Source organism: uncultured Nocardioides sp. (genome assembly GCF_947488025.1).
In the GTDB taxonomy this organism is placed as follows: Bacteria; Actinomycetota; Actinomycetes; order Propionibacteriales; family Nocardioidaceae; genus Nocardioides.
In genome coordinates, this window is the sequence record NZ_CANKYS010000011.1 from 55,607 (window position 1) to 110,825 (window position 55,219).

The window sequence follows — 55,219 nt, forward strand, 5'->3', positions numbered from 1 at the left end:
TCGGTCATGGAGTCGATCGTGCTGGCTCGGGTGCACCTGAGGTCAAGACCCTGCCCGGACCGATGCGGAACTCGCCGATCACGGTGACGCCGTCCTGGGCGTAGAGCGGGATGGCCTGACCGTCGGGGTCCGTCTGGTTCCGTGCCTCGGCGGAGCGCACGAAGCCGCACCTCCCGTTGGTGCCGTAGGCGGCGACCAGGTCCGGCCCCGGGTCGTCCTCGTCGATGGCGGCGCCGGATCCGTAGGACATGCCGTTCTCGTTGACCGGGTAGGGCGGCGCCATCGCGGCCTGGGGACAGTCCTCGAAGACCACCTCGTCGTCGCGGCGCGCACTCGGGTCGATGGCGCGGAAGGTGGCGACCGGCTCGCCGGACGACGCGACGACCTGGTGCAGCTGGACGCCCCCGAGGAAGCCGACGACGACCGTCGCGGCCCCCAGTGCCACGCGCACGAGCATCCGTCCTCCTCCGGTACGTCGATGGGACGAGGCGATCGGTGGAGAAGTTGTCAGCCGACCGCGACCGGCGCCGGGCTGTCATCGACGAGGCGGCGTACGACGTCGGCGCACCCGCCGCAGCCGGTGGTCGCTCGCGTCCGGTCGACGCACTCCCCCACCGTCCCGCAAGCCCGGACCTCGCCCGCGGTCACGCCGGCGCACGCGCAGACCTCCGCCTCGTCGGGCAGCGGCGTCGGGGCGTCGGCCGCCTCGGGCAGGAGCAGCTGACCGGGCTCGTCGGGACCGAGCAGGGTGCCGCGGTCGTAGAGCTGGGTGATCAGCCCGACGCGGGACAGGTCGCCGACCAGGGCCGCGGCCACGATCCGCCCGCCGTGGACGACGAGGCGGCGGTAGGATCCGGCGACCGGGTTGGTCACCTCCACGACCTCGCCCGCCGCGCGCTCGGGGTCGCCGAGCACCGCGACGTCGAGGCCGGTGGCGCGCAGGCGCGCGACGCTGCGGTCGCCGTCGTACGACGCCTCCTCCCCGCGCAGCACCCGGGCGAGCACCTCGGCCTGCTCCCAGGCGGGCGAGACGTTGCCGGTGGTGCGGCGCCGGTGCTCGGCGCAGTCCCCGATGGCGTGCACCCGGTCGTCGGTGACGCTGGTGAGCGTGTGGTCGACGACGACCCCGCGGCGGACCATCAGCCCGGCCCGACGCGCGAGCGCGGTCGACGGGCGGCCGCCGGCGGTGAGGACGACGAGGTCGCTGGGCAGGACGTGGCCGTTGTCGAGCTGCAGCCCGTCGTCGGTGATCCGGACGGCCCGGGCGCCGGTGTAGACCTCGGTGCCGAGACGGCGGAGGTCGCGGGCGAGGACGCGTCCGGCGCCGGGACCGACCTGGCGGGCGAGCAGGTGGTCGGCGCCCTCGACGACCTCGGTCCGCAGCCCGCGCACCGCCAGTGCCCGGGCGACCTGCAACCCGAGCAGGCCGCCGCCGACGACGATCGCGCGGGGTCTCGTGACAGGCGCCAGAGCGCCTTCCTCGACCAGCGAGCTGGCGGCTTCGTCGAGGCGCCGGCAGTCGGCGAGCGAGCGGAAGGCGTGGACCGTCGGGTGCAGGGTGCCGTCGCGGCGGACCAGGCCGCGGATCGGCGGCAGGGTGGGGATCGAGCCACAGGCCAGGACGAGCCGGTCGTAGGCGACCCGTTCCCCGTCGACCAGCACGACCGCGCGGGCGGCGCGATCGACCTCCAGGACCCGCGCCCCCAGCCGCAGGTCGATCCCGTGCGCCGCGAACCACTCCTCCGAGCGCAGCGTCAGCGCGTCGGCCGCGTGGGTGCCCTCGAGCACCGCGGACAACAGGATCCGGTTGTAGGGCGCGTGCGGCTCGTCGGCGAGGACCGTCACGGCGAGCCGGTCGTCCCCGGCGAGGTGCTCGGCCAGGCGGACGGCGGCCATGCCGCCGCCCACGACGACGATGCGCTCAGCCATGGGTGACCGAGGCCGCGCACACCTTGAACTCCGGCATCCGCGAGGCCGGGTCGAGGGCGTCGTTGGTGAGCCGGTTGGCGCCGACCCAGTGGAAGGGCACGAAGACCGTGTCGGGCCGGATCGTCGGCACCACCTTGGCGGGAGCGGTCATCTCGCCGCGCCGGGTCGCCACGCGCACGACGTCGCCCGGCCCGATCCCGATGCGCGCGGCGAGCAGCGGGTGGAGCTCGACGAACGGGCCGTCGTCGGGCAGCGAGCGGACCCGCCGGGTCTGGGCGCCGGACTGGTACTGCGCGAGCACCCGCCCGGTCGTGAGGTGCACCGGGTAGTCGGTGCACGGCTGCTCGGCCGCGCCGCGGTGCTCGACGGCGTACATCCGGGCGCGCCCGTCGGGGTGCGCGAACGACTCGGCGAAGAGCCGCTCGCCGCCCCAGAAGACGCCCTGCTCGTCGCGGATCCGGTCGTAGGTGATCGCCGAGTAGTCGGCCGGGCCGCCCGCCGACGCGCGGCCGAGCTCGGCGAAGACCTCCTCCGGGTCGGTCGGGAACGACGCCTCCGACCCGAGCCGCTCGGCGAGCCCGGCGATCACCTCGAGGTCCGACCGCACGCCCGACGGGGGCGTGATGGCACGCTGCCGCAGGACCACCCGACCCTCGAGGTTGGTCATCGTCCCGGTCTCCTCGGCCCACTGCGTCACCGGCAGCACGACGTCGGCCAGCGCCGCGGTCTCCGACATCACGATGTCGCACACGACGAGCAGGTCCAGCGCCTCCAGCCGCGAGGTCACGTGGGTCGCCCGTGGAGCGCTGACGACGATGTTGGACCCGAGGACCAGCAGCGCCGACGGGCCGTCCGGTGTGCCGAGCGCGTCGAGGAGCTCGTACGCCGACCTGCCGGGGCCCGGCAGCGAGTCGGGCTCGACCCCCCACACGCCCGCGACGTGCGCGCGGGCGGCGGGGTCGTCGATGCGCCGGTAGCCGGGCAGCTGGTCGGCCTTCTGCCCGTGCTCGCGCCCGCCCTGGCCGTTGCCCTGCCCGGTCAGGCAGCCGTAGCCCGCGCCCCGCCTGCCCACCGCGCCGAGCGCGAGCGCGACGTTGATCCAGGCCAGCACGGTGTCGGAGCCGGTCGAGTGCTGCTCGGCCCCGCGCGCGGTGAGGACCATGACCTTGCGGCCCGCGAGCATGGCCGCCAGCGCCCGCAGCTCGTGCGCCTCGATCCCGGTCACCCGCTCGACCCGCTCGGGCCACCAGGAGGCGACCGAGTCACGCACGTCCTCCCAGCCGGTGGTGCGCTCGGCGAGGTACGTCGTGTCGACCGCGCCGGCGGCGACGAGCAGGTGCAGCAGGCCCAGGGCGAGGGCGAGGTCGGTGCCCGGCACCGGCTGGAGGTGCAGGTCGGCGCGGTCCGCGGTCGGCGTACGCCGTGGGTCGACGACGACGACCTTCCCGCCGCGCTCGCGCAGGCGGTCGAGGTGGCGGGCGGCCGGTGGCATGGTCTCGGCGAGGTTGGAGCCGACGAGCACCAGCACGTCGGTCTCCTCGACGTCGGCCAGCGGGAAGGGCAGCCCGCGGTCGAGGCCGAAGGCGCGGATGCCGGCCGAGGCGGCCGAGCTCATGCACCAGCGACCGTTGTAGTCGATCTGGGAGGTGCCGAGCGCGACCCGGGCGAACTTGCCGAGCGCGTAGGCCTTCTCGTTGGTGAGCCCGCCGCCGCCGAAGACGGCGACCCGGTCCGGCCCGCCCGCCGCCTGCGCGGCTCGGATCCCGTCGGCGACGCGGTCGAGCGCGTCGTCCCACGGGACGGCCGTCCACTCGCCGGTCTCCCGGTCGCGCACGAGCGGCGACGTGAGCCGCTCCCGGCTGCCGTACAGCCCGGCCGCGGCCCACCCCTTGCGGCACAGCGCGCCCCGGTTGACGGGGAACTCCTCCCACGCCGACACCTCGGGCGTACGCCGGCTTCCCCCGGATCCAGTGCTCAGCTTCATCCCGCACTGCAGCGAGCAGTAGGGGCAGTGGGTCTCGGTCGCCACGGCGCTGCCTCAGATCCCGGCGCCGGCCAGGCTCTTGGCGCGGACCTCCGCCGGGCGTCGCAGGTAGACCGCCCAGGTCACCGCACCGCAGACGACGTAGAACGCGGTGAACACCAGGAAGGCGCCCTTCGTGGCGGACATGGGGTCGGCCACCCACGGTGCACTGAAGGCCATCGGGATGAGGAACCCGCCGATGGCGCCCACCGCGCCGATCACGCCGATCGCGGCGGAGGCCTGCTTGGTCCCGGCCAGCAGGGCGGCGGTGCGCTCGGGTGTGCCGGGCGTCGTGGCGCGCTCGGCCTCGGTGCGCCAGATCGCCGGGATCATCTTGTAGGTCGAGCCGTTGCCGACGCCGGTGGCCGCGAAGACGCAGAGGAAGAAGGCCAGGAACCACGGGAACCACGACTGGTTGGCCGACGCGATGGCCGGGTCCGCGGTGGGGTTGGGGGTGAGCTGCATGAGCGTCCAGAGCACGGCCAGGGTGAAGACGACCATCGCGCCGAACGCGCCCAGCGTCACCTTCGCGCCGCCGACGCGGTCGGCCAGCCACCCGCCGAACGGCCGGGTCGCCGAGCCGACCAGGGCGCCGAGGAAGGCGAAGTAGGCGAAGTAGATGCCGGTCCCCAGCGGCGACGGCTCCGGCACCCAGAAGTTCAGCTTGATGAGCAGGGGCATGGCGGCGGAGTAGCCGATGAACGAGCCGAAGGTGCCGATGTAGAGGAACGCCATGATCCACGTCTGCCGCTTCCGCACGACCTGCAGCTGCTCGCGGGGGGAGGACTTCGCGGTGCCCAGGTTGTCCATGAAGAAGTACGCCGCGAGCGTCGCGACGACCGCGAGGCCGGCGTACACCCAGGCCGCGCGCTGCAGGTCGATCCCGCCCTCCGCCGCCTTGACCAGGCCGAAGATCCCGGCGCCGCCGACGATGACGGGCAGGAAGAGCTGGATCAGTGCGACCCCGAGGTTGCCGCCCGCTGCGTTGAGGCCCAGCGCGGCGCCCTTCTTGGCCGAGGGGTAGAAGAAGTTGATGTTGGCCATCGAGCTCGCGAAGTTGCCGCCGCCGAGGCCGGCCGTTGCCGCGATGGCGCAGAACACCCAGTACGGCGTCTCCGGCCGCTGCACGACGTAGGCGAACCCCAGCGTGGGGATGAGCAGCAGAGCCGCGCTGGCCATCGTCCAGTTGCGGCCACCGAACTTCGGCACCGCGAACGTGTAGGGCAGTCGCAGCAGCGAGCCGACCAGGTTGGGCAGCGCCACGAGCAGGAACAGCTGCTGGGGCGTGAACGCGAAGCCCTGGGCCACCAGGAAGGCCGAGCTCACGCTCCAGATCAGCCACACCGAGAAGCCGAGGTGCTCGGCGAAGATCGACCAGACCAGGTTGCGGCGGGCGACGGACCGGCCGCCTCCCTCCCAGAAGTCGGGGTCCTCCGGGCGCCAGTCCTCGATCCAGCGACGCGTGCGGCGGGTGTCAGCAGCGGGGGTGCTCATGCCGACGAGCGTCGGCTCCCGGTGTGACGTCCGGCCTGCCGGTCCGGTGGCGGAGCCGTCAACTTCTCCTCACGACCTCACGACCTCACGACCTCACGACGTCACGACGTCACCGAGGAGTGCGATGCAGCGCGAAACGCAGAGGAGCCCCGACCGCTGGGCGGTCGGGGCTCCTCAGAGGTACGTCAGACGACGCGGACGTTCTCGGCCTGCGGGCCCTTGGGGCCGGCGGTCACGTCGAACTCGACCTTCTGGTTGTCGTCGAGCGACTTGTAGCCGTTGGACTGGATCGCGGAGTAGTGCACGAACACGTCCTCGCCGCCGCCGTCCTGCGCGATGAAGCCGAAGCCCTTGTCAGCGTTGAACCACTTGACAGTTCCCTGAGCCATGATCTGTTCCTTTGTTCTCTTCCGGCGACGACCTGCCGCCGAGGTGCTGAAGACATCCATCGTGCTGATGTCCAGCGAACCGAAAACCAGGAGATACAAGACACGAGCCGCACCACGTGCGCGGCCAGGACGCGCCAGGCGCATCCCTTCAACACGACGAGCCTACGGCACGCGGCGTCCGGTGACGACTTCCGGGCGGGCCCCGACCGCTCGTCGTACGTCGTCGACCGCTGAGCGACCGGCGACGCCCATCGACCGATGGTGCGACGCGCACCCCTCCCGCGCGGCGTGCGAGCGGTGTCACGGTGACGGCGGTCACACCCGGTGGCCCCACGCTCGTAAGGACCGACCCGTGACTGACCAAGAACAGGCTGCGCGCCACGACCCCATCTACGACCGGCTGCACGCGACATCCGAGTTCGCCGAGCTGCGGCGCCGCTACCGCGGCTTCGTGTTCCCGGCGACCGTCGCCTTCCTGGCCTGGTACCTGCTGTACGTCGTCATGTCGACCTGGGCCGGCGACTTCATGTCGATCAAGCTCTGGGGCAACATCAACGTGGCGCTGGTCTTCGGCCTGCTCCAGTTCGTGACGACGTTCGGCCTCGCCTGGATGTACGCCCGCTTCTCCTCCGCCAAGCTCGACCCGCTGGCACGCCAGCTCGACGCGGAGTACAACAAGGGAGGCGACGCCTGATGGACACCCAGGTCCTCACCACGTTCCTGTTCCTGTCGGTCGTCGCCCTGACGATCGGCATCACCTTCTGGGCGAGCCGCCAGACCAAGACGGCCGCCGACTTCTACTCCGGCGGGCGGTCGTTCTCCGGCTTCCAGAACGGTCTCGCCATCGGCGGCGACTACATGTCGGCGGCGTCGTTCCTCGGCATCTCCGGCGCCATCGCGGTCTACGGCTACGACGGCTTCCTCTACTCCATCGGCTTCCTCGTGGCGTGGCTCGTCGCCTTGCTGCTCGTCGCCGAGATGCTCCGCAACGCCGGCCGCTACACGATGGCCGACCAGCTCGCCTTCCGCATGTCGCAGCGCCCGGTGCGCACGGCGGCGTCGGTCTCGACCGTCGTCGTGTCGATCTTCTACCTGCTGGCGCAGATGGTCGGCGCGGGCTCGCTCGTCGCGCTGCTCCTCGGCGTCGACAGCCAGGCGATCAAGAACATCACCATCATCGGCGTCGGCGTCCTGATGATCTTCTACGTCGTCGTCGGCGGCATGAAGGGCACGACCTACGTCCAGATCGTCAAGGCCGTGATGCTGATGATCGGTTCCGCGCTGATCGTGGTGCTGGTGCTCGCGGAGTTCAACTTCAACCTCTCCGACCTCCTCGGCGCGGCGGCCGACAACTCCGGCAAGGGCGAGGCGTTCCTGCAGCCCGGTCTGCAGTACGGCGCCTCGCTGACGTCGCAGATCGACTTCCTGTCCCTCGGCCTGGCCCTCGTGCTCGGCACCGCCGGCCTGCCGCACATCCTGATCCGCTTCTACACCGTGCCGACCGCGCAGGACGCCCGGAAGTCGGTGCTGTGGGCCATCGGCCTCATCGGCGCGTTCTACCTCATGACGCTGGTCCTCGGTTTCGGCGCCGCGGCCCTGCTCGACCGTGACCAGGTCGACCCGCTCGCGGGCGGCAACCAGAACCTCGCCTCCCCGCTCCTCGCCGAGGCCGTCGGTGGCGGCGAGGGCTCGACGGGCGGCGCGATCCTGCTCGCGCTCATCTCCGCGGTCGCCTTCGCGACCATCCTCGCGGTGGTCGCGGGCCTCACCCTGGCCAGCTCGTCCTCGGTGGCGCACGATCTCTACAAGGGCGTCATCAAGAAGGACGAGCCGGTCTCGGAGCACGACGAGGTCCGGGTCGCCCGCATCGCCGCGTTCGTCATCGGTGCGATCGCCATCGCCCTGTCGATCCCGGCGCAGCGCCTCAACATCGCGTTCCTCGTGGCACTGGCCTTCGCCGTTGCCGCGTCGGCCAACCTGCCGGCGATCATCTTCAACATGTTCTGGCGGCGCTTCAACACCCGCGGCGCCACCTGGAGCATCTACGGCGGCCTCATCGCGGCTGTCGGGCTGGTGTTCTTCTCGCCGGTGATGTCGAGCCTGCCGACGTCGCTCTTCCCCGACTCGGACTGGGCGATCTTCCCGCTCAACAACCCCGGCATCATCTCGATCCCGATCGGGTTCCTGCTCGGCTACCTCGGCACCATCACGTCGAAGGAGCCCGCTGCCGAGGACCGCTTCACCGAGCTCGAGGTCCGCGCCCTGACCGGCGCCGGCGCCGAGCAGGCCGTCAAGCACTGAGGCCACGACCGCTGCACCACGCAGACGTACGACGCCCCGGAGGCCAGGCCTCCGGGGCGTCGTCGCGTGGTGCGGTGGATCAGGTGCCGGTGCCCGGCAGGACCGGGACGCCGTTCACGCTCATCGTGCCCCCGTCGTTGTAGGCGTCGGGACCCTCGGGCGCCGTGTTGGCGTCGAAGACGATGCCGGTGGCGGTGAGGACACCCGCGGAGGAGTTCCACAGCCCGCCGCCCTCGTTGCTGGCGTCGTTGCCGGTGATCGAGCCGTCGGTCCAGGTGACCGTCCCGGCGCCGGTGATGTGCAGCGCCCCGCCGTTGCCGGGGGCCGCGCCGGTGGCGTTGCCCCGGGCGTTGACGTTGCTCAGGTCGGCGGAGCCGCCGTTGACCTCGACCGCACCGCCGGCCCGCGGAGCGGTGTTGCCGTCGAGGTTCGTCCAGCCGACGGTGAGGTCGCCGTTGAGCGACAGCACGCCTCCGCCGGAGCCGGCCGCGCCGGTCGCCCTGTTGGCCTCGATCGTGGCGCCCATGACCTCGACGTCGCCGCCGTCGTTGTAGATCGCGCCGCCGCCCTGGTCGGCCGCAGCACCGCTGGCGGTGTTGCCTCGCAGGTGGGTGTCACGCACGACCATCGTGCCGGTGGCGGAGTTCCACAGGCCGCCGCCCTCGACGGCGGTGTTGTCGTAGACCTTGGTCTGGGTGACCTCGACCGAGCCGGTGCCGGTCAGGTGCAGGCCGCCGCCGTTGCCGGGCGCGGTGCCGGCGTCGTTGCTCTGCAACACGGAGCGCGCCACCGTCGTGGTGCCGAGGTTGGCCTCGATGCCGCCGCCGGCACGCTTGGCGGCGTTGCCCTGCACGGTGGTGCCGGTGAGGGTCAGCGTGCCCTGGTTGTTGAGCACCCCACCGCCCGAGCCAGCAGCGCCGGTCGCGGTGTTGCTCGCGATCGTCGAGCCGCTGACCGAGGTGGTGCCGTCGGAGTAGATGCCCCCGCCGCCCTGGTCGGCCGCGGCGCCGGTCGCGGTGTTGCCCGAGATCGTCGAGCCGGTCACGGACAGCTGCCCGGTGGCGGCGTTCCAGAGTCCACCGCCCTCGACGGCGGTGTTGCCGAGCACCTGCGTGGTGTCGACGAGGACCTTGCCGGCACCCGTCAGGTGCAGGCCGCCGCCGTTGCCGGGCGCCGCGCCGGTGCTGTTGGCGCGCAGCGTCGAGCCGACCAGCGTCGTGGACCCGAGGTTGGCCTCGATGCCACCGCCGGCTCGCGGAGCCGTGTTGTCTCGCACCTCCGTGGTGGCGACCACGAGGGTGCCGAGGTTGTTGAGCACGCCGCCACCCGAGCCGGCGGCACCGGTGGCGGTGTTGTCGTGGATCTCGCTGCCGCGCACGGTCAGCGAGCCGCCGTCGTTGAAGAGGCCGCCACCGCCCTGGTCGGCAGCCGCTCCGGCCGCGGAGTTGCGCCGGATGGTCGTGCGCTCGACGACGAAGGTGCCGGTCGCGGAGTTCCACAACCCGCCGCCCTCGGCGCTCGCGGTGTTGCCGGACACCAGGCCGTCACGCACGAGCACGTCACCGGTCCCGGTGAGGTGGAGCCCGCCGCCGTTGCCCGGCACTGCGCCGGTGGCGTTGCCGGTCAGGCGGGTGCGGACGAGGAACGTGCTCCCACCGGCGGCCTCGATGCCGCCGCCGGCCCGCTCGGCCTCGTTGCCGCGGACCCGCGTGTCGACGAGGCGCAGCGTGCCGCCCTCGTTCATCACCGCGCCGCCGGAGGCCCCGGCGCCGGTCACCGTCGAGCTCAGCAGGTGGGACTTGCGCACCTCGACGGTGCCGCGGCTGCGGATCAGTCCGCCGCTCTCGGTCTCCGCCGGTGCGCCGTTGCGCAGCTTGGCGCGCTTGATGACGAGCCGGGTGCCGGACCGTACGTCGAAGACCCGGTCGACCTTCTTCGCGTTGATGGTCCGGCCCCGTCCGAGGACGACGAGGTCGGCGCGGACGTCGAGGTCGCCGCGTCCGACACCGCCGCGGGCGCTGCGGCCCGTGGCGAAGCGGATGGTGCGCACCAGGACGATGCGGTCCTTGGCCTTCGTCCTGTTGGCCTTGCGCACGGCCGTGCGCAGCTGCTTCTCCGTGCGGACCTTCCACGTGCGGGAGGCCTTGCCCTGCTTGTTCCTCGGCGCGGTGCTCGCAGCGCTCACCGTCGTCGCCGTGGCCGCGGTGGCCGCGGTGGCGTCGGAAGCGGGAGATGCGGCGGGCTCGGCCGCTGCGGGTGCCACCGCGAAGGCGGCGAGTGCGAACGCCGACGCAACCACCCCTGTGGCCGCTCGTCGTCCGGTTGTCCTCAGTGCTGACATCGCTGTCTGCCCTTCTGGTCGTCGTCCGGCGGGCGGTTCCGCCCCCCTGGTCGCCGTCACGCCGTGGTGCTGGCGGTGGCGGCACTGGTGGGTACGGCGCAGGACGCGACCGCGTTCACCCCGACCGCGATCCGGTGCGTGATCGAGGCCGGCCCCGGGGTTCGGACCGGACGGTGAACGCCGCCGCGTCCTGCGCCGTACACACCGCTGTGACCGGCAGACTGCGTGGCGTGAGCGACCCCGACGGCGCCGTACCGTCGCTCGACGACGAGGACGGGGTGATGGCGGCCTACCGGCTCCACGGTGCCGAGGTCTACCGCTTCGTCCTGCGTGGCCTGGACGATCCGGCGTCCGCGCAGGACGTCACCCAGGAGACCTTCGTCAAGGCATGGCGGCACGCCGACCGCTTCGACCCGGAGGTGGCGTCGCTGCGGGTGTGGCTCTTCGGCATCGCCCGCAACACGATGATCGACCACTTCCGGGCCAGGCAGGCCCGTCCCTGGCAGGGCGCCCTCGCCGACCCACCGACGGTCGAGGCGGCCGCCGGCTCGGTCAGCGACCACGCCGACGCCGTCCTCGACGGGTGGCTGGTGGAGGAGGGGCTGCGCCGCCTCGCCCCGCACCACCGCGAGGCCCTCGTGCAGACCCACCTGCTGGGCCGCCCCTACGACGAGGTGGCGGCCGAGCTGTCGATCCCGGTCGGCACGCTCCGCAGCCGGGTCTTCTACGCGATGCGCGCCCTCAGGGCCGCCATGGATGAGATGGGAGTGAGCCTGTGAGCACCTTCGACGACGCCGCTCACCGCGAGCTGCGCGAGCTGCTGGGCTCCTACGCCCTCGGCCACCTTGCCGGCCCCGAGGCCGACCCGGTGCGCGCCCACCTCGACGGCTGCGCCGCGTGCCGGCTCGAGCTGGACGGGCTGCTCCCGGTCGCCCGCGCGCTCGGCTCGGTGGACGCCGCGGCGTTCGCCGACCCCGCTCCCCTGCCGCCCACCCTCGGCGACGACGTACGCCGTGCCGTCTCCGAGGCGCGATCGGCACGCGACGCCGACGAGGTCGGCCGGCGCCGGGAGGCGGCCGACCTGCGCGCGCGACGCGGGCGGGTCCGGTTGGCCACCGTCGCCGCGACGGTCGTGGTGGCCCTGGGGGTGGGCGGCGTCGTGGGTGGCGTCGTCGGCCGGGCGACGGCGCCCGAGCCGCCGACCGTGCCCACCGAGGCGATCTCGATGGCCCCCTCCCCCCAGCGGTCGGTCTCGGTGGACAGCGCCGACCTGGTGGCCCACACGTGGGGGGTCGAGCTCCGGATCGTCGCCGCCGGCTTCGCCGAGGGCCAGACCTTCCGGGCGGCATTCCGCACCGACGACGGCGAGCTGGTCCCGGCGGGCGAGTTCATCGGCGTCGGCGACTCGCCGATGACGTGCTTCCTCCAGTCGTCCGCGCTGCGCGAGGACGTCACCCAGGTGGTGATCACCGACGACGGTGGCGAGACCGTGCTGTCCTCGGACCTCTGAGCCGCCCACGCCGTCCGTCCGTCGCGCCCGAGGGACCGTCCGTCGCTCGCTGGCGGTCTCGACCTGTCCGCGGCACACGTGCGCCCGCTAGCGTCGGTGACCACAGTCACATCCGCGATGGGAGCGACCGCACATGAGCAGCGAGACCCTGGCCAACCTCTCCAACGAGGACCGGCGCTTCGACCCCCCGGCCGACCTGGCCGCCGACGCCAACGTCACGGAGGAGGCCTACGCCCGCGCCGACGCCGACCGGGAGGCCTTCTGGGCCGAGGCCGCCGAGCGGCTCGACTGGGGCCGGAAGTGGGACCAGGTCCTCGACTGGACCAACCCGCCGTTCGCCAAGTGGTTCGTCGGCGGCACCCTCAACGCCTCCGTCAACTGCGTGGACCGCCACGTCGCGGCCGGCAACGGCGACAAGGTGGCGATCCACTGGGTCGGCGAGCCTGACGACGACACCCGCGACATCACCTACGCCCACCTCAAGGACGACGTCTCCCGCGCCGCCAACGCGTTGACCGAGCTCGGCGTGAAGAAGGGCGACCGCGTCGCGATCTACATGCCGATGATCCCCGAGGTCGTCGTCGCGATGCTCGCCTGCGCCCGTCTCGGCGCCCCGCACACCGTCGTGTTCGGCGGGTTCTCCGCCGACGCCCTCGCCTCACGCATCACCGACTGCGAGGCCCACGTCGTCATCACCTCCGACGGCGGCTACCGACGCGGCGCCGCGTCCGCGCTCAAGCCGGCGGTCGACGAGGCGGTCGAGAAGACCGGCGACCTGGTGCGCAACGTGCTCGTCGTACGCCGCACGGGCCAGGACGTCGAGTGGCACGAGGGTCGCGACGTGTGGTGGCACGACGCCGTCGACGGCGCCTCGGCCGACCACGAGCCGGAGATGCACGACTCCGAGCACCCGCTCTACGTCATGTACACCTCCGGCACCACCGGCAAGCCCAAGGGCATCCTGCACACCACCGGCGGCTACCTCACCGGGACGTCGTACACCCACTGGTCGGTCTTCGACCTCAAGGACGACGACGTCTACTGGTGCACCGCCGACGTCGGCTGGGTGACCGGCCACTCCTACATGGCCTACGGACCGCTGGCCAACGGCGCGACGCAGGTGATGTACGAGGGGACGCCCGAGAAGGGCCGCTGGTGGCAGATCATCCAGGACTACAAGGTCTCGATCTTCTACACCGCCCCCACCGCGATCCGCACCTTCATGAAGCAGGGCCGCGAGATCCCCGACGGCTACGACCTGTCGTCGCTGCGGCTCCTCGGGTCGGTCGGTGAGCCGATCAACCCCGAGGCCTACATGTGGTACCGCGAGGTCATCGGCGGTGACCGCTGCCCGGTCGTCGACACCTGGTGGCAGACCGAGACCGGCCAGATCCTGATCAGCCCCCTGCCCGGCGTCACCGCCGGCAAGCCGGGCTCGGCGATGAAGGCGCTGCCCGGCATCGCCGCCGACGTGGTCGACGACGACGCGAAGCCGGTCGGCAACGGCAACGGCGGTTACCTCGTGCTCAAGGAGCCGTGGCCCGCCATGCTCCGGACGCTCTGGGGTGACGACCAGCGCTTCAAGGACACCTACTGGTCGCGCTGGCCGGGCCTCTACTTCGCCGGCGACGGCGCCAAGCTCGACGACGACGGCGACATCTGGCTGCTCGGCCGGGTCGACGACGTGATGAACGTGTCGGGCCACCGCCTCTCGACGACGGAGATCGAGTCCGCGCTCGTGTCCCACCCCAAGGTAGCCGAGGCGGCCGTGGTCGGCGCCGCCGACGACACCACCGGTCAGGCCGTGTGCGCCTTCGTCATCCTGCGCGACTCCGCCGGCGACGGTGGCGAGGACATCGTCGAGGAGCTGCGCAAGCACGTGGCCAAGGAGATCGGTGCGATCGCGAAGCCGCGCCAGATCATGGTCGTGCCCGAGCTCCCCAAGACCCGCTCCGGCAAGATCATGCGCCGCCTGCTCAAGGACGTCGCCGAGCACCGCGAGGTCGGCGACGTGACGACCCTCGCCGACTCGACCGTCATGGACCTGATCAAGGGCAAGGAGGGGTCGGCCGCCTCCGAGGACTGACCGTCCGCGGAACCCGACCCCGCTCCCGCGCCGCTCGGCATCTAGGGACGATTTGGTAGGCCAACCTGGCCTCCGGCAACCATTTCGTCCCTAGATACAGGCGTGGGTGCGCTCACTAGGGTGAGTCGGGTGAGCACACCCATCGCCGAGGTCGCCGTCATCGGCGGCTCCGGCTTCTACTCGTTCCTGCCCGACGCGACCGAGCACGAGGTGACGACGCCGTACGGCGACCCGTCCGCGCCGATCGCGATCGGCGAGGTCGCCGGTCGTTCGGTGGCCTTCCTCCCGCGGCACGGCCGCCACCACGACCACCCGCCGCACGGCATCCCCTACCGCGCCAACGCGTGGGCGCTGCGCTCGCTCGGCGTACGCCAGGTGCTGGCACCGTGTGCCGTCGGCGGTCTCCGCGACACCGTCGCCCCCGGCGACCTCGTGGTGCCGGACCAGCTCGTCGACCGCACCCACCGCCGGGTCGGGTCGTACGTCGAGTCCGGCGCGGTGCACCTGCCCTTCGCCGACCCCTACTGCCCGGGCGTCTCCGCCGCGCTCGCCAGCGCGGACCCCGACGTGCGGACAGGCGGGACGATGGTGGTGGTCGAGGGCCCGCGCTTCTCCACGCGCGCCGAGTCGCGCCAGTACGCCGACCAGGGGTGGGACCTGATCAACATGACGGGTGCGCCCGAGGCCGCGCTGGCCCGCGAGATGGGCCAGTGCTACGCCCCGCTCGCGCTCGTCACCGACATGGACGCCGGAGCCGAGTCCGGCCAGGGCGTGGGCCAGGAGGAGGTCTTCGCCCTCTTCCGGGCCAACCTCGAGCGGCTCACCGGCCTCCTGGGCACCGCGATCGGGGCCCTGCCCGATCCCGACGGCTGCGCCTGCTCGACGTGGGCGGACGGCGTCGACCTCACCTACGAGGTGCCGGGAACGTGAGGGTGCTCCTCACCGGCGCGGCCGGCTTCATCGGCGGCGCGATCGACCGCGCGCTGACCGCGGACGGACACGAGGTGATCGGCGTCGACCTCATGCTCGCCAACGCGCACAGCACCACCACCCCGCCCGACGGCGTCCACCAGCTCGACGTCCGTGAGGCCGGGTCGCCGGAGTGGGCCGAGCTGCTGCGCGGCGTCGACGTCGTCTGCCACCAGGCGGCACTGGTCGGCGCAGGCGTCCGTGTCGGAGACCTGCCGGCGTACGCCTCCCACAACGACCTCGGCACCGCCGCCCTGCTCGCCGCCATGCACGACGGCGGGGTGGACCGGCTGGTCCTCGCCTCGTCGATGGTCGTCTACGGCGAGGGCCGCTACACCTGCCCCGAGCACGGCGACCAGCTGCCGCCCCCGCGGGAGGTCGCAGCCCTGGAGGCGGGCGACTTCGAGAACCACTGCCCGGCCTGCGACCGCCCCCTCGGCTGGGACCTGGTCCCCGAGGACGCCGTGCTGGATCCGCGCAGCACCTACGCCGCGAGCAAGCTGGCCCAGGAGCACTACACCTCGTCGTGGGTGCGCCAGGCGGGCGCGGGCGCGGTGGCGCTGCGCTACCACAACGTGTACGGCCCCGGGATGCCGCGCGACACCCCCTACTCCGGGGTGGCGGCGATGTTCCGCTCGTCGCTCGAGCGGGGCGAGCGCCCGCAGGTCTTCGAGGACGGCGGCCAGGCGCGCGACTTCGTCCACGTCGACGACGTGGCCCGCGCCAACGTGCTCGCGATCGAGCAGGTCGCCGCGGAGACGGTGCCCCGCTTCGCCGCCTACAACGTGTGCTCCGGCACCCCGGTGACCATCCTCGACGTCGCCCGCCGAGTCAGCGCGGGCAGCACGAGCCGGCTCGAGCCGGAGGTCACGGGCGGCTTCCGTCCCGGCGACGTGCGGCACGTCGTGGCGTCGCCCGAGCTGGCCGGGCGCGAGCTCGGCTTCACCGCCGCCGTCGACCCCGCGACCGGACTGGCCGACTTCGCGACGGCACCGCTGCGGGCGTGAGGGGTCACCAGCTCGTGTAGAGCAGGTGCTGCACCAGCAGCGCCGCGACGACCTGCAGCCCCAGTCCCCAGCGTCGCCAGCCGTCTGGCAGCAGCGCCATCGAGAGCGTCAGCCACGGGACGAACGGCAGCCAGATCCGCTCGACCTCCGCCTTCGACATCCGGCTCAGGTCGGCGATCGTGACCGCGAGGAGGCCGGCGAGCGCCAGGACCGCGATCGTCCTCGCCCCGCCGGTGTGGCGCCGCGCAGCGACGGCGACGCCCGCTCCGAGCAGCGGACCGGCGGAGACCAGCAGCGCGCCGACGTTGCCCCACATCCAGTACGCCGCGGGACGGGTCGCGGCGATGCCGTCCCAGTAGCGCTCGACCAGCACCGGGTAGGCCTCCCACCACGCGAACCCGAGCGCGGCGAAGACAAGCACGACGACCAGTGCCGACGCGGCGGCGACCGGGAGGGGCCACCAGCTGCGCGCCAGCCACAGGACGGCGAGGGCGATCGCCCCGAGCAGCGGCAGGCCGTAGGAGCTCATCACGCACCAGCCGAGCAGCGCGCCGGCCACCACCGCCCAGCCGACCATCACCCCGCTGCGGCCCGCCGTCGCGGACGCGGCCAGCGCGGCGAGTCCCCATGCCGCGGTCGCGGTGAACACCGCGTCACCCGACACCGCGAGGTAGACCGCGGCGGGGCTGAGGACGAGGAACGGCGCCGCCAGCCGGGCGTGCTGCTCGGCCCCGAGCGAGCGCGCGGTGAGCAGCACCGCCGCCGGGATGCTCGCCGCGACGGCGCACACGACGAGGGCCGCGGCCAGGTCCCCGCCGAGGCCGACGTGCACGAGACCGATGAAGAACAGCACCGCGCCCGGCGGGTGCCCGGCCACGTGGATCGCCCAGTTGTCCGGGTGCGCGGCGGGGATCCGGTCGACGTACTCCCTCAGCATCGCCGGCACGTCGGTGACCTCGCGGGCCGTGACGAGGTACTCGTGCTGGTTGGCCATGACCCTCGTCAGGCCCGAGGTGCCGTCGACGAGCGCCAGCGCGAGCAGCCAGGCCAGCGAGGCGACGTACGCCACCACGAGGAGCCGCCGCCACGACCAGGTGCGTGCCCAGGCCTCCGCACGCCAGACGCCGAACGCCGCGAGGAGCAGGGCCGGCACCGTGCCGGGGCCGACCTTCGCCTGCCAGAAGCCGTGGGTGGGGGGCGCGCCGAGCGAGTCGCTGCGGGCGTCGACGTCCCAGCCGGCGAGGACCGGCACCGTGAACGAGGCAAGCAGGACGACGGCCGCCACCCCGAGCCCCGCCCACGCGCGGACGGACGTGCTCGGGGCGCTCATGGCGCCGAGCCTAGGGGCGGGGCGCTGACCCGCCACGTCCCTCGGCCAGCCGTCACACTCCCGTAATCCCTTGGGGGGTCCGCGCACGCCACGCGTCTGGCTAGTTTCGACGCATGACCACCGACGCCGCGATCTGCGACCTCGTCCTCCCGTGCCGCGACGAGGGTCCGGCGCTCCCCGCGCTCCTCTCCCGCATCCCCGTCGAGTTCTCCGTCGTCGTGGTCGACAACGGCTCGAGGGACGACACCGCTGCCGTCGCTGCGCGGCTCGGGGCGCGGGTGGTGGTCGAGCCCGTTCCCGGCTACGGCTCCGCCGTGCACGCCGGTCTGCTCGCCGCCACCCACGACCTCGTCGCCGTCATGGACGGGGACGGGTCGTTCGACCCGGCCGACCTCCTGCCGCTGCTCGCCGAGGTGCGCGAGGGCCGGGCGGACATGGCAGTCGGCCGTCGGCGTCCGACCGGTCGCGGCACGTGGCCGTGGCACGCCCGTCTCGGCAACGCGCTGATCGTGGCGTGGTTGCGCCGGACCATCGGCATGGCGGCGCACGACATCGCACCCATGCGGGTCGCCCGACGCCAGGCGATGCTCGACCTCGCGCTGCAGGACCGCCGCTTCGGCTACCCCGTCGAGCTGCTCCAGGCCGTCACCCACGCCGGGTGGCGCATCAGCGAGCACGACGTGGACTACCACCCCCGGGCCGAGGGCACCCGCTCCAAGGTCTCCGGGTCGGTCAGCGGCACCGTCCGCACGGCCCGCGACTTCTGGCGCGTGCTGTCGTGAGCGGCCCCACCGTGCTGGTGATGGCCAAGGCGCCCGTGCCGGGGCGGGCCAAGACCCGGCTCGCCGCGGTCACCGGTGACGAGGTCGCCGCCGACCTGGCGGCGGCGGCGCTCCTGGACACCATCGAGGCCGTGGGTGCGGTCCCCGGCGCCCGCGGACACCTGGCGCTCGCCGGTGACCTGTCCACCGCCTGCCGCGGGACCGAGCTGGTCATCGCGGTCGAGGGCTGGCGGGTCACCGCACAGCGTGGCGCGACCTTCGCCGAGCGACTGGCCGCCGCCCACCTCGACGCAGGTCACGGGCTGGTCGTGCAGGTGGGCATGGACACGCCCCAGCTCACGCCGGACCTGCTCGCCCGGACGCTCGACGACCTGGCCGGCCACGACGCCTGCCTCGGGCCGGCCCCCGACGGCGGGTGGTGGGCCCTCGCCCGGCACGACCCGGCGGTGGCGGCGCCGCTCGCCGGTGTCACGATGTCGACGACGGCGACGTACGACGACACCCGCGCAGCCCTCCTCGGCGCCGGGCACCGCGTCTCCTCCACGACCCCGCTCGCCGACGTCGACACGATCGAGGACGCGGCCGAGGTGGCTCGACTGGCGCCGGGCACCCGGTTCGCCGCCGCCTTCCGTGCCTGGGAGGGGCTGTCGTGACGGCCGATCTCTCCTTCACCGAGGCGTTCACGTGGGCCTTGCGGGGCGCCCCGGCGCGGGTCGCGCACTCCTCGGGGGCGTCGACGGCGCTGCCCGTCGAGTCGTGGTCGGGCCACGCCGACGCGGCCGACCACGCCCTGCTGGACCTGTGCCAGGGAGAGACCCTCGACATCGGGTGCGGCCCGGGGCGACTCACCCACGAGCTGACCCGGCGCGGCCACCAGGCGCTGGGGGTCGACGTGGTCGAGGAGGCCGTCCACCTGACGCGTCGACGTGGCGCCCCGGCCGTGGTCGCCGACATCTTCGACACCGTGCCCGACGAGGGCCGGTGGGGCACCGCACTGCTCGCCGACGGCAACGTGGGCATCTCCGGGGACCCGACCCACCTGCTACGACGGGTCGGCCAGCTGCTGCGGCCGGGCGGCCGCGCGGTCGTCGAGGTCTCCCGTCCCGGCACCGAGTCGTCAGCGGGCTGGTCGCGACTCGAGCTGCCCCACGGCCGCAGCCGGCCGTTCCGGTGGGCCTTCCTCGCCGTGGACGACGTCGCGACCGTCGCGGTCGCTGCGGGGCTGATGGCGGCCTCGGTGCACTGCCTCACCCCGCACGAGGACGGCCGCTGGGCGGCCGTGCTGGAGAGATCGTGATGAGGGCCCCGCACCCGGACGACTTCACCTCGCGGCTGCGCAGCCCTGCCGTCGCCGCGCGGGTGGGTGTGTGGCTGGGGGCCTGCTTCCTCATCTGCTTCGCCACCGGCCTGGTCAGCCACTGGGCCCAGCTGCCGGCGCCCGCGATCCCGTTCCCCACGAGGCCGGCCTGGGGCTACCGGGTGACCCAGGGACTGCACGTCGTCACCGGGTGCGCCGCCGTGCCGCTCATGCTGGTCAAGCTATGGGCCGTCTACCCGCGACTGTTCGAGCGGGTAGACCTGCGAGCGGGCCGGCAGGCGCTGCTCGTCGGGCTCGAACGGGCCTCGATCGGCGTGCTGGTGGCCGCTGCGATCTTCCAGCTGGCGACCGGTCTCGCCAACGCCGCCCAGTGGTACCCGTGGAGCAGCTTCTCCTTCCGCACCGCCCACTACGCGCTGGCCTGGGTCGCGATCGGCGCGCTGGTCCTGCACGTCGCGGTCAAGCTGCCGATGATCCGCGCCGCGCTGGGAGCGGACGTCGACGACGAGGCGCTCGACCGCCCGGGCGCACTCCGGGCAGGCGCCGTGTCGAGGCGGGCCCTCCTCCGCGGGACGTGGGCGGCCGCCGGCATCGCAGTGCTCGCCACGGCCGGCGGGACGGTGCCGTGGCTGCGACAGGTGAGCGTGCTCGCCGTCCGCACCGGCGAGGGCCCGGGCGGCGTACCGATCAACAAGACGGCAGCTGCCGCCGGCGTGCTCGACACCGCCACCGACCGCGGCTGGGCGCTCGACGTACGCGTCGACGGCTCTGTTGCCGCCCGGCTGACCCTGGCCGACCTGCGGGCACTGCCGCAGCACACGGTGGACCTCCCCATCGCCTGCGTGGAGGGGTGGAGCGCGCAAGGGCGCTGGTCCGGCGTCCGGGTGCGAGACGTGGTTGCGGCCGCAGGTGCCGCTGGTGGTGCGGACGTCGTGGTCACCTCCCTGCAGGAGAGCGGCCCGTTCACCCGAACGGTGCTGCCGGCCGCGTTCGTCGAGGACGAGCGGACCCTGCTCGCCCTCGACCTCGCGGGCGAGCCGCTGGACCTCGACCACGGCTTCCCGGTCCGCGTGATCGCCCCCAACCGACCCGGTGTCCTCCAGACCAAGTGGGTCGCGTCGCTGGAGGTGACGACGTGAGCGCCGCGCGGTGGCTGCTGGGTGGACTGGGGGTCCTGCTCGGCGCGTACGGCGCGTGGCTGGCGCTGACCCGCCAGGACACCGGGCAGCTCCTCGAGATCGCCGTCTGGCTCGCCGCGGGCGTGGTGCTGCACGACGTGGTGGTGGCCGGGGTGGTCCTCGCCGGAGTCGTGCTCGGACGACGCGTGCTGCCCCGGCCGTGGCACGCGCCTGCCACACTCGCTCTCGTGGTGTGGGGTGGCGTGACCCTGATGGCGGTCCCGGTGCTGGGCAGGTTCGGCGCCCGCCCCGACAACCCGACCCTGCTCGACCGGCCCTACCTCGGCACGTGGATTGCGCTGAGCGTGGTCACCCTGGCGGCCGTCGCAACCGCCGGGGCAGTGCGCGCTCGACGCGGACGGGACACCTGAGGTGGCGCGCGTGCTGGTCGTCGACGACGACGAGACGGTCCGCGAGGTCGTCGTGTCCTACCTGCGGGCCGCCGGCCACGAGGTCGCCGAGGCGTCCGACGGTGCGACGGGCCTCGCCGCCCACCAGGACCGTCGCGCCGACCTGGTGGTCCTCGACGTGATGATGCCCGGCCTCGACGGGCTCGAGGTCTGTCGCCGGCTCCGGCTGGCCGGAGACGTGCCGGTCATCCTGCTCACCGCGCTCGGCGCGGAGCAGGACCGCGTCGTGGGCCTCGAGACCGGCGCCGACGACTACGTCACCAAGCCGTTCAGTCCGCGCGAGCTCGTCCTGCGGGTCGAGTCGGTCCTGCGGCGCACCGGCGGTGACGCCACGACCCCGGTGCCCGAGACCACCACCGACGGGGACCTCCTCGTCAACCATCGCCGCCGGACCGTCACGGTGGGCGGGGCGCCGCGGACCTTCACGGCGCGCGAGTTCGACCTGCTGGCGCACTTCGTCACCCACCCCGGCCACGCCTTCAGCCGCGAGGACCTGATGAGCCAGGTGTGGGGATGGTCCTTCGGCGACTCCTCGACCGTGACCGTGCACGTGCGCCGGGTCCGCGCGAAGGTCGAGGCCGACCCGGCCGAGCCCGTCCGCCTGGTGACGGTCTGGGGCATCGGCTACCGGTGGGAGCCGACCTCGTGAACGAGCAGGTGCAGGTCGTCCTGGTCGCCGCGGCGGGCGGCGGGGTCGTCGGCGCCCTGGGGCTGCTGGCGGGATGGCTGCTGCGCAGCCGGTCGCTGCGCTGGCAGCTCGCCCTCGTGGCGGTCGTCTCCGTCACCACCGTGCTGGTGGGCGTCGTCGCGATCGCCCAGCTGATGTTCATCTCGCGCCACGACCTCCAGGTCGTCATGCTCGTGACGCTCGCAGGCGCCGCGGTCTCGCTCGCGGTGGCGGCGATCCTCTCGGAGGCGCTCGTCCGGTGGTCGCGCCGCCTGCGTGAGCACGTACGCCGCATCGGGGGCGGCCTGCCCGACGAGCCGGCACCTCAGGCGCCGTCCGAGCTCAGCGGGCTGGCCAGCGAGCTGGCCGCCGCCCGCCGACGCCTGGAGGAGGCGGCGGCGCGGGAGCAGCGACTCGAGGAGTCCCGACGCGAGCTCGTGTCGTGGGTGTCCCACGACCTCCGGACCCCGCTGGCGGGCATCCGGGCGATGGCCGAGGCGCTCGAGGACGACCTGGCCGGCGACCCGGCCCGCTACCACCGCCAGATCCGCGGCGAGGTGGATCGGATGGTCAGCCTGGTCGACGACCTGTTCGAGCTCTCCCGCATCCACGCAGGCGTCCTGCGGCTCCAGCCCGAGCTGGTGCTGCTCGGTGACCTCGTGAGCGAGGCCGTGGCCGCCGCGGACCCCGTCGCCCGCAAGCACCGTGTCCGGGTGGGCGGAGAGGTGCAGTCCGGGCTCGAGGTCAACGTCGACCCCGCCGGGCTCGGGCGCGTGCTCGGCAACCTGATCGTCAACGGCGTGCGGCACACACCCGCCGACGGGTCGGTCCACGTCAGCGCCAGGGTGGTCGGCGACGAGGTCGAGCTCACGGTCGCGGACGAGTGCGGTGGCATCGAGCCGGGCACCATCGACCGCGTCTTCGACGTCGCCTTCCGCGGGGCCGAGGCACGGACGCCGGAGGACCCCGGCGACGCCTCGGCGCACCCGCGTGCCGGGCTGGGGCTCGCGATCGTCAAGGGGATCGTCGAGGCGCACCGTGGGCGGGTCGAGGTGGCCAACACCGGAGCCGACGAGACGGTGCGCGGGTGCCGCTTCGTCGTACGGCTCCCGCTCACCCGGCCTGCCGGCTGAGCCCGACCTCAGCTGTCGAGGGCCTCGCGCACCGGGTCCGGCTCGTCCTGCTCGTCGTCGTGGTCGTCCTCGGACGTACGACGGTGGCGGGTCGAGGCGAGCAGGAGCACGACGCCGAGCACGGCCGCGATGACCGAGGCCAGCAGGATCGCGATCTTCGCCTCCTCGGTCAGCAGCTCGGAGCCCGGGAAGGACAGCCCGGCGATGAAGATCGAGACGGTGAAACCGATGCCGGCGACGGCGCCGAGGCCGAGGACCATCGGCCACGAGGTGTCCTCGGGCAGCTTCGCGATGCCGAGGCGTACGGCGACGTAGGAGGTCAGGAGGATGCCGACGGGCTTGCCGAGGACCAGGCCGAGCACGATGCCCAGGCCGACCGGCTCGGTGAAGACCTCGCCGATCGCGCCCAGCTCGACGCCGGCGTTGGCGAGCGCGAAGACGGGGAGCACGACGTAGGCCGACACCGGGTGCAGCGTGCTGATGAGCCGCTCGACGACCGACACCGACTCCTTGAGCAGGAAGCGCAGTCGCGCGAGCTCGTCGGGGTTGAGGTGGTGGTCGCGCAGCGCCTTCCCGGCGAAGTCGCGGGCCACCTCCTCCTTGAGCAGCGGCTTGGCGGGTGCGAGGAGGCCGATCGCGACGCCGGCGAGCGTCGCGTGCACGCCCGACTCGAGCAGGGCGAACCACACGCCGATGCCGAGGAGCGCGTAGACGACGGTCGACCAGACCCGCAGCAGCCGGGCCACGACCATGGCCGCGAGGAGGCCGAGCGCGATCGCCAGCCAGGACAGGGACAGGTCGCTGGTGTAGAAGACCGCGATCACGAGGATCGCGCCGATGTCGTCGACGATCGCGAGGGTCAGCAGGAACAGCCGGGCCGCTGACGGGATCCGTCGCCCGAGGATGCCCAGCACACCGACGGCGAAGGCGATGTCGGTCGCCATCGGGATGCCCCAGCCGTCGCTGCCGGCGCTGCCGGGCGGGTTGAGGGCGAGGTAGATGCCGGCCGGGACCACCATCCCGCCGACCGCTGCGACGATCGGCAGGGCCGCGGTGCGCGGGTCGCGGAGGTCGCCGTTGACCAGCTCGTACTTGATCTCCAGACCGACGACGAAGAAGAAGATCACCATCAGCGCGTCGTTGACCCAGTGCTGCAGCGACTCGTCGAGGTGCAGCGGACCGACGTCGAGGGTGAGGTGGGCTTGCCAGAGCGCGTCGTACGACGACGCCCACGGGCTGTTGGCCCAGATCAGGGCGGTGGCCGCGGCGATCAGCAGCAGGATCGAGCCGGCGGCCTCGACGCGGAGGAACTCGCGCACCGGACGCGCCACCAGGCGGGCCAGCGGCTTGTCACTGGCGCTGTAGACGGGGCCGGCCCTCCACAGGTCGTCGAGGCGGAAGCGTTCGCGGGGCGTGGCCATGAGGAGGGATGGTCCTTCCGGGGGTGGTCGAAACGTGATCACCGCGGAGAGACTCTCCACGGGCCGACCAGACTTCCCGGCTCACCTGAGACCTCAGTGTAGTCAGGCCCGTTGGTAAGGTCGCTGCACCCAGCCCCCGGCGTACAACGAAGGACCCCGCAACATGACCAACGCACCGATCAAGGACGACGATCCGACGCTCGGCAAGCTCGTCATGGACGCGCAGCGCGACATCTCCTCGCTCATCTCCCAGGAGATCCAGCTCGCGAAGAGCGAGATCAAGGTCAGCGTCAAGCACGGCGGGGTCGGCGTCGGCCTCTTCGCCGGCGCGGCCTTCATCGGCCTGCTGGCGATCATCATGCTGTCGGTGGCGTTCGCCTACTTCCTCAACTGGAACGGCGACGGCCTCGACCTGCACTGGGCCTTCACGGTCGTCTTCCTCGTCTACGTCCTCATCGCCGCCCTGCTGGCCTACATCGGCCTCCGCCAGGTGAAGAAGGTCAAGGCCCCCGAGCGCGCGATCGAGCAGGGCCGGCAGATCCCCCAGGCGCTCAAGGGACGTCCCTGACCCCTCAGCGCACGCAGGTGCCGGTGTCGACCGGGGCCGCCGCGGCGACCCCGGCGGCCGCTGACCCGGCCACCTGCTCCGCGGTCAGGGCGTACCCGGTGTCGGGGTCGCTGACCGAGGCGGCGAACACCATGCCCGCCACGTCACCGGCCGACGTCACGATCGGGCCACCGGAGTTGCCCGGCCGGATGAGCGCCCGCAGCGAGAAGACCTGGCGGATGACGGTGCCCTCGCCGTAGATGTCGGGCGAGCGCAGCCGCTGCTCGGAGCGGACGCGGCCGGACACCACGTCGTAGGGGCCGTCCTCCGGATAGCCCAGGACCGCGACCGGGTCGCGCGGCTCGACCTCGGTGTCGAAGGCGAGCGGGAGGGACCCGGTGTCGGGCAGCGACAGCACGGCGATGTCGAGGGCGGGGTCGTAGAGCACGACCGACGCGGTGACCGACGAGCCGCCGACCTCCACCTCGGGACGGGTCACCCCGGCGACGACGTGGGCGTTGGTCATCAGCCGGCCGGGGGCGTAGAAGAAGCCCGTGCCCTCGACACCACCGCCGCAGCCGTTGGTGCCACGGACCTTGACCACGCTGCCCTCGGTCGCCATCACGTCGGGATCGGTGAGCATCCTGGGGTCACCGGGGCGGACCGCGACGATCCGCTCCGGCGCGAACGGCTCGAGGTAGCGCGGGAAGAACGTCGTGCCGACGACGTTGTTGAACGCCTGCAGCACCTTGTCGGAGTCGGTCGGCAGCGTCTGGTCGACCTTGGCCAGGATCGTCGAGTCACGCACCAGCGGCGTGAAGGCGCCGATGCGGGTGCCGGACACGGCCACACCGAGGGCCCACGCGACGAGCAGCACGGCCACGGCGCTGAGCGCCGATCCGCCGATCGCGTCGACGGCCCGGATCGGTTGCCAGGTGATCCGGTCACGCAGCCGCGCGCCGACGAACTGGAACAGCGCCTGGCCGAGCGAGGCCGAGATGATCACGATGAACAGCGCACCCAGCGACACCCACAGGGAGGGAGCGGCGTCGCCCAGCGCGAGCGGCGCGGCCCAGATGCCGGCGAGGCCCCCGAGCAGCAGGCCGGCGGTGGCGCTGGCGCCGGTGATGAATCCCTGCCAGTAGCCCGAGAGGGCATAGATCCCCACGAGTGCGACGAGGCACCAGTCGAGGACGTTCATCACTGCTGCTCCTCGAGCCTGGTGTTCTGGGCTGTGTCCTGCGTGGTGTTGGGGGCGAGGTCGGTGCCCCGGGGGACACCCTGCAGCATGTGGTCGGGAAGGTCACGCACCCGCGCCCGGTCCCAGTCCTCGGCCCAGCCGAGGTAGCTGAACAGCCGGGCGATGATGCCGGCGGTGAAGCCCCACAGGATCACGTCGCGCTCGGGCCCGATCAGGAATCCCGGCCCGAGCCAGCCGCTCGGGTGGCGCACGGTGATGCGGTTGTCGGGATCGAGCAGCTCGGCGATCGCGACGTGGTGGATCTCGTGGACCTCGTCGGGGCTGGCGATGCGCACCTCGCCACGGTCGCGCCAGTAGCCGAGGATCGGCGTCACCGCGAAGTTGCTCGGCGGGAGCCACAGCTCGGGCAGCTCGCCGAAGACCTCCACCTCCGTCGGCTCGAGCCCGATCTCCTCGTACGCCTCGCGCAGCGCCGCCTGCTGCGGGGTCTCCCCCTCGTCGAGCGAGCCCCCGGGGAAGGACACCTGGCCGGGGTGGGAGCGCATGTGGTGGTTGCGCTCGGTCAGCAGGAGCTCGCCGCGGTGGGCGAGGTCGTCGGGGCCGGGATGAGGGTGGGCCGGGTCGGCGTCGCGGTCGGCGAAGACCATCAGCACCGCACCGCGGCGGGGGTCGCTGTCCTCGGGGGGCATGAAACGGGTGAGCTCGTGGACGGTGATGGAGGAGGCGGCCTCCACGACCGGCGCCAGCCAGCCCGGGAGCCGATCGATCACAGCGTGATCCCGAGGTGCTCGGCGACCTTGGCCTTGATCTCCGCCACCGATTCCACGCCGCCGGAGTCCTGCGCGACGACGACACCGTCCTCGTCGACGAACACGAACGCCGGCAGCCCGCGGCGGGCGACCGCGAAGGCGTCCTCGACCATCAGCTCGCCACCGGGGTCGGCGATCGAGGGATAGGTCGCCCCGGTCTCCTCGGCCAGCGCCAGGGCGCCGTCGGGGTGCACGTCGTTGAAGTCGATGCCCAGCACCGGCACCCGGTCGCCGTACTGCTGGTGGAACTCCTCCAGCGCCGGCATCTCCTGCCGGCACGGCTCGCACTGCGCCTGCCAGAGGTTGATCACGAGGGGTCCGCGGAGCGAGGACAGGTCGACGTCGGGCCCACCGCCCAGGCACGGCAGCGTCACCTCGGGCAGCCCGCCCTCGACCGCCTCCCCGGTGCCGGGCCGGCAGTCCTCCATGCCGATGCGCGCCTTGACCTCGCGCAGGGCGGGGGTGTCGACGTCGACGTCGGGAGGGCGTACGTCGATGCTGCTGCCGCTCATCGACGACCACGCGAGGGCGCCCACGGCGACGCATGCGGCGAGCGCCAACGCCAGGAACAGCTTCCTCATGCAGGGCCCTGGGTCGTGACCAGCTTCTCCGCCTCGACGGGGTCGATCGGGCCGGCGCCGAACGACGGACACAGGCGGGCGACCGGGCAGGCGCCGCACGCGGGCTTCTTGGCGTGGCAGCGGCGGCGTCCGTGCCAGATGAGGTGGTGCGAGAGCATCGTCCAGTCCCGCTTGGGGAAGAGCGCGCCGACGGCGTGCTCGACCTTGACCGGGTCGGTCTCCTCGGTCCAGCCGAGGCGACGGGCGAGCCGGCCGAAGTGGGTGTCGACGGTGATGCCGGGCTTGTCGAACGCGTTGCCCAGCACGACGTTGGCGGTCTTGCGGCCGACACCGGGCAGCGTCACCAGGTCCTCGAGGCGGTCGGGCACCTCGCCACCGAAGCGCTCGACGAGCGCCTGGCTGAGCTTGAGCACGGAGTCGGTCTTGGCGCGGAAGAACCCGAGCGGGCCCAGCAGCTGCTCGAGGTGCTCGCGCGGGGCGGCCGCCATCGCCTCCGGCGTCGGGTAGGCCGCGAAGAGCGCGGGGCTGGCGGCGTTGACCCGGCGGTCGGTCGTCTGCGCGGAGACCACCGTGACGACGAGGCACTCGAACGCGTTGGTGAAGTCGAGCTCGGCGCGGGCGTCGGGATAGGTCTCGCCGAGGATCCGGTCGACCTTGCGCGCCCGGCGCACGAGCGACGTGTCGGGCTTGGGGATCACGGCCGGGACGGCCTGGGTGGCCTTCGGGGTCACCTTGCGGGCAGGGGCGGGCACGCGCCCAGCGTACGGTCCGGCTCCGACAGCATCGAAGCCGGCGCAAACGCCGCCTCGCCCACGCCGAGTCGCGGTTGTGAGACGCACCACGGCTAGGATCGTCCCGGATCCCGAGCAGCACCCGTCGGGACGCACCCCACTGGGAGGATTGACGTGGACAACGACGTGCTCCGTCAGGCACCGCTGTTCAGCTCGCTCGACGACGAGGCAGCGACGGCACTGGGCGGTTCGATGGCCGAGACCAAGCTGCGTCGCGGCGACGTCCTCTTCCACGAGGGCGACTCGGGCGACAAGCTCTACATCGTCACCGAGGGCAAGGTGAAGCTCGGCCGCTCCTCCTCCGACGGCCGCGAAAACCTCCTCGCCATCATGGGCCCCGGCCAGATGTTCGGCGAGCTCTCCCTCTTCGACCCGGGCCCGCGCTCCGCGACGGTCACCGCCGTCACCGACGCGTCCTTCGGCTCGCTCTCCCACGACGACCTGCTGCGCTGGCTCGACGGCCGCCCGCAGGTCGCGCGCGGACTGCTCTCCCAGCTCGCCTCGCGGCTGCGCAAGTCCAACGACGTCGTCGCCGACCTCGTCTTCTCCGACGTGCCCGGCCGTGTCGCCAAGGCGCTGCTCGACCTCGCCGACCGCTTCGGCCGCACCGCCGACGACGGCGTCCACGTCCACCACGACCTCACCCAGGAGGAGCTCGCCCAGCTGGTCGGCGCCTCCCGCGAGACGGTCAACAAGGCGCTCGCCGACTTCGCCTCGCGCGGCTGGCTGCGCCTGGAGCCCCGCTCCGTGGTGATCATGGACCTCGAGCGCCTCTCCCGCCGGGCCCGCTGAGACTTCTTCGTCCCGCCTGACCCCCGCCGCGGCGCATTCCTGCGTCGTACGTCGTGAAGGGGGTGCCCGGTGACTGATCGATCGGCGTTCGACGGGTTCGTGCAGGCGCGCGGACCGGCGCTCGCGCGCACCGCCTACCTGCTCACCGGTGACCACCACCTCGCCGAGGACCTGGTGCAGGCGGCGCTCGTGCAGGCCGCGAAGCACTGGGAGCGCATCCACACCTCGCCCGAGGCCTACGTACGCCGTGCGATGTACCACCAGAACATCTCCTGGTGGCGGCGCCGCAAGCTCGCCGAGACCCCGCTGGAGTCGTACGACGCCCCGGTTCCCGCGGCCGACCCGACGCTGCGGCTGACCCTCGAGCAGGCCCTGCGGCGGCTCACCCCGCGCCAGCGCACCGTGCTGGTGCTGCGCTACTTCGAGGACCTCACCGAGGTCCAGACGGCCGCCGAGCTGGGCATCTCCAGCGGCGCGGTCAAGTCCATGTCGCGCCAGGCCCTCCAGCGGTTGCGCGTCCTGGCCCCCGAGCTCGCCGACCTGGTGGGAGCAGACGCATGAGCACCGACCTGCGCGAGGAGCTCGACGCCCTCGCCCGCACCCAGACCTTCTCGCCCGACCCGTCCGCCTGGGACCGGGGGCGCCGCGCCCGGCGTCGTACGCGGGTCGCCGCCGGTGCGGCCGCGGTCGCGGTCGTCGCGGCGGTCGCCGGCGCGGGGGCGCTCGTCCTGCAGCCGGACCGGGAGGCGCGTACGGCGTCGAGCGAGGTGGTCGAGGGTGGTGCGATCCCGAGCCGGATCGACGACATCCCGGCTGATCTCGAGCCCACGACCGACCTCGCGGTGGGGCGCGGGGCGGCCGCGTTCATCTCGACCTCGCAGCGTGTGCCGGCGGTGGTCACGGCGGCCGACGGTGTGGCGCACCTGCTCGACCTCCCGGGCTGGGACGAGGACGGCCAGGCGTTGGCCCTCTCGCCGGACGGGCTGAAGCTCGCGTGGCAGCAGACCGGTGACGGTGGTGCCACCATCGGCGTGCTCGAGCTGACGACCGGTCGGCAGCGGAGCGACGAGGTGCACCCGGATGACCTCGCCCTCCGCGAGCTCACGTGGTCGCCCGACTCGCAGTGGCTGGGCTGGTTGGGCGACGCCGACGGTGGCGCCCACGTCGGTCAGCTGCCGGTGCCCGGGGCGGACCTGGGCCTGAGCACGTTCGTCGAGGGCAACGTCTCCTCGCTCGCCATCGGCAATGCCGCGGACGTCGTCATCGGTGCGAAGGGCGGGCTCCACCGGATCACCGTGGACCAGCCCGAGCTCATCACCCGGACCACCGGCGTGGGTCCTGGCCTCTTCTCCCCCGACGCCCGCTTCGTTGCCCTGCGCTCGGCGCCGTCCGGCGCGTCCTCCACGCTGCGGCTCTCGGACGGCGCGGTCCTCACCCACCCGTTCCCGGACGGCACCTTCGACTCCGGCGCCGTCATCCCCCTCGGGTGGCTCGACGACCGGCACCAGCTCCTGCAGGTGTGGTCGGCCGCGGACGAGGACGCCGAGCTCGTGGTCACGACGCCGCAGGTCGGACCGACCAGCACCTGGCGCCGATCCGTCGGCTCGATCGACGCCAGCATCGCCGGGCGGGTCAGCCTGGCCGTCGACCTCGTGCCGGACCTCGACGGCACCTCGTCGCAGGAGCTCACCCGTGACTTCGACACGGCCGACGAGCCCCCGGCACCGTTCGGCATCGAGCTGTCGCTGTTCATCGGGCTCGGGGTCGCGGCGGCCATCGCCGTACTGCTCGCGCTGCGGTGGCTCTGGCGCCGCCTGCTCGGCTGACGTAGCAGCGCGGCCAGCCCGGGGGTAGTCCAGTGGACAACGGTCAAAGATCGGCCTCGCGCACGACCACTTTCCACTGGACTACCGCAAGCGGGCAGCCGTTCGCCACTGGACTACCGGCGGCCGCGGGCCCGTACGGCGGCTCAGGCGCGGGGGTCGCGCCCGGCGAACGCGACCAGCCGGTCATACGCCGACGCATCGTCGGGCACCTCGACCGGGGGCCCGAAGGCCGGGCCGCGGTTGTCGTCGGTCAGCCCCTGCTGCATGAAGGCGAGCCCCCGCTCGGCGACCTCGTCGTCCAGCGGCAGCGGCCGGCCGAGCGCGCGGACGAGGTCCCAGGTGTGCACCCCGAGCTCGGCGCTCTGCCAGTCGGCCTGGGCGACCCGGTCGTCGGGCTGGCCGTGCCAGTGGTGCAGGAGGTCGTCGGCGTGCGAGCGGAAGTGCGCCGCCAGCTGGGCCGGCTCCACGCCGGCGCCGGCGCTCCAGTCGACCTCCTCCCCGCGGCCGAGCCGCAGGAAGTGCTCGGGAGCGGCAGCCAGGTGGTCGGCGAGCTCGCGCACGGTCCATCCGTGGCACGGCGTCGGCTTGCCCAGGTCGTCGGGATGGACGGCAGCGAGCGCGTCACCGGCCTGGTCCAGGGCGCGGGACAGGACGACGACGGGCCGGTGCGGACTGGTCATCGAGGTGGTCTCCATGCCACCCACCTCACTCCTCGCGCGGAGCGGACGCAAGGGTCATTGGCCCTGGAGATGGGCGAGCTGCGCGCGCACCGACAGCTCCGCCGCGCCCCACAGCACCGGGTCGACGTCGGCGTAGACGATCTCGACGACGGCACGGGCGGGGTCGTCCAGGTCCGGCAGCGTGGCCAGTGCGGCGCGCACCTGCTCGAGCCGCTGCTCACGGTGGGCGAGGTAGAAGTCGAGGGCGCCGAGCGCGTCGTCGATGACCGGGCCGTGACCGGGCCAGACGCTGGTGATGCCCTGCTCGCCGCAGAGGGCGTGGAGCCGCTGCAACGAGGAGAGGTAGGCCCCGAGCTGGCCGTCCGGGTGCGCGACGACGGTCGTGCCGCGGCCGAGCACGGTGTCACCGGTCAGCACGGCCCGGTCCTGCGGCACCACGAAGGACAGCGAGTCCGACGTGTGACCGGGCGTCGCCACGACGTGCACCTCCAGCCCACCCACTGCGACCACGTCGCCCTCGCCGAGGCCCTCGGAGCCGAGCCGGTACGCCGGGTCCAGGGCGCGTACGCCGCACCCGTGCCGCTCGGCGTACTCGCGCGCCGCCTCGCTGTGGTCGGCGTGGTGGTGGGTCAGCAGCACCACGGAGACGTCGCCGGCGGCCGCATCGATCGCGTCGAGGTGCGCCTCGATCGACGGCCCCGGGTCGACGACGACCGACCGGGAGGAGTCGGGGTCGCGCAGCACCCACGTGTTGGTGCCGTCGAGGGTCATCACGTCGGCGTTGGGGGCGAGCACGCAGGTGCCGGTGTCGCCGAAGGCGCCGCCCGACCAGCCCCGGCCGGCTGTGGGTGCGGTCATCGAGCCGCCATCAGTGCGGTGTAGTGCGGCGGGGTCGAGAGGATGAACTCGTCGCCGTCGGAGACCACCTCGGGCATGAACATGTCGACCGTCCGCCCGCCCGCCGCCGCGAGGACGGAGGAGGGGTCGGCGTACTGCCCCACCTCGAGGCAGGTCAGCCAGGTCGGGGGCAGCATCAGGATCTGCTCCTGCTCCACCTGCGCGACCGCGTCGAGAGCGCCGGCCCACATCACCGACGACGACTCGCTCGACACGTCGCGGGTCACCTGGCCCTCGGGCAGCCGGGCGACGAAGAACCAGGTGCGGTAGCGCCGCGGCTCGAAGACCGGCGTCAGCCAGCCCGACCAGGCGCCGAGCAGGTCGGTGCGCAGCACGAGCGTTCGCTTCTCCAGGAAGGCGGTCAGCGAGACCTCGCGCGACTCGAGCGCCACGCGGTCGGCCTCCCAGTCGTCGCCGGTCGTGTCGGCGACCACCGAGTCGGCACCGCTCCCGGCGAGCAGCACGCCGGACTCCTCGAACGTCTCACGCACGGCGGCGCAGACCAGCGCCCGCGCCTTCGGCTCGTCGCAGCCGAGCCGCGTCGCCCACTCGGCGGGTGAGGGACCGGCCCAGAGCCCGCGGTCGACCAGCTCGTCGTCGAAGTCGCGCGGGTCCACCCCGCCGCCGGGGAAGACGCACATCCCGCCGGCGAAGGCCATCGACGTCTGGCGTCGCAACAGGTAGACGTCCGGCCCCGACGCGCCGGGGCGCAGCAGCACGACCGTCGCCGCGTCGCGCGGCTCGGCGGGTGCGGCCTCGCCCGAGGCGTACGACCGCGCCTGGGCGACGAGGGCGTCGGGGAGCGGGAGCCGCTCCACTCAGACCTCGACGACGATCTCGACCTCGACGGGCACGTCGAGCGGGAGCACGGAGACACCGACGGCGGAGCGGGCGTGCTTGCCGGCGTCGCCGAAGACCTCGCCGAGCAGCTCGGACGCGCCGTTGGCGACCTGGGGCTGACCGGTGAAGTCGGGCGTCGAGGCGACGAAGACGACGACCTTGACGACGCGCTTCACGTCGTCGAGGGAGCCGATCTCGGCCTTGACCGCGGCGAGCGCGTTGAGGGCGCACTGGCGCGCGCACGCGTAGCCCTGCTCGGCGTCGACCTCGCCGCCGAGCTTGCCGACGGCGAGCATCTCGCCGTTGTGGGCGGGCAGCTGGCCGGCGGTGAAGACGAGGTTCCCGGTGCGGGCCGTCGGCTGGTAGGCCGCGACCGGCGGGACGACCTCGGGGACGGTGATGCCGAGCTCGGCGAGCCTGGCCTCGGCCCCCACGTCAGGCCGCCTTCGGCTTCTTGAGGAAGGCGACGAGGCCGCCCTGCGCGTTGGTGTGGATGGCCACCAGCTCCCAGCCGTCCTGGCCGAAGTTGTTGAGCATCAGGGCCTCGTTGTGGAGCGGAATCGGCGCCACCTGGTATTCCCACTGGGTCATGGATCGCACCCTACTCGGGCCCCATCCGACGCGGCGCGGTGTCCTCCCGTGGTCGGACGCCCGACGCCGCTGCGACGTCTAGCCTCTGCACCATGCGCGATCACCGGGACCCGTACCCGTGGCGTCTCGGTCCGTCCGGCCAGCGGTGGCTCGACCGGCTGGTGGTCGCGTTCCTCCTGCTCCTCGCAGCGGGCCACGCTCTCTCGGGCCAGCTCCCCCACGCGGTCTTCACCGTCGTCGAGGTGCTGCCGCTGCTGTGGCGTCGCCGCCACGCGTGGCCGGTCTTCCTCGTCGTCGCGGCGGCATCGGCGGCGCAGGCGGTGGTCGTCGCGGAGCCGACGGTCGGCCAGCTCGCGTTCCCGGTCGCGGTCTACTCCGTCGCCCGCTGGTCGCCGCGCTGGCAGGGCGTCACGGCGCTGCTCGTGGGGTACGCCGGTGCGTTGGTCGCCGCAGTCCGCTGGCTGGTCGGCTTCGGGGCCGCCGACCTCACCCCGGGCAACCTCGCGCCCTACACCGTCACGATCGGCGCCATCGTCACCGCCGCGTGGGCGCTCGGCTTCGCAGCCCAGGAGCGGGAGAGGTACGTCGCCTCGCTGGTCGCGCGGGCCGAGCAGGCCGAGCGGATGGCGGAGCGCGAGGTGGAGCTGGCGGCCCGCGACGAGCGGTCGCGGATCGCCCGCGAGATGCACGACGTCGTCGCCCACGGGTTGTCGGTGATCGTCGTCCAGGCCGACGGCGCCAGGTACGCCGCCGCCAAGGACCCGGACGTCGCGGTCGGCACCCTCGAGACGATCTCGGCCGCCGGCCGTGAGGCCCTCACCGAGATGCGGCGGCTGCTGGGCCTGCTCCGCGAGGGCGACACCGGCGTCACCCCGCAGCCCGGGCTGGACGACGTAAGCCACCTCGTCGACGAGGCCCGCGCCGCCGGCATGCGCGTGAGCGCCGACCTCCCCGCGCACGCGCCCGCGGTGCCCGACGGCGTCGCGCTGGCGGCGTACCGGATCGTGCAGGAGGCCCTCACCAACGTGCGCAAGCACGCCGGTCCGGATGCGCGGGTCGACGTGCGTGTCGCCGTGGACCGCGGCGTCGCCGTCGACGTGCGCGACGACGGTCGCGGCGCCGCGGCACCCGCGGACGGCCGCGGCCTCGGGCTCGTCGGCATGCGCGAGCGCGCGGCCGTGCACGGTGGGGTGCTGGAGGCCGGCCCGGCGCCGGGCGGCGGGTTCGCGGTGTCTGCGAGGCTGCCGCTGTGAGCGACCAGGCCGTGACGACGCCGATCCGCGTCTTCCTCGTCGACGACCAGCAGATGGTGCGCGCGGGCTTCCGGATGCTCGTCGACAGCCAGGACGACATGGAGGTCGTCGGCGACGCCGGTGACGGCGGCGAGGCGCTGGACCGGCTCGCGGTGACGGCCGCCGACGTGGTGCTGATGGACGTCCGCATGCCGCGCGTCGACGGGGTGGAGGCGACCCGGCGGCTGCTCGAGAGGGACGCGCCGCCGCGGGTGATCGTGCTGACCACCTTCGACCTCGACGAGTACGCCTTCGCCGCGATCCGCGCGGGCGCCTCGGCCTTCCTCCTCAAGGACGCCGCCCCGCCCGACCTGCTCGGCGCGATCCGGGCGGTGATGGCCGGCGACGCGGTCGTCGCGCCCAGCACGACGCGTCGGCTGCTCGACCACTTCGCCGCGCTGCCCGACCCGGCCCGGCCGACGGCGTACGACGACCGGCTCGCGCCGCTCACCGAGCGCGAGACCGAGGTGCTCACCCTCATCGCCCGCGGCCTCACCAACACCGAGATCGCCACCCACCTCGTCGTCGCCGAGACCACCGTGAAGACCCACGTCGGCCGGGTGCTGGCCAAGACCGGCTCCCGTGACCGCGTCCAGCTCGTCGTCCTGGGCTACGAGACGGGCCTCGTCACGGCCTGACGCCGAGGTCCTACCGGGGTCGTACGCCGACCACGCGAGGTGGACCCGCCGACGGACGGCAGGTCCGTGCCGCGGGCCGACGACCCGGAGGCCGCGCTCGACGAGCGTTGTCCCCATGACGACGACACTCGACACCACCACACCGGCCGGCACCCGGACGGCCGCCCACGCACGCGGCCTGACCCGCACCTACGGCGCCGGCGACAACGTCGTGCACGCCCTGCGCGGCGTGGACCTCGACCTCCCGGCCGGGCGGTTCACCGCGATCATGGGTCCCAGCGGCTCCGGCAAGTCCACCCTGATGCACTGCCTGGCGGGCCTCGACGCCGCCACCTCCGGCACGGTCACCGTCGCCGGGCGCGACCTCGCCGGCCTCGACGACACCGCGTTGACGATCTTCCGCCGCGAGCACATCGGCTTCGTCTTCCAGGCCTTCAACCTGCTGCCGATGCTCACCGCCGGGCAGAACATCCTCCTCCCCCTCGAGCTCGCCGGACGCGCGGTCGACCGGCAGCGCTACGACCAGGTGGTCGGTGTGCTCGGCCTCGCCGACCGCGTCGGCCACCTGCCCAGTCAGCTCTCCGGCGGCCAGCAGCAGCGGGTCGCGATCGCCCGCGCGCTGGTCACGCAGCCCGACATCGTCTTCGCCGACGAGCCCACCGGCAACCTCGACAGCGAGGCCAGCGCGGAGGTGCTCGACCACCTGCGCCGCTCGGTCCGCGAGCTCGGCATGACGGTCGTCATGGTGACCCACGAGCTCGCCGCAGCGGCGTACGCCGACGACGTGGTGGTCATCCACGACGGCGCAGTCACGGCCCACCTCACCGAGCCCGGCCAGGACGAGCTCGTCGCCGCACTCCGCGGGCGGGACGCCTGATGCGCACCGTGCTCGTGGCGTCGATGCGCCACCACACCCGCAGGTACGTCGCCGCGTCGGTGGCGGTCGTCATCGGCGTGGCCTTCATCGTCGTCGTCGGCGTCCTCACCGGCGCCACGCGCTCCGGCCTGACCGCCGACGTCGGTGCCCCGGTCGAGGGCGTCGACCGGGTCGTGACGACGTACGACTCCCGCGAGGTGGCGCGGCTCGTCGAGGCGGCCGACGACCGCGGCGTCCCCGCCCTGACCCTGGGCTACGCGATGGAGCCGGTCAGCCGCGACGGCGTGCAGCTGGCCGCCACGGCGGACGTCGCCGAGGTGTCCCTCGACCCGCGCCTGCAGTGGCAGCAGCTGGAGGACGGCCGGTTCCCCGCCGCCGCCGGCGAGGCGCTGGCGGACGTCAACCGCGCCAAGAGCAGCGGCGTCGCCCTCGGCGACGTCGTGCGGGTCGGCAGGGGCGAGGCCGCGGTCGACGTGGAGGTCGTCGGGATGGTCGACAGCCCGGCCGCGATGGGCGCCTCGCTCTACGTGCCGTGGGCGGACCTGGCGCGCTTCGAGGACACCCTCTGGGTCGACGCCGTCGCCTGGGGCGGGTCGGCCGCCCTGGCCCGCGAGGTGGCGCCCGAGGCGACCGTCGAGGCATCCGGCGACTGGGTGGCCGCGCGGCAGGCGGAGATCTCGCGCGGCGTGGACGTCATCGCGATCATGGCCCTCGTCTTCGTCGCGATCGCGGTCTTCGTCGGGGCGCTGGTCATCACCAACACCTTCGCGATCCTCTTCGCCCAGCGGATGCGTGACTTCGCGCTGCTGCGCTGCGTCGGCGTCACCCGGCAGCAGCTGCGCCGCGCCATCCGGCTCGAGGCCCTGGCGCTGGGGCTCGCGGCCGCCGCCCTCGGCGTGATCGTCGGCCTGCTCGCCGGATGGGGGCTGGTGGCCCTGGTGGCGCACTGGTTCACCGACATCGGACCGGCCGCGCTCGATCCGGTGTGGACCTTCGCGGCGTTCGCGGTCGGCACGCTGGTGACGGTCGGGGCCGCCTGGCTGCCCACGCGCGCGGCGACCCGGGTCGCGCCCCTGGCCGCGCTCCGGCCCGACACCGGCGTCGACGTGCGCTCGGCGGCCGGCCGCAGGCGGCTGGCCCTCGCCCTGGTGTGCGTCGTGGTGGGAACGGCGCTGCTGGCCGTGTCCGTGGCGGCGAGCTCGGTGCCGGCCATGCTCGCGGGCGGGATGTCGTCCTTCGTCGGCGTGCTCCTCGTGGGCCCGGTGCTCGTGCCGTGGCTGATCCGGCTGGTCGGAGCGGTCCCGGGTGGCGGCCCGGTGCAGAGGCTCGCGACGGGCAACGCCGTGCGCAACCCGCGTCGTACGGCGACCACCGCGGCGTCGCTGCTCGTCGGCGTCACCCTCACCACCGCGATCCTCACGGGGCTGGCCTCCTCGCGCACGGCCATCGACCGCGACATGGACGACTCCTACCCGCTCGACGCCACCCTGACCGCGCTCGACGGGCCGCTCGATGCGTCCCTCGTCGACCGAGTGGCGGCAACCTCGGGCGTCCGTGAGGCGCGGGACCTCGACGGCACCGTGGCAAGCATCGCCGGGGTGGACGTGCCGCTGCTGGGCAGCGGCGCCGACACCACCGGCGTCCTCCGGGGCTCCACCGGCCTGGCGCCTGCCGACGGCGTGGTGCTGCTGCCATACTCCGTGGTCGAGGAGCTGCCCCGGCGCATCGCCGACCGGGTGTGGAAGGACGGCGAGGTGACCGTCGTGGTCGCCGGCCGCGAGCGCACCCTCCGGGTCGAGACCGGCCACGGCTGGGGCCGCTCCGGCCTGCTGTCGACGGCCACGCTCGCGGAGCTCGACCCCGACGCGCAGCCGATGGCGGTCTGGGCCCGGGCCGCCGAGGGCGCGGATGCAGAGGACCTCTCCGGCGACCTCGCCGCGCTGGCCGGTGCGGCCGACGCGGAGCTCGACGGCGGTTACACCAACCGCAGCTGGGTCTACCTCCAGGTCGACATCCTGACCGGCGCGGTCGTCGGGCTGATGGCGGTCGCCATCGTCATCGCCCTGGTCGGCATCGCCAACACGCTCGGCCTCTCCGTGCTCGAGCGCGGCCGCGAGAACGCACTGCTGCGGGCGATGGGACTCACCCGCGAGCAGCTGCGCCGGGCGATGGCGGCCGAGGGCCTGCTGCTGTCCTCGGTGGCGACGGCCCTCGGCACCGCGCTCGGCCTGGCGTTCGCCTGGGTCGGGGTGCAGGTGATGGTGTCCTCGGTCGTCGACGACGCCGCCTTCACCGTGCCGCTGTGGCAGGTCGCCGCGGTGGCCGCGGTGGCCGCGCTCGCCGGCCTGGCCGCGTGCGTCGTACCCGCCCGTCGGGCCGCCGCCGTGACGCCCGCCGCCGGCCTGGCGCTCGACTGATCGGGAGCATCTCCGAACCCGGACGTCGTACGAACCCGCGCCCATGGGTGCGGGTTCGTATGACGTAGCGGTCGCGGTGATCATCCGTGCGCGCGACGCCGGACTCGGCCGCCAGGGGTGATGCCCCGACGGTCTCGCGGCACTAGGTTCCGGGCATGGAGCGCACCGATGCGGCTGAGAGCCGCGAGAAGAACGAGGGGCTCGACCCCTTCGAACGGTTCGTCGAGCTGTCGACGAAGGTGATCAGCCGGGCGCCGTTCTTCGCGGTCGTCGTGATCATCGTCGTGATCTGGGCGGCGAGCTACCCGCTGTGGAAGTCCACCACCAAGTGGGAGCTGGCCATCCACACCTTCGGCGCGGTGCTCTCGCTGCTGCTGCTCGTGCTGCTGGAGAACGCCGGACGCCGCAACACCGAGGCGATGCAGGAGAAGCTCAACGTCATCGCCGAGGCGCTCGCCGCCCTGATGGACTCACGCGCCGCCGACGATCCCCGGCTCCGGGAGGCCGCGGAGGACCTGCGTGAGGCGGTCGGGATCGAAGAGCGCCACTGACCGGGTCAGCCCGCGAGCAGGCGCAGGGTCTCCTCACGCGCGGGTGAGGTGCGTACGTCGGTCCCGGACGCGGCGCCCGCCACCGGGTGCACCATCACCTCGTCGACGCCGAACTCACCGGCGAGCTCGTCGACCTGGGCGCGCGCCTGCTCGGGCGACCCGACGATCCAGCGCTGCGCCATGGCGTCGCCGAAGGCGCGCTGGTCGGGCGTCATCTCGACCGCCTCGGCCTCCTCGACGAGCCGCTGCGGGAGCAGCGGCGCCCCGGTGCGCAGGGCCAGCATCATCTGCACATTGGGCAGGGCGCGGCGCCGGGCCTCCTCCTCGGTCTCGGCGACGACGGCGTTGACGGTGAGGAAGGTCCGCGGCTCGGGGTGCTCGGGCGAGGGGCGGTAGGACGAGCGGTAGAGGTCGAGCGCGACGCCGGTCCCCTCGCCGGAGAAGTGGTGGGCGAAGACGTAGGGCAGGCCCTTCTCGGCGGCCAGGCGGGCGGAGTAGTCGCTCGAGCCGAGGAGCCACATGTCGGCGACCGTCCGGGCGGCCGGCGTGGCACGCAGCGGCTGGCGGCGGGGCCCGACCTGCAGCTCGACGCCCTCGGTCGTCATCAGGGTGCGGATGTCCTCGACGTAGTCGGGGAACTTCGCCACCGCCTCGTCGGCCGACTCCGCACTGCCCCCGCGCAGCACGTACCTGGTGAGCGGGTCGGTGCCGGGCGCGCGCCCGATGCCGAGGTCGATGCGGCCGGGGAACGCGGCCTCGAGCAGCGCGAACTGCTCGGCCACCACCAGCGGCGCGTGGTTGGGCAGCATCACGCCGCCCGACCCGACCTTGATCCGCTCGGTCGCCGCGGCGAGCATCGCGATCAGGACCGGCGGGTTCGTGGCCGCCACGGCCGGCATGTTGTGGTGCTCGGCGACCCAGTAGCGGCGGTAGCCGAGCTCGTCGGCGACCCGGGCCAGGCTGCGCGAGGCGGCGATGGCGTCACCGGTGGTCTGGTCGCTGCGGACGGGCACGAGGTCGAGCACGGAGAGGGCAGTCACTGTCGGCCCAGCGTCTGCACCCGGTGCGTTTATTCCGACGGCATCAACGGGTTGGTCTCAGGTGCACAGGAGGTCCTACCGTCAGGCCAGTGAGCACCAGCACGACTCCCCAGCCGCGCGAGCGCATCCTCTCGCCGGCCTACGCCGGGACCACGATCGCGATGTTCGGCCTGATCGCCTTCGCGGCCTTCGAGGCGATGGCCGTCACCACCGTGATGCCCACGGTGGCGCGCGACCTCGGCGGCCTCGACCTGTACGCCCTCGCGTTCGCCGCACCCCTCGCCAGCGGGGTCGTCGGCATGGTGGCCGCCGGCATGTGGAGCGACCGCACCGGACCGGTGGTGCCGCTGCTGGCATCGCTCGCGCTCTTCTCGGCCGGGCTGCTCGTGTGCGGGCTCGCGCCGTCGATGGAGGTGCTGCTCGCCGGGCGGGTGCTGCAGGGCCTCGGCTCCGGCGCCATGATCGTCGGGCTCTACGTCGTCGTCGGGCTCGTCTTCCCCGCCACCTTGCGGCCGGCCGTCTTCGCGTCCTTCGCCGCGGCCTGGGTGCTGCCGGCGCTGTTCGGCCCCGCGCTCGCGGCGTTCGTGGCGGACGTCTGGTCGTGGCGCTGGGTCTTCCTCGGCACGGTCGTCCTCGTGGTGGTCGCGCTGGTGCTGCTCACCCCGGCGCTCCGCGGCCTCGAACCGCACGCCGAGGGGGTGTCCACCCCGGCCGTACGCCTGTGGTGGGCGTTGCTGGGCGCCGTCGCGGTCCTCGTCCTCGAGCTGGTCGGCTCGGCGCGGGGAGTCGCCGCCCTCGGCGCGCTGGCCGCGCTCGCCGTCGTGTGGGTCTCCCTCGGCCGCCTGCTCCCGGCCGGCAGCCGCACGCTGCGCCGCGGCCTGCCGGCGGTGATCGCCACCCGGGGCCTGCTCGCGGCGACGTTCTTCTGCGCCGAGGCCTACATCGTCTACGTGCTGCAGGAGCACTGGGGCCTCTCCCCCGGCCGCGCCGGCATCGCGCTGACCTGCGTCGGCGTCGTGTGGGCGAGCGCCAGCCAGGTCCAGTCCCGGCTCGGTCGGCGCGTCTCCCACACCCGCGCGATGGTGGTCGGCACCAGCCTGGTGCTCGTCGGGCTGACGGCCCTCGCCGCCAACGTCCTCGCGTACGACGCCGGCGCGCGCCCGTCCGCCGTCCTGCCTGCAGCGGCGTACGTCCTCGCCGGCGCGGGCATGGGCTTCGCCTACCCGCGCACCGGGGTGGCGATGCTCGAGGCGTCGACCGACCGCGACCGCGGCTTCAACTCCTCCGCCCTGACCGTCGCCGACTCGCTCGGCGCGGCACTCGCCCTGTCCGTGGCGGGCGCCGCCTTCGCGGCCGCCGAGCGGCAGGACCTCGACCCGTTCCTCACGGTCTTCGCCTTCGCCGCCCTCGCCGCGGTGCTCGGGGTGCTGGCCGCTTGGCGCACCTCCGCCCCGGCAGAAGGCATCTAGGGACGAACTGGTAGGTCGGTTGGACCGATGACCTACCAGAACGTCCCTAGACATCGAGCCCGCGGCCCCAGCCTGTTCGGTCAGGAGGACTGCTCGAGGGTGGGGTAGTCGGTGTACCCCTCGGCGCCGCCGCCGTAGAACGTGTCGGGGTTCGGCGCGTTGAGCTCCGACCCGGCACGCCACCGGTCGGCGAGATCGGGGTTGGCGAGGAACGGGCGCCCGACGACGACCGCGTCGGCGAGGCCGGTCTCGAGCAGCTTCTCGACCGACTCGAGGGTGGTGACGTCACCGAACCCGTCGTTGAGCAGCACGACGCCGTCGAAGCGCTCCCGCAGGTCGCGCACGAGCGTCTCGAGCGGCTCCAGCGGGCTGGCCAGCAGGCTCAGGTACGCCAGGCCGAGCGGCGCGACGGCGTCGACCACGGCTCGGTAGGTGGCGGTGAGGTCGGGGCCGAGCTCCTCGCCGATGCCGTTGAACTGGTGGGCCGGGCTCAGTCGCAGGCCGACCCGCTCGGCGCCGATCGCCTCGGCGACCCCGGTCACGACCTCGACGACGAAGCGCGCGCGGTTCTCGGGCGAGCCGCCGTAGACGTCGTCGCGCAGGTTGACCGTCGGGTCGAGGAACTGGTGCAGCAGGTAGCCGTTGGCCGCGTGCACCTCGACACCGTCGAGTCCGGCCTCGACGGCGTTGCGGGCCGCGGTCACGAAGTCGGCGACCAGGCCGGCGATCTCGTCGGTCTCCGGAGCGCGGGGCACGTCGTGCGGCTTCGGGCCCGCGGCGGTGATCATCTCGCCGGGCGCCTGCACGGCGCTGGGGGCGATCGTCTCGGTGCCGCCCTTGTTGTCGGCGTGGGCGATCCGTCCGACGTGCATGAGCTGGGCGACGACCACGCCGTCGCGGGCGTGCACGGCGTCGGCGACCAGGCGCCAGCCGGCGACCTGCTCGTCGGTGTAGAGCCCGGGCACGTCGAGGTAGCCCTGGCCGACGTGGCTGGGGGCGGTGCCCTCCGTGACGATCAGCCCGGCGCCGGCGCGCTGCGCGTAGTACTCCGCGTTGAGGTCGGTCGGGGCGTGGCCGTCGCCTGCACGGTTGCGGGTCAGGGGGGCCATCACGAAGCGCTGGGGGAGCTTCCAGGGGCCGACGGCGAGGGGCTCGAATGCACGGGACATGTAGGTGCTGCCTCCAGAGTGGTTGAGGACTGTACGACTCCCTCAGCCACCGTGCGCCGGTCGATGTTCCCCGACGAGAGAAGCCTCACAGCAGCGATACCTGAGGACGTCGTGGACGGAGATCGGGGCCGGCGACAGCCGCCACGTCCTCAGACATCCCGTCCTTCCGGACAGCAGGTGGCCGCCAGGCCTTCTAGCCTCGGGGCATGGACATGAAGCTCGAGCTGGTGATGGTGCCCGTGACGGACGTCGACCGGGCCAAGGAGTTCTACGAGAAGGTCGGCTTCGTCGTCGACCACGACCAGACCGTGAACGACGACGTGCGGTTCGTGCAGCTGACCCCGCCGGGATCGGCCTGCTCGATCGCCATCGGTCGCGGCCTCACGCGCATGGAGCCGGGCTCGCTCGACAACATGCAGATGGTCATCGCCGACGCCGACGCGACCCACGCCGACCTCGTCGCACGTGGCATCGAGGTCAGCGAGGTCGACGAGCTGGCCTGGGGCCGGTTCGTCTTCTTCGCCGACCCCGACGGCAACGGCTGGGCGCTCCAGCAACTGCCTGACTGGTCGGCCGGCGCCGCCGGCGGGGACTCGTAGGGGTTGCGGGTCGCCTGGGGAACGAGACGCAGGTCGATCGGCCCGATGAGGCTGCAGGTCGTTCCCCAGACGCGGGCCGGGCTCCTGCCCGAGCGCTCGGCGCGCGCTCGCCCTACGGATCCCAGTCGCTCTCGGCCGGACTGAGCGTGTAGTTCGCGTAGGTGAGGTAGCGACACGTGCGTGGTTGGTCGACCACGAGCTGCCGAACGTGCGCTGCTCCCGAATCCATGTGCCAGCCGCCGATGCTGCACATGTCGTCCCACTCCTCAGGCGTCATGTCGACCTCGACGACCTGGTCCGAGCCGTCGTCCCTGCTGAGCACCACGGTGAGACCGCGCGGGACCCGGTCGGTCACCTCGCCGATCGTGGACAAGATGTCGACGAGATGGTCCCACCGCGGGTCGACTCCGCGCTCCATGCGGGCAGGATGGCACGACGGGGGGCCCGCGGCGTCAGCCCACTCCCGGGTCCGCGCCCGGTTGCAGCTTGCTCGCATCGCCCGCCGAGCCCAGCAGGGCACGGGTCAGGGCAGCCGAGTCGGCCTGCAGCTCAGCGGTGGCGGCCGCGAGGTCGTCGTCACCGGGCTCGCGGTCGTCCATCGCGGCGATCAGCACCGCCCTTCGGACCAGCTCCTTGGCGTACGACGCCGTGGTGCCGGCGGAGTCCCTCGCGGCTTCGGCGACCGCCGGGCCGGTGAAGGCCACACGGGCGCCGTACAGCTCGATCAGCGCCCGCCGCGCCGCCTCGTGGGGAAGCGGGATCTCCACGGCCAGGTCGACGCGTCCCGGTCGTTGCGCGAGCGCCTTCTCCAGCGCCTCGGCGCGATTGGTCGTCAGGAGGAAGACCACGTCGGCGTCCGGGTCGAGCCCGTCCATCGCGTCCAGAAGGGTGAAGAGCAAGGGCGAGGCACCCCCGCCGAAGTGGTGGTCACGGTCCTCGGCGATCAGGTCGCAGTCCTCGATGACGACGATCGCGGGCTGGTGGGCACGAGCGATCTGGGCGGCTGCACTCACGTGCACCATCTCCGCGCCGCTCAGCAGCACCACCGTCGCCTGGGGAGTCGCCCCGATCAGGTGGCGCACGGTGTGCGTCTTGCCGGTGCCCGGTGGGCCGTAGAGCAGGACCCCGCGCTTGAGGTGCTGCCCCTTGTCGCGCAGCTGGTCGCGGTGCTCAGCGAGCCCGACAACGTGGGCGCGCACCTGCTCCAGCGTGCCGTCCGGCAGGACGACGTGGCCCGCCGGGAGGTCCGGCCGGCGGTGGAAGGCCAGGCCGGACATCGAGCGCTCGAACGGATTGCCGCTGAAGCTGATCACCTGGCGCCACAGGACGCTGCGCCGCATCGCCTCGTCGCGGACCTCGGCGAGCAGCGCCGCGGCATCCTCCGACCTGGGCGCGAGCACCTCGAGCCGCGACTGTGAGCCGTACTGCGGGTTGCCGACGCGTTGCAGGACGACGAGTGGCGACCCGTTGTGGTGCAACAGGTGCAGCCCGAACGCGACGGTGGCTCGCTCCGTGTCGGGCCCCGTGGGCACGTTGAGGCGATCGACCTGGCCGCTGCTGAAGCGACCCCACTCCGACTGTGACATCAGGTCGCCCAGCGAGCTGTGGTGGCGCTGGTCGCCACCCCCGACCCCGAGCAGCCTCGCCCCCGGGTCACGAGCAGCGATCGTCTCGAGGGCGATGTCGGTGTCGGCCCACCGGTGCACGGAGATCGGCTCGACCACGACCGGGAGCTCGTCAGCCCTGACGCCGAGGTGGGCGTCCAGGACCGGCATGAGGTCCTCGCCGCGCCGCTTGCTGGACGGCTCGTCCTGGACGAGCTGTCTCACCAGCCGCTTCAACGCCTCGCGCAGCTCGTCGTCGCCGGCACCGTCTCGTTCCGTGTCCCCCGAAGCCATGAGCCGAACCTACCGGCCAGATCGGGGAGCGCCAGCCTGCTCAGGGCGAGCCGGCACTCCCCGTCCGGACTGCGCTTCTACCCGGGCTGCGAGTCGTCGCTGCTGTCGACCTGCGCCGGATCGGGAGCAGGGTCGAGCCGGTCCAGCATGTCGTTCAGGTGCCGACGGAGGTGCTGCGCGTGGTCTGCCGCCACCTGCTGCAGACGAGCGACTTCGGCCTCCCCGCGCGTGCGCTGCTCCTCGGACTCCGCCTGCACTCCATCGGCAGTCGCTCGGGCCTCGTCCACCGTCCGCGACGCCTCGAGCCGGGCGGCCGCGACCATGCTCGTGGCCTCGCGCTGCGCCGACTGCACCAGCGCATCCGCCTCGGCCTGGGCCGCGGCGACGATCCCGGCCGCTTCGGCCCGGGCATCGGAGCGCCACTGATCGGTGTCGCGGGCAGTCATCTCCAGCAGCCGTGCCGCCGAGGGCGAACGCTGCCCCGGCACCACGACCCGCCCGGAGGAGTCGTCTCGATCGTCGTCCGCTGCCCTGCGGGCATCTGCGGCGTCTTCCTGGTTCAGCACGTGCGTTCTCCCTCTCCTCCCCCCGCGGCCGGTGTCATCGGCAGCGTACGAGGTCGAGGGTCGATACGTCCCCGGGGGACCGTCCAACGGCGGTGCCCCCGCGTTCAGACCAGCGGCGGCTGGGTCTTCTCCCGCACCTCGTCCTCGGTGACGCCGGGGGCGAGCTCGACGAGCCTGAGCGCCCGGTCGCCGAGCGTGCCCGACGGCGCGACCTCGCCGGTCGCGGGGTCGATCACGTCGATCACGCAGAGGTCGGTGATGATCCGCTGCACCACCCGCTTGCCGGTGTAGGGCAGGTCGCACTCGTCGAGGATCTTCAACGACCCGTCCTTGGCGGTGTGCTCCATCAGCACGATCACCCGCTTGGCGCCGTGGACCAGGTCCATCGCGCCGCCCATGCCCTTGACCATCTTCCCGGGGATCATCCAGTTCGCGATGTCACCCACCGCCGAGACCTGCATCGCACCCAGGATCGCGGCGTCGATCTTGCCGCCACGGATCATCCCGAACGACTGCGCGGAGTCGAAGAACGACGCACCCTTGCGCAGCGTCACCGTCTCCTTGCCCGCGTTGATCAGGTCCGGGTCCTCCTCGCCCTCGAAGGGGTACGCCCCCACGCCGAGGATGCCGTTCTCCGACTGCAGCACCAGCTCCACGTCGTCGGCGACGTAGTTCGGCACCAGCGTCGGCAGCCCGATCCCGAGGTTGACGTACGACCCGTCCTTGAGCTCGCTCGCAGCACGAGCGGCCATCTCCTCACGACTCCATGCCATCTCGCTCAGCCTCCCAGTCCGAAGCTCGCCGCGTCGTCCGACCCCTGCACGGGGTCCGGCTCGGGCCGCGGTCGCGTCGTGACCCGCTCGATCTTCTTGTCCGCCGCCTGCTCCGGCGTCAGCGCGACGACGCGCTGCACGTACACGCCCGGGGTGTGGATGTCGTTCGGGTCGAGCTCACCGGGCTCGACCAGCTCCTCGACCTCCGCGATCGTCACCCGCCCGCACATCGCGGCCAGCGGGTTGAAGTTGCGCGCGGACTGGCGGTAGATCAGGTTGCCGTGCCGGTCGCCCTTCCAGGCCCGCACCAGCCCGAAGTCGGCCACGATCGCCTCCTCGAGGACGTACTCCTTGTCGCCTTCCGCGGTGGAGAACACCTTGGTCTCCTTCGGCGGCGAGGCCACGATGACGTTGCCCTCGGAGTCGTACTTCCACGGCAGACCACCCTCGGCGACCTGGGTGCCGACACCGGTCGCGGTGTAGAAGCCCGGGATGCCCGAGCCACCCGCGCGCATCCGCTCCGCCAGCGTGCCCTGCGGGGTCAGCTCGACCTCGAGCTCGCCGTGCAGGTACTGCCGGGCGAACTCCTTGTTCTCCCCGACGTAGGAGGAGATCATCCGCCGGATCCGCTTGGCGAAGAGCAGCCGACCCAGTCCCCACTCGTCCACGCCGCAGTTGTTCGACACCGCCTCGAGGTCGGTCGTGCCCGCCTCGAGGATGGCGTCGATGAGGACCGACGGGATGCCCGAGAGCCCGAAGCCACCGACGGCGAGGGTGGCGCCGTCCGGGATGTCAGCGACCGCCTCGGCCGCAGAAGAGACCACTTTGTCCATGCCCGAGACCCTAGCGGGGATGTGACCGGCGCCACCGTGTGGGCGGGCACCACAGTCGGTGCCGCCATATGTGCCCGGGGACGGGCGTGCGGCCCCGGACGTGGTTCGGCCGGGCCCAGGGAAGAGGCACCCTCCCCGGGCCCGGCCGGCTCAACGACGCAGCGGTGTCAGAGCTTCGCCAGGCGAGCCCTCACCTGCGTCAGCAGGGCGGCGCGGAGCTCCCCGTCGAACTTGGTGATCGGCGCGCCCGGAGCGTTGCGCAGGCCCACGTGGGCAGCAGCGCCGGCGAGTCGAACTCGTTCGAGACCGGGCCCGTGACGCAGGTGAGGGGCTCGCCCGGGGTCTCCGGCTCCGGCTCCTCCTCCTGCGGGTCGGCGATGCCCTCAAGCGTCACCGCGCTTCCGACCTGGGTCCAGGAGTCGCCGTCGTTGAACCAGTACTCCGACACCTCGGCGCTGCGGCGGCTCAGCTTCAGCCACTTCGGCACGGTGCTCGCACCTCCGGCGGTCGAGACGCTGAGCTGGCCGTTGCCGTCGGGATCGGACAGGACCTCCATGCCGGTCGCACGGCACCGGGCCAGCATGGCGTAGCCGGGCGAGGTGCCGGGCTGCGTCATGTCGTTGCGGATGATGAGGCCGGCCTTGCCGGAGTTGTCGACGAGCCGTGCTGGCGTCGGACGTAGGCCACCCGGGGTCCGGGCTCGACCGTTGCATTCTTTCGTTTGTGGTCAAGCAAAAGATGGCCTGCATGAACATAAAGACCACAACGAAGCGTGAAAACACCGTCAAGGGGGTCGGAGACGGCTGGCTATCCTCGGCTCGTGACCGCGAGCACCGACCGACCCGACGACTGGCCGAAGGTGCGTCTCCACGTCATCACCGGCAAGGGCGGGACCGGGAAGTCCACCGTGGCCGCAGCGCTCGCCCTCGCGCTGGCGAGCTCGGGTCGCAACGTGCTGCTGTGCGAGGTCGAGGGCCGCCAGGGCATCGCCCGGATGTTCGACATCGACCCGCTGCCCTACGAGGAGCGGCGCATCGCCAAGGGCGCTCCCGACGAGGACGGCCGCGCCGGCCAGGTCCACGCGCTCCACATCGATCCCGAGTCGGCGCTGCTCGAGTACCTCTCGATGTACTACAAGCTCGGTCGCGCCGGGAAGGCGCTCGACCGCTTCGGTGTCATCGACTTCGCCACCACCATCGCCCCCGGCGTCCGCGACGTGCTCCTCACCGGCAAGGTCTACGAGGCGGTGCAGCGACCCCGCGGCGGTCGGCACCAGCACCAGATCACGTACGACGCCGTGGTGCTCGACGCGCCGCCCACGGGCCGCATCTGCCAGTTCCTCGGCGTGAACTCCGAGCTGGCCGGGCTCGCCAAGGTGGGCCCGATCAAGTCCCAGGCCGACAAGGTGATGGAGTTGCTGCGCTCACCGCGCACGGCGGTGCACCTGGTCACGATCCTCGAGGAGATGCCCGTGCAGGAGACCTCCGACGGCATCGCCGAGCTCCGCGCCGCAGGCCTGCCCGTCGGCGGGGTCGTGGTCAACCTGGTGCGCCCGCAGGCCCTCAGCCCGAGCGCGCTGGCCCAGGTGCGCGACGGCTCCGTCGACCCGACCGCGGTCACCTCCGAGCTGGCCCGCGCCCGCGTGGACGTCGACGCCGAGCTGGTGGGGTCGCTGGTCGCCGAGGCACGCGACCACGCCGTACGCCGACACCTCGAGGACGAGCAGCGCGAGCTCGTCGCGGCCGAGGGCGTGCCGACCTACGACCTCCCGCGCCTCGCGGGCGGCATCGACCAGGGCGCGCTCGTCGAGCTCGCCCAGCTGCTCCGCCGCCAGGGGATGGCATGAAAGTCACCCCACGACCGAAGACCACTCCACCGCCGGTCCTCGACGTCGACGCCCTGCTCGACGACCCGACCATCGAGATCATCGTGTGCTGCGGCGCGGGCGGCGTCGGCAAGACGACGACGTCGGCGGCCCTCGCGCTCCGTGCGGCCGAGCGAGGCCGCAAGGTCGTCGTGCTGACGATCGACCCGGCCCGCCGGCTGGCGCAGGCGATGGGCATCGAGCAGCTCGACAACACCCCGCGGCCGGTGTCGTCGGTCGGCGCGGAGGCGGGCGGGTCGCTCGACGCGATGATGCTCGACATGAAGCGCACCTTCGACGAGGTGGTCGAGTCGCAGGCCAGCCCCGAGAAGGCGAAGCAGATCCTCGAGAACCCGTTCTACGTCGCGCTGTCGAGCTCGTTCGCCGGCACCCAGGAGTACATGGCGATGGAGAAGCTGGGCCAGCTGCACCGGCAGGCGCTGGCCGACGGGAGCCACGACCTGATCGTGGTCGACACCCCGCCCTCGCGCTCCGCGCTGGACTTCCTCGACGCACCCGAACGGCTCTCGAGCTTCCTCGACGGTCGGCTGATCCGTCTCCTCGTGGCTCCTGCGCGCGGCCCCGCGCGGCTGATGACCGCCGGCTTCTCCGTGGTGACCAACGCGCTCGCCAAGATCCTGGGCGGCCAGATGCTCAAGGACGTGCAGACCTTCGTCACGGCCCTCGACACCCTCTTCGGCAGCTTCCGGCAACGCGCCGAGAAGACCTTCGCACTGCTCCAGGCCGACGGCACCGCGTTCGTCGTGATCGCCGCACCGGAGCCCGACGCGCTGCGCGAGGCGGCGTACTTCGTCGACCGGCTCACCGACGACGACATGCCGCTGGCCGGCCTGGTCGTCAACCGGGCCAGCCCCTCGGCCCGCACGGAGCTGTCGGCCGAGGAGGCCATCACCGCAGCCGACCGGCTGCAGTCGGGCGACTCGTCGTCACTGACCGCCGGGCTGCTGCGGCTCCACGCCGACCGGGTCCGCATCGTCGAGCGCGAGCAGCACCTGCGCGAGCGGTTCGCGGCGGCGCACCCGAAGGTCCCGACCGCGATCGTGCCGGCGATGGCGAGCGACGTCCACGACCTCGACGGCCTGCGCGCGATCGGCGAGAGCCTCGCGCGGCAGGACTCACTCAGACGTTGACCGCGGGCGTCTCGACCTTGGTGCGGGCGGTCTCCAGGATGGTGCGCCACGACGAACCGGGACGACGGCGGAGCAGCGCACGGCGCTCACGCTCGGTCATGCCGCCCCAGACACCCCACTCGATCTGGTTGTCGAGCGCCTCGGCCAAGCACTCGGTCCGCACGGGGCAACCCGCGCACACCTGCTTGGCCTTGTTCTGCTCCGCCCCACGCACGAAGAGCGCGTCCGGAGTGTCGCCCTTGCATGCGGCGCGTGCTGCCCAGTCCTCGACCCACATAAGTCAAACCCCACGGTGATTGTCGAGCCGGTCGGCCGCCCCCATAGCGGCCATCCCCGACTCAGAATGAAAAGTAAACGAATCACCCCCGGTCCAGACAGGGACCGTGTGGCTCAATTCGTATAGCCCGATATGACTATCCGGCTGCGCGGCTGGAATTCCGGATGGTAAGCGTCCGCCCCGTACTCTGGTGCCCATGTCCTCACGCTCGTCCTCCTCCTCCGGACGCCCCCAGGGCGGCCCCGACGCCGGTCGGGTTGCGTCCCACCTCGCGGTGATGGCTGCCGTCGCGGTCGTCATGGGTGTCCTCGTCGCCTGCCTCGCCATTCCCTTCGCGGGCCTGGTGGGCGTCGCGGCGAAGGACGTCAGCAAGGGCATGGTCAACCTCCCCGAGTCGCTCGAGGCCAAGGACCTGTCGCAGAAGACCCGGATCTACGACGTCAACGGCAACCTCATCGCCTCGCTCTACGACCAGAACCGCATCAACGTGCCGCTCGGCTCGATCTCGCGGCCGATGGTGAAGGCGATCGTCGCGATCGAGGACTACCGCTTCTACGACCACGGCGCCCTCGACCTCCGGGGCACGCTCCGGGCCTTCGTCACCAACCAGGCCAACGGCGGCTCGGTGCAGGGCGGCTCGTCGATCACCCAGCAGATGGTGAAGCAGACGCTGCTCTACCAGGCGGAGACCGACGAGGAGCGCAAGGCCGCGACCGAGGAGACCTACGCGCGCAAGATCCGCGAGCTGCGCTACGCGATCGCGTTCGAGAAGAACCACACCAAGGACTGGATCCTCGAGCGCTACCTCAACATCGCCTACTTCGGCGACGGCGCCTTCGGCGTCCAGTCGGCCGCGCGCCACTTCTTCTCCAAGAACGCCAAGGACCTCAACATGCTCGAGGCCGCCACGTTGGCCGGCCTGGTGAAGAACCCGGTCGGCTACGACCCGGTCGACAACCCCGAGCGCGCCGAGAGCCGGCGCAACGTCGTCCTCGACCGCATGGCACAGCTCGGCGTCCTGACCGAGAAGAAGGCCGACCGGCTCAAGAACAAGCCGATCAAGAAGACGCTCAAGATCGAGACGTCGCCCAACGGCTGCCAGCAGTCGCGCGCGCCGTTCTTCTGCGACTACGTCGTCAACTGGCTGCTCAAGGACCCCGTCCTCGGCGACACGACCAAGGAGCGCCGCCGCACGCTCAACAACGGCGGCCTGACGATCAACACCACGATCGACCTCGACATGCAGAAGGCCGCCGACGACTCCGTGGCCTCCCACGTCTACCAGACCGACCAGGCCATCGGCGGCCTGGCGATGGTCGAGCCCGGCAGCGGTGACGTCCGCGCGCTCGCGCAGTCGCGCCCGATGGGCAAGGACAAGCAGGGCGGCGAGACCTACCTCAACTACACGGTGCCCAAGAAGTACGGCGACGCCAACGGCTTCCAGGCCGGCTCGACGTTCAAGGTCTTCGTCCTCGCCGAGGCCATCAACCAGGGCATCCCGCTGAGCACGACGATCAACTCGCCGCAGGAGATGAACATCCCCGACGAGGAGTTCGAGAACTGCGACGGCCCCTACGCCGGTGACGGCGAGGGCTGGAACGTCTCCAACTCCACCGGGTCGGGCACGTTCGACCTCTACTCCGGCACGCAGCAGTCGGTGAACACCTTCTTCGCACAACTGGAGACCCAGACCGGCATGTGCGAGCCGCTGCGGCTCGCAGCCGACATGGGCGTCAAGGTCCCGCTGGCGCAGAAGGTGCCGTCGTGGATCCTCGGCGTCTCCGACAGCAACCCGCTCGAGATCGCCCAGGCCTACGCCACCTTCGCCGCCCGCGGCTTGCACTGCGAGCCGCGTCCGGTCACGCAGGTGCTCGACTCGTCCGGCCAGGTGCTCAAGGACTTCGCCGCCGACTGCGAGCAGGTGATGCCCGGCGCGACCGCCGACGCGGTCAACGACATCCTGCGCGGCGTGATGGAGCCCGGCGGGTTCGGCCAGAACATTGCCATCGACAAGCCGTCGGCCGGCAAGACCGGAACCAACCAGAACAACATGTCGGTGTGGTTCGCCGGCTACACGCCCACCATCTCGACTGCCGCGATGGTCGCCGGCGCCAACCAGTTCGGCGAGTGGGTGAGCCTCAACGGCCAGGTCGTCGGAGGCAGCTACATCAGCGAGGCGTTCGGATCGACCGTCGCCGGACCGATCTGGGGCGACGCGATGGCCGCGGTGTCGGCCAAGCTCCCCTACGAGGACTTCCAGACCCCGCCCGGCGACGAGATTGCCGGCGTGCTCAGCACCGTTCCGGACGTGACGGGCCAGAGCGTCGAGGACGCGACCGCGGCGCTCCAGGGCGCGGGGTTCACCGCCGCCGACGGCGGCCAGGTCAACTCCGAGGCCGAGGCGGGCCTCGTCGTCTCGACCTCACCCGAGGCCGGCGCCCAGCTGAGCAGCGGTGACACGGTCACGCTCTACACCTCGACGGGCTACGTGCCTCCCCCGCCGTCCACCGACAACGGTGGCAACGGCGGTGGCAACGGCAACGGGAATGGCAACGGCAACGGCAATGGCGGCCGGGGTCGCGGCAACGGCGGTGGCCGGGGCTGACCCCGGCGGGCTGCTCAGCCCAGCTGGCGCCGTACCTCTGCGGCGACCGCGCCTCCGTCGGCACGCCCCTTGACCTGCGGCGTCACGACGCCCATCACCTTGCCCATCGCGCGCATGCCCTCGCCGGCGGCGCCCGTCTGCTCGATCGCTGCGCGCACCAGCTCGGCGATATCGGCCTCGCTGAGCTGGGCGGGGAGGTAGTCGGCGATGACCTCGCCCTCGGCGGCCTCCTTGGCCGCCATCTCGGTGCGCCCGCCCTCCTCGAACGCCACCGCGGCCTCGCGGCGCTTCTTGGCCTCCGTCGACAGGACGCCGATGATGTCGTCGTCGGAGAGCTCGCGGGCCTCCTTGCCGGCGACCTCGGCGTTGGTGATCGCGGTCAGCACCATCCGGATGGTCGAGGACCGCAGCTCGTCACGCGCCTTCATGGCGGTGGTCAGGTCGGCGCGGAGACGGTCCTTCAAAGCACTCATGAGGCCCATTGTGGCAGCCTTGGCGAATGCCTCTCCTCCCCGTCGTACGCCGCACGCTCGGGCTCGGGACGCTCGCCGGCGCAGGCCTGGCGACGTACGCAGCATGGGAGGCCCGGCAGTACACCCTGCGTCGCGTCACCGTGCCCGTGCTGCCCGCCGGCCACGCACCGCTGAAGGTGCTCCACCTCAGTGACATCCACATGGCTCCCGACCAGCGGGCCAAGCAGGAGTGGGTGCGCGGTCTCGCCGCGCTCGAGCCCGACCTGGTCATCGACACCGGCGACAACCTCGCCCACATGCGCGCCGTGCCGGTCGTCGCCGACGCCCTCGGCCGACTGCTCGACGTCCCGGGCACCTACGTCCTCGGGTCCAACGACTACTACGCACCGGGCATGCGCAACCCGCTGCTCTACCTGCTCCCCGACACGGGCAAGCGCAACACCTCGACCCCGCAGCTCCCGTGGCCCGACCTCAAGCGGCGCTTCGACGCCGCCGGATGGGTCGACCTCACCAACGGCTTCGGGTCGCTGACGGTGCGCGACACCACGATCGCCTTCGCGGGCGTCGACGACCCCCACCTGTCCTACGACGACCTCGAGCGGGTCGCCGGCCCGGCCGACCGGGCGGCCGACCTGCGGCTGGCCGTGGCCCACGCGCCGTACCTCCGCGTGCTCGACCAGTTCGCCGCCGACGGCTACGACGCGATCATCGCGGGCCACACCCACGGCGGCCAGGTGTGCCTGCCGGGCGGCCGGGCGCTCACGACCAACTGCGACCTCGAACCCGCGCGCGCCCGCGGCCTGCACCGCCACCCCGCCGACTCCGCCCCCGGTGACGACGGCTCGGCGTGGCTCCACGTGTCGGCAGGACTCGGGACCAACCCG

General features: G+C 72.7%; 57 protein-coding genes (2 of these 57 cut by a window edge). 29 read left to right on the plus strand and 28 right to left on the minus strand.

What is annotated here, in order from left to right; genetic code table 11:
• From Q1B24_RS16980 to Q1B24_RS17005, 6 genes are all read right to left on the minus strand, one after another.
• Positions 1 to 8, minus strand: partial view of a VOC family protein gene (locus Q1B24_RS16980; protein WP_299931202.1) — the beginning only. The gene continues 403 nt to the left of window position 1, outside the view; the window shows 8 of its 411 coding nt (coding positions 1-8); the start codon lies at positions 6 to 8; its stop codon lies beyond the left edge, outside the window.
• Positions 5 to 457: a hypothetical protein gene (locus Q1B24_RS16985; RefSeq protein WP_299931203.1), complete on the minus strand. Its 453-nt coding sequence runs from the start codon at positions 455 to 457 to the stop codon at positions 5 to 7. The genes Q1B24_RS16980 and Q1B24_RS16985 overlap by 4 nt, the downstream gene beginning before the upstream one ends.
• Before the next feature lie 50 nt (positions 458 to 507).
• The gene (locus tag Q1B24_RS16990; protein ID WP_299931204.1) at positions 508 to 1,929 is read right to left on the minus strand and encodes an FAD-dependent oxidoreductase; all 1,422 of its coding nucleotides are present in this window, start codon (positions 1,927 to 1,929) and stop codon (positions 508 to 510) included.
• Positions 1,922 to 3,958, minus strand: coding sequence for a molybdopterin oxidoreductase family protein (locus Q1B24_RS16995; RefSeq protein ID WP_299931205.1), 2,037 nt, complete (start codon positions 3,956 to 3,958; stop codon positions 1,922 to 1,924). Before Q1B24_RS16995 ends, Q1B24_RS16990 begins: the two co-directional genes overlap by 8 nt.
• 9 nt (positions 3,959 to 3,967) lie before the next feature.
• Positions 3,968 to 5,446, minus strand: coding sequence for an MFS transporter (locus Q1B24_RS17000; protein WP_299931206.1), 1,479 nt, complete (start codon positions 5,444 to 5,446; stop codon positions 3,968 to 3,970).
• Positions 5,447 to 5,631: 185 nt separating this feature from the next.
• Positions 5,632 to 5,835: a cold-shock protein gene (locus Q1B24_RS17005; protein ID WP_299931207.1), complete on the minus strand. Its 204-nt coding sequence runs from the start codon at positions 5,833 to 5,835 to the stop codon at positions 5,632 to 5,634.
• 352 nt (positions 5,836 to 6,187) lie between these two features.
• Here Q1B24_RS17005 and Q1B24_RS17010 point away from each other — a divergent pair, with 352 nt between their 5' ends.
• Both Q1B24_RS17010 and Q1B24_RS17015 read left to right on the plus strand, forming a co-directional pair.
• Positions 6,188 to 6,529, plus strand: coding sequence for a DUF485 domain-containing protein (locus Q1B24_RS17010; RefSeq protein ID WP_299931208.1), 342 nt, complete (start codon positions 6,188 to 6,190; stop codon positions 6,527 to 6,529).
• On the plus strand, positions 6,529 to 8,136 hold the full coding sequence (locus Q1B24_RS17015) for a cation acetate symporter (protein ID WP_299931209.1): 1,608 nt from the start codon (positions 6,529 to 6,531) through the stop codon (positions 8,134 to 8,136). The genes Q1B24_RS17010 and Q1B24_RS17015 overlap by 1 nt, the downstream gene beginning before the upstream one ends.
• 79 nt (positions 8,137 to 8,215) lie before the next feature.
• Here the strand turns inward: Q1B24_RS17015 and Q1B24_RS17020 are convergent, their stop codons facing one another.
• A complete protein-coding gene (locus Q1B24_RS17020; RefSeq protein ID WP_299931210.1) occupies positions 8,216 to 10,435 on the minus strand; it encodes a hypothetical protein in 2,220 nt (739 codons plus the stop codon).
• A 272-nt stretch (positions 10,436 to 10,707) separates the two neighbouring features.
• Here Q1B24_RS17020 and Q1B24_RS17025 point away from each other — a divergent pair, with 272 nt between their 5' ends.
• From Q1B24_RS17025 to Q1B24_RS17045, 5 genes are all read left to right on the plus strand, one after another.
• Complete coding sequence (locus Q1B24_RS17025) at positions 10,708 to 11,256, plus strand: sigma-70 family RNA polymerase sigma factor (protein ID WP_299931211.1); 549 nt, start codon at positions 10,708 to 10,710, stop codon at positions 11,254 to 11,256.
• The gene (locus tag Q1B24_RS17030; RefSeq protein WP_299931212.1) at positions 11,253 to 11,987 is read left to right on the plus strand and encodes a zf-HC2 domain-containing protein; all 735 of its coding nucleotides are present in this window, start codon (positions 11,253 to 11,255) and stop codon (positions 11,985 to 11,987) included. Before Q1B24_RS17025 ends, Q1B24_RS17030 begins: the two co-directional genes overlap by 4 nt.
• Before the next feature lie 133 nt (positions 11,988 to 12,120).
• Entirely contained in the window at positions 12,121 to 14,073 is a 1,953-nt protein-coding gene (acs, locus tag Q1B24_RS17035; RefSeq protein WP_299931213.1) for an acetate--CoA ligase, read from the plus strand.
• Positions 14,074 to 14,202: 129 nt separating this feature from the next.
• Positions 14,203 to 15,003: an S-methyl-5'-thioadenosine phosphorylase gene (locus Q1B24_RS17040; protein WP_299931214.1), complete on the plus strand. Its 801-nt coding sequence runs from the start codon at positions 14,203 to 14,205 to the stop codon at positions 15,001 to 15,003.
• Positions 15,000 to 16,049, plus strand: a complete 1,050-nt coding sequence (locus Q1B24_RS17045) for an NAD-dependent epimerase/dehydratase family protein (protein ID WP_299931215.1) — start codon at positions 15,000 to 15,002, stop codon at positions 16,047 to 16,049. Before Q1B24_RS17040 ends, Q1B24_RS17045 begins: the two co-directional genes overlap by 4 nt.
• 4 nt (positions 16,050 to 16,053) lie before the next feature.
• Here Q1B24_RS17045 and Q1B24_RS17050 read toward each other — a convergent pair whose 3' ends face one another.
• Positions 16,054 to 17,379: a hypothetical protein gene (locus Q1B24_RS17050; RefSeq protein ID WP_299931216.1), complete on the minus strand. Its 1,326-nt coding sequence runs from the start codon at positions 17,377 to 17,379 to the stop codon at positions 16,054 to 16,056.
• A gap of 113 nt (positions 17,380 to 17,492) precedes the next feature.
• Between Q1B24_RS17050 and Q1B24_RS17055 the strand changes: the two genes are divergently transcribed.
• The 7 genes from Q1B24_RS17055 to Q1B24_RS17085 are packed head-to-tail and all read left to right on the plus strand — an operon-like array spanning position 17,493 to position 22,867.
• Positions 17,493 to 18,161 (plus strand): glycosyltransferase family 2 protein, encoded by a 669-nt coding sequence (locus Q1B24_RS17055; protein WP_299931217.1) that lies wholly within the window; start codon positions 17,493 to 17,495, stop codon positions 18,159 to 18,161.
• On the plus strand, positions 18,158 to 18,814 hold the full coding sequence (locus Q1B24_RS17060) for a DUF2064 domain-containing protein (protein ID WP_299931218.1): 657 nt from the start codon (positions 18,158 to 18,160) through the stop codon (positions 18,812 to 18,814). Before Q1B24_RS17055 ends, Q1B24_RS17060 begins: the two co-directional genes overlap by 4 nt.
• Complete coding sequence (locus tag Q1B24_RS17065) at positions 18,811 to 19,458, plus strand: class I SAM-dependent methyltransferase (protein WP_299931219.1); 648 nt, start codon at positions 18,811 to 18,813, stop codon at positions 19,456 to 19,458. Before Q1B24_RS17060 ends, Q1B24_RS17065 begins: the two co-directional genes overlap by 4 nt.
• Positions 19,458 to 20,618 (plus strand): molybdopterin-dependent oxidoreductase, encoded by a 1,161-nt coding sequence (locus tag Q1B24_RS17070; RefSeq protein ID WP_299931220.1) that lies wholly within the window; start codon positions 19,458 to 19,460, stop codon positions 20,616 to 20,618. The genes Q1B24_RS17065 and Q1B24_RS17070 overlap by 1 nt, the downstream gene beginning before the upstream one ends.
• Entirely contained in the window at positions 20,615 to 21,028 is a 414-nt protein-coding gene (locus Q1B24_RS17075) for a hypothetical protein (protein ID WP_299931221.1), read from the plus strand. Before Q1B24_RS17070 ends, Q1B24_RS17075 begins: the two co-directional genes overlap by 4 nt.
• A 10-nt stretch (positions 21,029 to 21,038) precedes the next feature.
• Positions 21,039 to 21,716 (plus strand): response regulator transcription factor, encoded by a 678-nt coding sequence (locus tag Q1B24_RS17080; RefSeq protein ID WP_366916523.1) that lies wholly within the window; start codon positions 21,039 to 21,041, stop codon positions 21,714 to 21,716.
• Positions 21,713 to 22,867, plus strand: a complete 1,155-nt coding sequence (locus Q1B24_RS17085) for a HAMP domain-containing sensor histidine kinase (protein WP_299931223.1) — start codon at positions 21,713 to 21,715, stop codon at positions 22,865 to 22,867. Before Q1B24_RS17080 ends, Q1B24_RS17085 begins: the two co-directional genes overlap by 4 nt.
• A gap of 8 nt (positions 22,868 to 22,875) precedes the next feature.
• On the opposite strand, the gene nhaA is transcribed toward Q1B24_RS17085, so the two are convergent.
• Entirely contained in the window at positions 22,876 to 24,288 is a 1,413-nt protein-coding gene (nhaA, locus tag Q1B24_RS17090) for a Na+/H+ antiporter NhaA (protein WP_299931224.1), read from the minus strand.
• A gap of 163 nt (positions 24,289 to 24,451) precedes the next feature.
• Between nhaA and Q1B24_RS17095 the strand changes: the two genes are divergently transcribed.
• Positions 24,452 to 24,856 carry a phage holin family protein gene (locus Q1B24_RS17095; RefSeq protein WP_299931225.1) on the plus strand — a complete coding sequence of 135 codons (405 nt, stop codon included), beginning with the start codon at positions 24,452 to 24,454 and terminating at the stop codon, positions 24,854 to 24,856.
• A gap of 4 nt (positions 24,857 to 24,860) precedes the next feature.
• Here the strand turns inward: Q1B24_RS17095 and Q1B24_RS17100 are convergent, their stop codons facing one another.
• From Q1B24_RS17100 to nth, 4 genes are read right to left on the minus strand one after another with little or no spacing between them, the layout of a single operon-like run.
• A complete protein-coding gene (locus Q1B24_RS17100) occupies positions 24,861 to 26,036 on the minus strand; it encodes a MarP family serine protease (protein WP_299931226.1) in 1,176 nt (391 codons plus the stop codon).
• Positions 26,036 to 26,806, minus strand: coding sequence for a CoA pyrophosphatase (locus tag Q1B24_RS17105; RefSeq protein WP_299931227.1), 771 nt, complete (start codon positions 26,804 to 26,806; stop codon positions 26,036 to 26,038). The genes Q1B24_RS17100 and Q1B24_RS17105 overlap by 1 nt, the downstream gene beginning before the upstream one ends.
• Positions 26,803 to 27,426, minus strand: a complete 624-nt coding sequence (locus Q1B24_RS17110) for a TlpA disulfide reductase family protein (protein WP_299931228.1) — start codon at positions 27,424 to 27,426, stop codon at positions 26,803 to 26,805. The genes Q1B24_RS17105 and Q1B24_RS17110 overlap by 4 nt, the downstream gene beginning before the upstream one ends.
• Positions 27,423 to 28,124: an endonuclease III gene (gene nth / locus Q1B24_RS17115; protein WP_299931293.1), complete on the minus strand. Its 702-nt coding sequence runs from the start codon at positions 28,122 to 28,124 to the stop codon at positions 27,423 to 27,425. The genes Q1B24_RS17110 and nth overlap by 4 nt, the downstream gene beginning before the upstream one ends.
• Before the next feature lie 207 nt (positions 28,125 to 28,331).
• Between nth and Q1B24_RS17120 the strand changes: the two genes are divergently transcribed.
• From Q1B24_RS17120 to Q1B24_RS17130, 3 genes are all read left to right on the plus strand, one after another.
• Positions 28,332 to 29,009, plus strand: a complete 678-nt coding sequence (locus tag Q1B24_RS17120) for a Crp/Fnr family transcriptional regulator (protein ID WP_299931229.1) — start codon at positions 28,332 to 28,334, stop codon at positions 29,007 to 29,009.
• A gap of 69 nt (positions 29,010 to 29,078) precedes the next feature.
• Positions 29,079 to 29,570 (plus strand): SigE family RNA polymerase sigma factor, encoded by a 492-nt coding sequence (locus tag Q1B24_RS17125; protein ID WP_299931230.1) that lies wholly within the window; start codon positions 29,079 to 29,081, stop codon positions 29,568 to 29,570.
• On the plus strand, positions 29,567 to 30,835 hold the full coding sequence (locus Q1B24_RS17130) for a hypothetical protein (RefSeq protein WP_299931231.1): 1,269 nt from the start codon (positions 29,567 to 29,569) through the stop codon (positions 30,833 to 30,835). Before Q1B24_RS17125 ends, Q1B24_RS17130 begins: the two co-directional genes overlap by 4 nt.
• Before the next feature lie 143 nt (positions 30,836 to 30,978).
• On the opposite strand, the gene Q1B24_RS17135 is transcribed toward Q1B24_RS17130, so the two are convergent.
• The 5 genes from Q1B24_RS17135 to Q1B24_RS17155 are packed head-to-tail and all read right to left on the minus strand — an operon-like array spanning position 30,979 to position 33,843.
• A complete protein-coding gene (locus Q1B24_RS17135; protein ID WP_299931232.1) occupies positions 30,979 to 31,530 on the minus strand; it encodes a TIGR03086 family metal-binding protein in 552 nt (183 codons plus the stop codon).
• A 39-nt stretch (positions 31,531 to 31,569) separates the two neighbouring features.
• Complete coding sequence (locus Q1B24_RS17140; protein WP_299931233.1) at positions 31,570 to 32,373, minus strand: MBL fold metallo-hydrolase; 804 nt, start codon at positions 32,371 to 32,373, stop codon at positions 31,570 to 31,572.
• Positions 32,370 to 33,230, minus strand: coding sequence for an NUDIX hydrolase (locus tag Q1B24_RS17145; RefSeq protein ID WP_299931234.1), 861 nt, complete (start codon positions 33,228 to 33,230; stop codon positions 32,370 to 32,372). The genes Q1B24_RS17140 and Q1B24_RS17145 overlap by 4 nt, the downstream gene beginning before the upstream one ends.
• Positions 33,231 to 33,686, minus strand: a complete 456-nt coding sequence (locus Q1B24_RS17150; protein ID WP_299931235.1) for a RidA family protein — start codon at positions 33,684 to 33,686, stop codon at positions 33,231 to 33,233.
• A gap of 1 nt (position 33,687) precedes the next feature.
• The gene (locus tag Q1B24_RS17155) at positions 33,688 to 33,843 is read right to left on the minus strand and encodes a hypothetical protein (protein WP_165357049.1); all 156 of its coding nucleotides are present in this window, start codon (positions 33,841 to 33,843) and stop codon (positions 33,688 to 33,690) included.
• Between the two features lie 92 nt (positions 33,844 to 33,935).
• Between Q1B24_RS17155 and Q1B24_RS17160 the strand changes: the two genes are divergently transcribed.
• The 5 genes from Q1B24_RS17160 (at position 33,936) to Q1B24_RS17180 (ending at position 39,618) form a co-directional block, all read left to right on the plus strand.
• Positions 33,936 to 35,096 (plus strand): sensor histidine kinase, encoded by a 1,161-nt coding sequence (locus Q1B24_RS17160; RefSeq protein ID WP_299931236.1) that lies wholly within the window; start codon positions 33,936 to 33,938, stop codon positions 35,094 to 35,096.
• Positions 35,097 to 35,107: 11 nt separating this feature from the next.
• Positions 35,108 to 35,773, plus strand: coding sequence for a response regulator transcription factor (locus Q1B24_RS17165; RefSeq protein ID WP_299931294.1), 666 nt, complete (start codon positions 35,108 to 35,110; stop codon positions 35,771 to 35,773).
• A 115-nt stretch (positions 35,774 to 35,888) separates the two neighbouring features.
• Positions 35,889 to 36,650: an ABC transporter ATP-binding protein gene (locus Q1B24_RS17170; RefSeq protein WP_299931237.1), complete on the plus strand. Its 762-nt coding sequence runs from the start codon at positions 35,889 to 35,891 to the stop codon at positions 36,648 to 36,650.
• Entirely contained in the window at positions 36,650 to 39,067 is a 2,418-nt protein-coding gene (locus Q1B24_RS17175; RefSeq protein WP_299931238.1) for an FtsX-like permease family protein, read from the plus strand. The genes Q1B24_RS17170 and Q1B24_RS17175 overlap by 1 nt, the downstream gene beginning before the upstream one ends.
• Positions 39,068 to 39,222: 155 nt before the next feature.
• The gene (locus Q1B24_RS17180) at positions 39,223 to 39,618 is read left to right on the plus strand and encodes a low affinity iron permease family protein (protein ID WP_299931239.1); all 396 of its coding nucleotides are present in this window, start codon (positions 39,223 to 39,225) and stop codon (positions 39,616 to 39,618) included.
• Positions 39,619 to 39,623: 5 nt separating this feature from the next.
• Here the strand turns inward: Q1B24_RS17180 and Q1B24_RS17185 are convergent, their stop codons facing one another.
• A complete protein-coding gene (locus Q1B24_RS17185) occupies positions 39,624 to 40,658 on the minus strand; it encodes an LLM class flavin-dependent oxidoreductase (RefSeq protein WP_299931240.1) in 1,035 nt (344 codons plus the stop codon).
• An 89-nt stretch (positions 40,659 to 40,747) separates the two neighbouring features.
• Between Q1B24_RS17185 and Q1B24_RS17190 the strand changes: the two genes are divergently transcribed.
• A complete protein-coding gene (locus Q1B24_RS17190) occupies positions 40,748 to 42,127 on the plus strand; it encodes an MFS transporter (protein ID WP_299931241.1) in 1,380 nt (459 codons plus the stop codon).
• Between the two features lie 80 nt (positions 42,128 to 42,207).
• On the opposite strand, the gene Q1B24_RS17195 is transcribed toward Q1B24_RS17190, so the two are convergent.
• Positions 42,208 to 43,296 carry an alkene reductase gene (locus Q1B24_RS17195; protein ID WP_299931242.1) on the minus strand — a complete coding sequence of 363 codons (1,089 nt, stop codon included), beginning with the start codon at positions 43,294 to 43,296 and terminating at the stop codon, positions 42,208 to 42,210.
• 206 nt (positions 43,297 to 43,502) lie between these two features.
• Here Q1B24_RS17195 and Q1B24_RS17200 point away from each other — a divergent pair, with 206 nt between their 5' ends.
• Positions 43,503 to 43,895: a VOC family protein gene (locus tag Q1B24_RS17200; protein WP_299931243.1), complete on the plus strand. Its 393-nt coding sequence runs from the start codon at positions 43,503 to 43,505 to the stop codon at positions 43,893 to 43,895.
• Positions 43,896 to 44,007: 112 nt separating this feature from the next.
• Here the strand turns inward: Q1B24_RS17200 and Q1B24_RS17205 are convergent, their stop codons facing one another.
• The 6 genes from Q1B24_RS17205 to Q1B24_RS17230 form a co-directional block, all read right to left on the minus strand.
• The gene (locus tag Q1B24_RS17205) at positions 44,008 to 44,313 is read right to left on the minus strand and encodes a hypothetical protein (RefSeq protein WP_299931244.1); all 306 of its coding nucleotides are present in this window, start codon (positions 44,311 to 44,313) and stop codon (positions 44,008 to 44,010) included.
• A 34-nt stretch (positions 44,314 to 44,347) separates the two neighbouring features.
• Positions 44,348 to 45,793 (minus strand): ATP-binding protein, encoded by a 1,446-nt coding sequence (locus Q1B24_RS17210; protein ID WP_299931245.1) that lies wholly within the window; start codon positions 45,791 to 45,793, stop codon positions 44,348 to 44,350.
• A gap of 77 nt (positions 45,794 to 45,870) precedes the next feature.
• Positions 45,871 to 46,359 carry a hypothetical protein gene (locus Q1B24_RS17215; RefSeq protein WP_299931246.1) on the minus strand — a complete coding sequence of 163 codons (489 nt, stop codon included), beginning with the start codon at positions 46,357 to 46,359 and terminating at the stop codon, positions 45,871 to 45,873.
• Between the two features lie 104 nt (positions 46,360 to 46,463).
• Positions 46,464 to 47,132, minus strand: coding sequence for a 3-oxoacid CoA-transferase subunit B (locus Q1B24_RS17220; protein WP_299931247.1), 669 nt, complete (start codon positions 47,130 to 47,132; stop codon positions 46,464 to 46,466).
• 5 nt (positions 47,133 to 47,137) lie between these two features.
• Positions 47,138 to 47,965 (minus strand): CoA transferase subunit A, encoded by an 828-nt coding sequence (locus Q1B24_RS17225; RefSeq protein ID WP_299931248.1) that lies wholly within the window; start codon positions 47,963 to 47,965, stop codon positions 47,138 to 47,140.
• Positions 47,966 to 48,164: 199 nt separating this feature from the next.
• Positions 48,165 to 48,581, minus strand: coding sequence for a hypothetical protein (locus Q1B24_RS17230; protein WP_299931249.1), 417 nt, complete (start codon positions 48,579 to 48,581; stop codon positions 48,165 to 48,167).
• A gap of 204 nt (positions 48,582 to 48,785) precedes the next feature.
• On the opposite strand from Q1B24_RS17230, the gene Q1B24_RS17235 reads away from it, so the two are divergent.
• Together Q1B24_RS17235 and Q1B24_RS17240 are read left to right on the plus strand one after the other, a co-directional pair.
• A complete protein-coding gene (locus Q1B24_RS17235; RefSeq protein WP_299931250.1) occupies positions 48,786 to 49,811 on the plus strand; it encodes an ArsA-related P-loop ATPase in 1,026 nt (341 codons plus the stop codon).
• Positions 49,808 to 50,980: an ArsA-related P-loop ATPase gene (locus Q1B24_RS17240; protein WP_299931251.1), complete on the plus strand. Its 1,173-nt coding sequence runs from the start codon at positions 49,808 to 49,810 to the stop codon at positions 50,978 to 50,980. Before Q1B24_RS17235 ends, Q1B24_RS17240 begins: the two co-directional genes overlap by 4 nt.
• Here the strand turns inward: Q1B24_RS17240 and Q1B24_RS17245 are convergent.
• Entirely contained in the window at positions 50,970 to 51,257 is a 288-nt protein-coding gene (locus tag Q1B24_RS17245; protein WP_299931252.1) for a WhiB family transcriptional regulator, read from the minus strand. The two genes, Q1B24_RS17240 and Q1B24_RS17245, sit on opposite strands and share 11 nt — an antisense overlap.
• 196 nt (positions 51,258 to 51,453) lie before the next feature.
• Between Q1B24_RS17245 and Q1B24_RS17250 the strand changes: the two genes are divergently transcribed.
• Positions 51,454 to 53,862 (plus strand): transglycosylase domain-containing protein, encoded by a 2,409-nt coding sequence (locus Q1B24_RS17250; protein ID WP_299931253.1) that lies wholly within the window; start codon positions 51,454 to 51,456, stop codon positions 53,860 to 53,862.
• A 14-nt stretch (positions 53,863 to 53,876) separates the two neighbouring features.
• On the opposite strand, the gene Q1B24_RS17255 is transcribed toward Q1B24_RS17250, so the two are convergent.
• Positions 53,877 to 54,335 carry a GatB/YqeY domain-containing protein gene (locus tag Q1B24_RS17255; protein WP_299931254.1) on the minus strand — a complete coding sequence of 153 codons (459 nt, stop codon included), beginning with the start codon at positions 54,333 to 54,335 and terminating at the stop codon, positions 53,877 to 53,879.
• Between the two features lie 26 nt (positions 54,336 to 54,361).
• On the opposite strand from Q1B24_RS17255, the gene Q1B24_RS17260 reads away from it, so the two are divergent.
• A protein-coding gene (locus Q1B24_RS17260) for a metallophosphoesterase (RefSeq protein ID WP_299931255.1) crosses the window boundary here: on the plus strand, positions 54,362 to 55,219 show its 5' portion. 66 nt of this gene lie beyond the right edge of the window; only the first 858 of its 924 coding nucleotides appear in the window; it begins with the start codon at positions 54,362 to 54,364; the stop codon falls past the right edge of the window.

Excerpts from the sequence above, each read along its gene's own strand:
- Q1B24_RS16985 (WP_299931203.1), bottom strand. The coding sequence starts at position 457 with ATGCTCGTGCGCGTGGCACTGGGGGCCGCGACGGTCGTCGTCGGCTTC.
- Q1B24_RS16990 (WP_299931204.1), bottom strand. The coding sequence starts at position 1,929 with ATGGCTGAGCGCATCGTCGTCGTGGGCGGCGGCATGGCCGCCGTCCGC.
- Q1B24_RS17000 (WP_299931206.1), bottom strand. The coding sequence starts at position 5,446 with ATGAGCACCCCCGCTGCTGACACCCGCCGCACGCGTCGCTGGATCGAG.
- Q1B24_RS17005 (WP_299931207.1), bottom strand. The coding sequence starts at position 5,835 with ATGGCTCAGGGAACTGTCAAGTGGTTCAACGCTGACAAGGGCTTCGGC.
- Q1B24_RS17015 (WP_299931209.1), top strand. The coding sequence starts at position 6,529 with ATGGACACCCAGGTCCTCACCACGTTCCTGTTCCTGTCGGTCGTCGCC.
- acs (WP_299931213.1), top strand. The coding sequence starts at position 12,121 with ATGAGCAGCGAGACCCTGGCCAACCTCTCCAACGAGGACCGGCGCTTC.
- Q1B24_RS17050 (WP_299931216.1), bottom strand. The coding sequence starts at position 17,379 with ATGAGCGCCCCGAGCACGTCCGTCCGCGCGTGGGCGGGGCTCGGGGTG.
- Q1B24_RS17055 (WP_299931217.1), top strand. The coding sequence starts at position 17,493 with ATGACCACCGACGCCGCGATCTGCGACCTCGTCCTCCCGTGCCGCGAC.
- Q1B24_RS17070 (WP_299931220.1), top strand. The coding sequence starts at position 19,458 with ATGAGGGCCCCGCACCCGGACGACTTCACCTCGCGGCTGCGCAGCCCT.
- nhaA (WP_299931224.1), bottom strand. The coding sequence starts at position 24,288 with ATGGCCACGCCCCGCGAACGCTTCCGCCTCGACGACCTGTGGAGGGCC.
- Q1B24_RS17095 (WP_299931225.1), top strand. The coding sequence starts at position 24,452 with ATGACCAACGCACCGATCAAGGACGACGATCCGACGCTCGGCAAGCTC.
- Q1B24_RS17100 (WP_299931226.1), bottom strand. The coding sequence starts at position 26,036 with ATGAACGTCCTCGACTGGTGCCTCGTCGCACTCGTGGGGATCTATGCC.
- Q1B24_RS17110 (WP_299931228.1), bottom strand. The coding sequence starts at position 27,426 with ATGAGGAAGCTGTTCCTGGCGTTGGCGCTCGCCGCATGCGTCGCCGTG.
- Q1B24_RS17130 (WP_299931231.1), top strand. The coding sequence starts at position 29,567 with ATGAGCACCGACCTGCGCGAGGAGCTCGACGCCCTCGCCCGCACCCAG.
- Q1B24_RS17135 (WP_299931232.1), bottom strand. The coding sequence starts at position 31,530 with ATGGAGACCACCTCGATGACCAGTCCGCACCGGCCCGTCGTCGTCCTG.
- Q1B24_RS17140 (WP_299931233.1), bottom strand. The coding sequence starts at position 32,373 with ATGACCGCACCCACAGCCGGCCGGGGCTGGTCGGGCGGCGCCTTCGGC.
- Q1B24_RS17155 (WP_165357049.1), bottom strand. The coding sequence starts at position 33,843 with ATGACCCAGTGGGAATACCAGGTGGCGCCGATTCCGCTCCACAACGAG.
- Q1B24_RS17160 (WP_299931236.1), top strand. The coding sequence starts at position 33,936 with ATGCGCGATCACCGGGACCCGTACCCGTGGCGTCTCGGTCCGTCCGGC.
- Q1B24_RS17170 (WP_299931237.1), top strand. The coding sequence starts at position 35,889 with ATGACGACGACACTCGACACCACCACACCGGCCGGCACCCGGACGGCC.
- Q1B24_RS17175 (WP_299931238.1), top strand. The coding sequence starts at position 36,650 with ATGCGCACCGTGCTCGTGGCGTCGATGCGCCACCACACCCGCAGGTAC.
- Q1B24_RS17180 (WP_299931239.1), top strand. The coding sequence starts at position 39,223 with ATGGAGCGCACCGATGCGGCTGAGAGCCGCGAGAAGAACGAGGGGCTC.
- Q1B24_RS17195 (WP_299931242.1), bottom strand. The coding sequence starts at position 43,296 with ATGTCCCGTGCATTCGAGCCCCTCGCCGTCGGCCCCTGGAAGCTCCCC.
- Q1B24_RS17200 (WP_299931243.1), top strand. The coding sequence starts at position 43,503 with ATGGACATGAAGCTCGAGCTGGTGATGGTGCCCGTGACGGACGTCGAC.
- Q1B24_RS17205 (WP_299931244.1), bottom strand. The coding sequence starts at position 44,313 with ATGGAGCGCGGAGTCGACCCGCGGTGGGACCATCTCGTCGACATCTTG.
- Q1B24_RS17210 (WP_299931245.1), bottom strand. The coding sequence starts at position 45,793 with ATGGCTTCGGGGGACACGGAACGAGACGGTGCCGGCGACGACGAGCTG.
- Q1B24_RS17220 (WP_299931247.1), bottom strand. The coding sequence starts at position 47,132 with ATGGCATGGAGTCGTGAGGAGATGGCCGCTCGTGCTGCGAGCGAGCTC.
- Q1B24_RS17225 (WP_299931248.1), bottom strand. The coding sequence starts at position 47,965 with ATGGACAAAGTGGTCTCTTCTGCGGCCGAGGCGGTCGCTGACATCCCG.
- Q1B24_RS17230 (WP_299931249.1), bottom strand. The coding sequence starts at position 48,581 with ATGACGCAGCCCGGCACCTCGCCCGGCTACGCCATGCTGGCCCGGTGC.
- Q1B24_RS17240 (WP_299931251.1), top strand. The coding sequence starts at position 49,808 with ATGAAAGTCACCCCACGACCGAAGACCACTCCACCGCCGGTCCTCGAC.
- Q1B24_RS17245 (WP_299931252.1), bottom strand. The coding sequence starts at position 51,257 with ATGTGGGTCGAGGACTGGGCAGCACGCGCCGCATGCAAGGGCGACACT.
- Q1B24_RS17250 (WP_299931253.1), top strand. The coding sequence starts at position 51,454 with ATGTCCTCACGCTCGTCCTCCTCCTCCGGACGCCCCCAGGGCGGCCCC.
- Q1B24_RS17255 (WP_299931254.1), bottom strand. The coding sequence starts at position 54,335 with ATGAGTGCTTTGAAGGACCGTCTCCGCGCCGACCTGACCACCGCCATG.